The following is a 56,849-nucleotide window of genomic DNA, read 5'->3' on the forward strand; positions in this document are numbered from 1 at the left end:
CCTAAAGCCTCGACCTGTCTCGACTTTCATTGCCAAGGATACGCCGTTTCGGCGCCACCGGATCAGTCCGGCGCTTGACTATTTAGTGAGTCCAGGGAGGGATCAGTCCTGCTCGTTCATGCGCAGGGCGAGGGAGGCCGCTTGGGTGCGGTTGAACACCTGCAGCTTGGCGAATATCTGGCGCAGATGCGCCTTCACGGTTACTTCCTGCACGCCGAGCCGCAGGCCGATGGCCTTGTTCGAGTCGCCGTGGCTGAGCCATTTCAGCACTTCGCGCTCGCGCTCGGTGAGGCTGAGCAGGCGCGGATCCGGTGTCGGGCTGGGTGCTTCAGGCATATCGCCGCCCTGGGCCTCGCCGCGCAGCAGCCGCAGCAATTCGCGGTCATCGGCACCGGAACGGGCCCGTTCGATCAGTTCATCGAGCTTTGCCGCCGCCTCAAAGGTCGGCAGCAATTCCTCATAGAGGCGCAACGCCTTCACCACGGTAAGCAGCATGCTTTGCTGCGTCAGCTCGGTCTTTTCCTTGTAATCGTTGATGGCGTGGTTGCTCACCACATCCAGCGCCGGCGCCTGACCCGGCTGGCCGGTGCGGATCACGATCTGCACTGTCTTGTTGCCCAGCACCTCGCGAATGTAATTCACCAGTTCGATGCCGGCATGCTCGGTTTCCATCACCACATCCAGCAGGATCAAGGCGATGTCCGGGTTACGCTCCAGGATCGGCCGCGCCTCGGTGGCGGAATGGGCTGAAAGAAACTCCAGGCCGCGCTCGCGGTAGGTGAAATTGCGCAACAGCAGCTTGGTCAGCGCATGCACGTCGGGTTCATCGTCGACAATCAACAGCTTCCAGGGGGGAGCTGGTGCGTCGGTGGAGCCGTCTTTCGTGGCAATGTCGGGAGTAGGATTGGGCAAGGGAAATCCGGGGTCAAAGTGCGACGTCTACTGTAGCGCATGCCATCAATTAAGATGCAGCTAATTCAATCCCTGCGATGGAAATTTCCCAAATTCCAAGATATTTGCCCGTCAGGGCAGGGAGCGTGACGGGGCAGTTCTATTCAAGGTCGGGAATTCCCGCCGAGGCTGTGGCCGAATCCTATTCTCCCGGGGTTCTGGCCATAGGCGGCAGCCCATGCCCCGGTTTCCGGGGTAATTTGCTTGGGCTCGATTTGCCCGCCTGGACGGTTCACACTTGAAAAATCGGGAGCGAGGGGAGGGGTTGAATGAATATGAACCTGGGAGCGTTTGCCGCTGTGAGGGCGTTCGCTGCCCTGGTCCCGCTGGCGCTGCTGGGCGGCTGCGCACCAAAGGCGCCAAGCCCCCCGGTTGCCCTGGCCTGCGAGGGCGGACCGGCAATCAGCATCGCCTTCGATGGCGGCGCGGCCCGGCTCACCGCCGGGGAGGTCAAGGTGCGGCTCGCCGAGCAGCCGGCGGCCTCCGGCATCCACTATGCCGGTGGCGGCCATGATCTGCGCGGCGAGGGCCTGGACCTGACCTGGACCGACCCATCAGGCCGCGTGCTGCAATGCCGCGAAATGCCGCTGATTGGCACTGCCTGGCGGCTGGTACATTTCCAATCTTCCGACGATGCCATCGGCATCATCGTGCCGCCCCGCCTCGAGCGCTACGCGATGGCGTTTGGTTCCGATGGCCGTGTGGTGCTGCAGCTCGACTGCAACCGCGCCAGCGCGCAATGGCAGGGCAGGGCAACGACGCGGGCAGGCGGCAGCCTCACCATCCAGTCCGGTATGATGGCCCGGGCGATGTGTGGTCCGGGTGCCATCGATAGCCGGTTGGCCCGCGACCTCGGCTATGTTCGGTCCTACACCCTGCTGCCGGATGGTCGCCTCAGCTTGGCGCTGCAGGCGGACGCCGGGATTTATTTGTGGGCACCGGCGGCACCCGATTAAGGCATAAGGCATCGCCGCCCGGTTAGGGCGTGGGGAAGCTGATGCGATTGTTTGGGAGAATGGCTCCCAGGGAGGGATTCGAACCCCCGACCGGGCGGTTAACAGCCGCCTGCTCTACCACTGAGCTACCTGGGATCAGCGCGGCGCGGAAAGTAGCCTCGGCTCCCTCGATCCGCAAGCCTTGCGTTTGAAAATTTCGTTCGCCACCCCAGGGGTGGTTTCGGACCGCTCTGGCCCATGCTAATCGGGATGGTGAGGAGACCCGAGATGCTGATGACGATTGCCGAGCTGCAAAGCTTCATGGCGCGCGAATTCCCGCAAATGGCGCCACTTAACATGAAGGTGGAGGCCTTTGACGGCGACATGCTGCGGCTCTCCCTCCCGGTCGGCGAGGCACAGTTGCGACCCGGCGGCACGGTCTCCGGCCCCACCATGATGACCCTGGCAGACTGCGCCGCCTACCTGTTGCTGCTCGGCCAGATCGGCCCGGTGGCCCTGGCGGTGACGACGAATCTGAACATCAACTTCCTGCGCAAGCCGGAGCCGAAGGCGCTTTCTGCCGAAGCGCGCATGCTGAAACGCGGCAAGACCCTGGCGATCATGGAGATCGGCATCTTCTCCGAAGGGGTGGAAGATGGCCCGGTGGCGCATGCGACGCTGACCTACGCCATTCCGCCTGCCAGGAAATAAAGTAACGCATTGATTTTATTGCATATGATTGGCGGTGTTATATTACCACTCGATAAATCATTGAAAAACGCTGGATTTCGGTTGACGCGCCACACATTTGCGCGCATAACCCGGCCCCGATCGCCCTGGGTGCTTGTCGCCCATGGCCCGACCCCCTGATCAGGGGCCAAAATTAGGACAGTGCAATGAAGACCTTTTCCGCCAAAGAATCCGAGGTCGAAAAGAAGTGGGTGTTGATCGACGCTGATGGCCTGGTACTGGGCCGTCTGGCCAGCCTGATTGCCATGCGTCTGCGTGGCAAGCATAAGCCGATCTTCACTGCCCACGTCGACACCGGCGACAACGTCATCGTCATCAACGCCGACAAGGTGCGCGTGACCGGCCGCAAGGCGCAGCAGTCCGTGTTCTACTGGCACACTGGCTATCCGGGCGGCGTCAAGGGCGCCACCGTGGGCCAGCGCCTGCAGGGCCGCTTCCCCGAGCGCGTCATCATGAAGGCCGTGGAGCGCATGCTGCCGAAGGAGAGCCCGCTGGCTCGCCGTCAGCTCACCAAGCTCAAGGTCTACAAGGGTGCCGAGCATCCGCACGCCGCGCAGCAGCCGGTGACGCTGGACGTGGGCGCGTTGAATCCGAAGAACAAGAGGACTGACTGATCATGGCTGAGTCCCGCACTCTCGCCGACCTGAGCAAGACCAAGGCCGTTGCCGCGGTTCAGGCCGCCGATCCCGTTCATGAGCGCAAGGTCGACAAGCTCGGCCGCGCCTATGCCACCGGCAAGCGCAAGGACGCGGTCGCCCGCGTCTGGATCAAGGCCGGCACTGGCAAGTTCGTGGTGAACGGCAAGGAAAGCAACACCTACTTCGCCCGCCCGGTTCTGCGCATGCTGCTGCAGCAGCCCTTCGTGCTGACCAACCGCGCCGGCCAGTTCGACATCTACGCCACCGTCACCGGTGGTGGTCTGTCGGGCCAGGCGGGTGCGCTGCGTCACGGTATCTCGAAGGCGCTGACCTATTATGAGCCGGCGCTGCGTCCGGCGCTGAAGGCTCAGGGCTTCCTGACCCGCGACCCGCGCGTCGTCGAGCGCAAGAAGTACGGCAAGCCGAAGGCCCGCCGCTCCTTCCAGTTCTCGAAGCGCTAAGCGACCAAAAGCTGCTAATTGCCACCAATTGCTACGAAGGCCGGGGTGCAACCCCCGGCCTTTTTGCTTACGTGCGGTTGCTATTACCAATTGCTTCGCGATAACCGGCACTCAACTGTTGATTCGCTATTCTGAATACCTCACAGTCTGCGCAAGGGGCGGATTCGTCCGCAGGGTCCAACAGGGAAGCATAATCGCCATGACTTTGGCCGATATGGTCTTCGCCTTGCTGCCGGCTATCGGGCTCTTTTTCATCGTCGGCCTTACAGCCAACTGGCTGGAAGAGGCGGCGCAGCATTACGCGCGCCGTGAACTCAAGTTTGACGAAGAAAACGAGCGCCTGCGCGCCGCCTATGATGCCGTGAATGAGCGCGCGCTGCAGATCGAAGCTGAACAGGAGAAGCGCGCCGAGCGCGAGCGCAGCCTGTTGCAGCTCCAAAACGAGCACGCCAATGCCATGGCGCAAGAGATCAAGCTGACCGATCCGCGCAATATCACCGTGTTCGAGCATGGCATCCCGACGCCGAATGCCGTCGGCTATTATGCCAAGGCGGTCGGTCCGGCCAACGCCTACCCCTTCGATGGCAAGGGCTCTGGCACCAGCGGTGTGCATGGCCGCCGCTATGCCCGCTTCATCGTCTGGGGTACCAATCAGGCCAATGCAGACAGGCTGATCAAGCAGTGGATCGGCCCGCAGGGTCAGGTTCTGGAATTCCGTCCGTTCACCGGCAAGCTCAAGATGACGGAGATCTGACGGTGACCTTGACCGACTTCATCGAGACCCTGGTCGTCGCCGCCAATCTGGGTATCTTCCTGCTGGTGGTGCTGACCATCTCCGAGCGCCTGCGCGCCGGCTGGCGCTTTGTCGAGCGCCAAGTACAGGAGATCGTTTCACGCCGCGAACAGGCCGAGAAGGACCAGTCGCATTACGACGACACGCTGACCGACGAGCGCAAGAAGGTGGCCGAGATCGAGAGCCAGATTTCGCGCGCGCGTTCCGAGCTGGAGTCGCTGGAAGGCCGCCATGGCGAGACCGACCTGCCATTCTTCTATACCGCGACACCGATCGAAGGCGTCGATCCGCGCTTCCCGTCCTGGCGCCTGATGGCGCATAATCCCCAGCTCGGCCAGCGCGCCATGCAGCTTTCGGAAACCGCCTACCAGTGGAACGAGGGCCGTTTCTACGAAATCCCGGCGCCGACCCATGCGGCGGCCCGTGCCGCGCTGGAGCGCATCCTGCCGCCGCAAGACGGCTTTTTCGTCCGCGTCGTCGACGACGAAAAGAGTGGTGTGGCTTAAAGCCGCATCCGCATCCATCAGCCGTCTGGCTGCGTATACCTCCTGTTGAAACTAGCGGCGGCCAGCCTATTTCCCTGGCTGCAACGCCATGGAAGGCGGGATAGCGGTATTTTAGTAGCCAGGGCCATGATCGACTCAATCCATACGGCTGCGTCATTGCCGGATCGCTTCGATTTCGCGCATCCGGAATTGCGTCGGGCCGGGGCGTATTTTGCCCGCGGTGAGAATCGGGAGCCGTTACTGGCGTTACCGATAGGTAGCCTGACTGGCTCGGTGACGCTGGGGGCATTGGCGAGCAGCCTTAATCTGCCGGCCGATGACCCGGACTGGCTGCTGCTCGAACTGGTGCCGTTGGCACTGCGCTATCGGCGGAAAGTCGAGGCTGGCTCGGCGATGCCGAGTGAACTTGCCGATGGCAGCCCGTCCTGGCTGCCCCAGGCACATGTGCAGCAGCGTGGCGCCGCTCTGGTCTGGCGGGCGTTGCAGCCGTCAGAAACTGCGGGGGAGGCGCTGTCGGCGGCGGGGACCACGCCTGAACAACTCCGAGATATGGCCCTGCGCCTTAAACCTATGTTGCCGCAACTGAATGCCGATGCCTTGGAGCGGCATTTGCGGCAGGTGATTCTTGATCTGGCCCGCAGTGATTGGGTGCGGCGGGCGACAAGCGCCTTGCAACGCACGGTGGGCGAGATGGCGCAATTCGCGGCGGCAAGGCCAAGTGATCCGCTTGGCGATACAGCGCGGCGCACTGCCATGCTGCTGCGCAACGTTGCCATCTGGGGTACGCGCCGCGCCATGCTGTGTGATGCCGCGACATCAGATGTCCGCCGATTGTTGCAGGAGCCGCAAATCCTGCGGCATCGCGCATGGCCTCTGCTTGGTGAAATGCGAGCCATGGCATTGGATGTCGAACCGATTGTCACTCAGTGGCAACAGGCGCGCGGTAGAGGCGATGGCGTCAGGATACGCGATCTGGACAATATTCTGCGATTGACCGTGGCACGCTACAGCAGTTTCGACCCAGAGATTTTCTCCAGGCCGAAACTACCCGACCCGTCGAATGAAACATTCGATGCATGATCGGGCTATGAGGATGGGGACTTGCAATGAACAATGAGCACCCTGCCGATGCGGGGCGCGGCCTGACGCTGGAGCCGCTCAGCCTGCGTGGTTATGAGGAATTGCCGTTGCAGGCCTTGAAGGATTATCCATCTCTCATGGCCTGCCATCAGGCGTGGTTGGCGGCACAATCCGATGGCCACCTGCCGGCAGTCATCGAGGTTGATACCCTGCCGCCCGAGGTGATGCCCTATACCATGCTGCTCGACTATTTGCCGGAAGAGGCCGATGTTCGCGTGCGGATTGCCGGCCTCTATGTCGGCGAACGCAGCCATCAAGCCGGCGGTGGCCAGCGGTTGCGCAACTTCTTCAGCGAAGAAGATGCGCGCATCGTCTTTGCATCCATGCGCAGGGTTGCTGAAACCCGTCAGCCGAGCCTGGCGCGCAGGAGCTATGTGGCGCTGAACGGCACGCAATACACTTATGTGCGGCTGATCCTGCCGCTTTCTTTGGACGGCAGCACCGTGACCGGGTTCTTCAAGACCATTGAGCCGGAAACCTTGCATATGCAGTCGGCCTGACGGCGTAGTGCTGACCGTCATGCCCTGCGGAAGCAGGGCATCCACGCGTTATCTTTTCTAAAGCAAAGCAAATCGTGGATGGTCGGCCTTCGCCGACCATGACGATGCGATGGGAATGGTCAGAAGCCAACCCTAGCGGTTCAGTTCCTTCATCGCGCCTTCGAGGCCGCCGAGCGTGAGCGGGAACATGCGCTGGCTCATCAGCTGGCGCACCACGCCGACCGAGGGCGTGAAATCCCAGTATTTCTCCGGCACCGGGTTGAGCCAGGCGGCTTTCGGCCAGGTGTCGAGCAGGCGCTGCATCCACACCGAGCCGGCTTCCTCGTTCCAATGCTCGACGCTGCCGCCCGGCTGCACGATCTCATACGGGCTCATGGTGGCGTCGCCGACGAAGATCAGCTTGTAGTCGCTCTGGTATTTGCGCAGCACTTCCCAGGTCGGCTGGAATTCGTTGTGGCGGCGGCGGTTGTCCTTCCACAGCTTTTCGTAGACGCAGTTATGGAAGTAGAAGAATTCCATATGCTTGAATTCGGCGCGCGCGGCCGAGAACAATTCCTCGCAGACCTTGATATGGTCGTCCATCGAGCCGCCGATATCGAACAGCAGCAGTACCTTCACCTTGTTATGCCGTTCCGGCACCAGCTTGAGGTCGAGATAGCCGGCATTGTTGGCGGTCGACTTGATGGTGTCCGGGATATCCAGTTCCATCTCGGCGCCATCGCGCGCGAATTTGCGCAGGCGGCGCAGCGCGACCTTGATGTTGCGGGTGCCGAGTTCGACGCTGTCATCCAGGTTCTTGTATTCGCGTTTGTCCCACACCTTCACGGCGCGGCGGTTGCGCGACTTGTCCTGGCCGATGCGCACGCCTTCCGGATTGTAGCCATAGGCGCCAAAGGGAGAGGTGCCGGCGGTGCCGATCCACTTGCTGCCGCCCTGGTGGCGCTCCTTCTGCTCCTCCAGGCGTTTCTTCAGCGTCTCCATCAGCTTGTCCCAGCCGCCGAGCGCCTGGATCATCGCCTTTTCTTCTTCCGTCAGGGTCTTTTCGGCCAGCTTGCGCAGCCACTCCTCGGGAATGTCAGCCGAGACGGTGTCGGAGACGAATTCCAGGCCGTTGAACACCTGGGAGAAAACCCGGTCGAACTTGTCGAGGTTGCGCTCGTCCTTCACCAGGGCAGAGCGGGAGAGATAGTAGAAATCCTCCACGCTGTAATTCGGCACGCCCTTTTCCATGGCCTCGATCAGCGTCAGGTACTCGCGGAGCGTCGCGGGCACCTTGTTCTTGCGCAGTTCGAGAAAGAAATTGATGAACATGGCGCCCTCCCTGGAAGGCCTCGTTCAGGTCTTAGCGGTTTTCACGCCGCGCGATGAAGGCAAGGCGCTCGAACAGGTGCACGTCCTGCTCGTTCTTCAAGAGCGCGCCGGCCAGCGGTGGGATCAGCTTGCCCTGTTCCTTGGTCTTGAGCGCTTCCGGCGGCAGGTCCTCGGCCATCAGCAGCTTCAGCCAGTCGAGCAGTTCCGAGGTCGAGGGCTTCTTCTTCAGGCCCGGCGTCTCGCGCAGTTCGTAGAACACGTTCAGCGCCTCGCGCACCAGATTGCGCTGCACGCCGGGGTAATGCACCTCGACAATCTTCTCCATCGTCTCGCGGTCGGGGAAACGGATGTAGTGGAAGAAGCAGCGGCGCAGGAAGGCGTCAGGCAGTTCCTTCTCGTTGTTCGAGGTGATGATGACGATGGGGCGCTGCGCTGCCTTGATCGTCTCGCCGGTTTCGTAGACGAAGAATTCCATACGGTCGAGTTCGAGCAGCAAGTCGTTCGGGAATTCGATATCGGCCTTGTCGATCTCGTCGATCAGCAGCACCGGGCGGTTGGCGCCGGTGAAGGCATCCCACAGCTTGCCCTTCTTGATGTAGTTCTTGATGTCGTGCACGCGCTCTTCGCCGAGCTGGCCGTCGCGGAGCCGCGACACCGCGTCATACTCATAGAGGCCCTGCTGAGCCTTGGTGGTCGACTTGATGTGCCAGGTGAGCAGCGGCGCCTTCAGCGCCTTGGCCACCTCGATGGCCAGCACGGTCTTGCCGGTGCCCGGCTCGCCCTTCACCAGCAGCGGGCGCTCTAGCGTCACCGCGGCATTCACCGCCACCATCAGGTCGTTGGTCGCGACATAGGAATCGGTACCGGTGAACTTCATCGTCGTTTCCTGAGTTTTGTTGGTCTGGGTCGGTTTCAAACGCTGGTTAGGCTAATGCGCGCGGGCGTGCGGCGCAATATTGACCCTACGGTAATCAGTGATAGGGCGGTCATCGGCAATACGGGAAGGGGGAAGGGGACGCGGGGCCGGGCTATTCGGCGCTGCCGGCGGTATCGTGGCTCTTGTAGCTGACGCAGAGCTGGTTGCGGTCGGTGTGGCTCAAGGCGTCGCCGGTCTTGCCGCAATGATGCGTGGTTTCCGCCGGGGTGAGGTGGTTGACGCAGAACAGCGAGCAATCCTGGCAGATACCGTATTGCATCACCGAATGACGGTTCTGCAGTTCGTAGAGCAGCTTGGACAAGCCGCGCACCAGGGAGGCGCCGCAATCCATGGCCATGTCGTCGATGGCCTTTTCCAGCGTGCGCATCGGATCGCGCGCCAGCATGGCCCGGCCTTCATCGGTCAGGCGCAGTTCCACGCCACGGCGGTCGCAGGTTTTTTTCACCCGGTCGACCAGGCCCTTGTTCTCCAGCGCGATCAGCGTCTGGGACACCGTGCCCTTGGTTGACCCTAGGTAATCCGCCAGGGCGGAGGGAGTGCGGGAATAGCGGTTGGCCTGAGCCAGGAAGCGCAGTACTTCCCACTGCGCCGGATTCAGGCCATCGACGAACTGGAGTTCGCGGGTGAGCCGGCCCAGGCGGTCGAGCAATAGGGTAACCCTTTGCGCCAGCATGGTTTTCGCGGCAACTTCGGGCTCCGGCGTTGGCGCCTCGAGCGGCATGTCGTGCAGTGGTGTGACAGCCATCACAAGTTCGTATCGACTCTAAATTATCATTTGCCAGAACACGGGACCGGGTGCAGGATCATAGCGACCCGATACCAGTCCATGCCGTGTCCCTACGGCCCGTCGAATCAAGATGGTAGTGCGGACGGGTGGGAAAGTCGATGGAGGATGTACCATGAGCCTGCGCAACACACCGAGCCGCTCCCTGGAAGGCGCTGACCGCCGCTACCTCTCCACGGTCATGAACAAGGCCATGCTCACCGAGGAACAGGAACTGTCGCTGGCTAAGCGCTGGAAGGAACACGGCGACCAGCAGGCCATGCAGGAGATGGTTTCCGCCTACCTGCGCCTGGTCGTCGCCACCGCCGGCCGCTTCCGCAATTACGGCCTGCCGATGTCCGACCTGATCCAGGAGGGCAATATCGGCCTGATGCTGGCGATCAACCGCTTCGATCCGGAGCGCGGCGTGCGCTTCTCCACGTACGCCACCTGGTGGATCCGCTCCTCGATGCAGGAATACGTGCTGCGCAACTGGTCGATCGTGCGCTCCGGCACCTCGGCCGGCCAGAAGGCGCTGTTCTTCAATCTGCGTTGGCTGCGCGCCAAGCTGGAGCGCAACGGCGGCAGCCTGACGCTGGATGACGCCAACCGCAATGAAATCGCGGCCACGCTGAAGGTTTCGCCGAACGAGGTTTCCGCCATGGCGATGCGGCTTTCGGGCCGCGACCATTCGCTGAACGAGCCGATGGGCGGCGAGGAGGGCGGCGAGGCGTTCCAGGATTTCCTGGTCGATCCCGGCCCGAATCCGGAGCAGCAGGTCGAGGCCCGCCATGACGGCGCGCTGCGCCATACCTGGCTCACCGAATCACTGGACCAGCTCAACCCGCGCGAACGCCTGATCGTTTCCGAGCGCATGCTCAACGACGACAAGGTGACGCTGGAAGAACTTGGCGAGCGCCTCGGCGTGACCAAGGAGCGTGTGCGCCAGATCGAGACCAAGGCCTTCGCCAAGCTGCAGAGCCTGGTGCTGAAGAAGAGCCGTGAGGCCGGCGAAACCTCGCTGATCGAGGGCTTCCTGCCGGCCAAGGTGAAGGCTGAAACCGGTAACTGCGCCTATTGCTGAAAAAGCGCCTCGCCCGCCCGCCCTGTGCTTGACATGGGGCGGGCGGGGAGGTACACCGACCGCCGCTGCGGGGGTGTAGCTCAGTTGGTTAGAGCGTCGGCCTGTCACGCCGAAGGTCGCGGGTTCAAGTCCCGTCACTCTCGCCACTTTTTCAGTGGTTTAGCGCAGCAAAGCGATCCAAAAAGGGCGGTCCCACGGGCCGCCCTTTTTCGTTGCGCCATCCCCCCTAGATATTCGCGCCGCTGCCCGGGCTGCTGTAGGCGCCATTCCGGCCGCCTGATCGCCGCGGAGAGGGCCTCTGTATGCAATGCCTTGCAACCACTGGGGGGAGCGACTCCGAGGCTTCGGGCAAGGCTTTGGTGGGACTCTCGGCAGGGCTCCGGCATGGCTGGAGGCTGGTGCTTTGCCGGCCGCAGGCAGAGGCATTGGCTGGGCCATCCGATACGCCGCCAGGCAAAGGCGCTAGGTACTTGATTTGCTGCTGTTTAACGCCTCTTGCGAGTCACTCGCAAAGGGCCGTTTACAGAGATTATCCAGGGGCTAAATTATTGCGGTGCGGCAGATAACGGTCTAATACTCCGGAGCCTCCGGTGGGTGGGACTGCCAGGGGCTGACTTCTTGCTGTTTCCTAATACAGAGGAGAGTGCAACCGTGGACGCCCTACTGCGGGAGTACCTGCCGATCCTGCTGTTTCTTGGCCTGGCAATCGTCCTGGCCTTGGTGATGGCGCTGCTGCCTTTCGTTGCCGCCAAGCGCAATCCCGATCCGGAAAAGAATTCCACCTACGAATGCGGCTTCGAGCCGTTTTCGGACTCGCGGCGCCAGTTTGATGTGCGCTTCTACCTTGTGGCCATCCTCTTCATCATCTTCGACCTTGAAGTCGCCTTCCTGTTCCCCTGGGCGGTGGCGCTCGGCGATATTGGCGTGTTCGGTTTCTGGTCGATGGTGGTTTTCCTCGGCGTGCTGACCGTCGGCTTCATTTATGAGTGGAAGAAGGGGGCCTTGGAATGGGAGTGAGCGGCGCCATGGACAAGACCCCGGCTACCCCCGCCGCAGGCGGCATGCAGCTTGGCTCGCCCCAGGACACCTTCTTCAAGGATCTGTCGGATGAACTCGCCGACAAGGGCGTGGTGGTTTCCTCGCTGGACAAGCTGGCCAACTGGGCCCGCACCGGCTCGCTTTGGCCGATGACCTTCGGCCTTGCCTGCTGCGGCGTGGAGATGATCCATGCCTACATGGCGCGCTACGATCTCGACCGTTTCGGTTCCATGCCGCGCGCCTCACCGCGCCAGTCGGACGTGATGATCGTGGCCGGCACCCTGACCAACAAGATGGCGCCGGCCTTGCGCAAGCTCTATGACCAGATGGCGGAGCCGCGCTACGTCATCTCCATGGGAAGCTGCGCCAATGGCGGCGGCTATTACCACTATTCCTATTCCGTGGTGCGCGGTTGCGACCGCATCGTGCCGGTGGACATCTACGTACCCGGCTGCCCGCCCACGGCGGAAGCGCTGGTCTACGGTCTGCTGCAGTTGCAGAAGAAGATTCTGCGCACCACCACCATCGCGCGCTGAGCGGGGACCGCATGACGGATCAAAAAGCGCTGATCGCCGAGCAGGAGCAGGCGCTCAAGGAACTGGGCGAGCATATCGCTGCCAGTGTGCCGAATGACGTTACCAGCTTCCGCGTCAGCCATGGCGAGTTGACCCTGGCGGCGCCGGCCGAGCGCATTGTCAGCCTGCTAACCTTCCTGCGCGATGACGGCAACTGCCAGTTCGTGCAGCTGATCGACGTGCTTGGTGTCGACTGGCCGGAGCGCGAGAAGCGGTTCGACATCGTCTATCACCTGCTCAGCCTGAAGCTGAACCAGCGCGTCCGCATCACCGTGCAGACCGACGAAGATACTCCGGTGCCGTCCGTCACAGGCGTCTATTCCGCTGCCGGCTGGTTCGAGCGCGAGACCTGGGACATGTATGGCGTGATGTTCTCGGGCCATCCGGACCTGCGCCGCATCCTTTCGGATTACGGCTTCGAGGGTCATCCGCTGCGCAAGGATTTCCCGCTCACCGGCTATGTCGAAGTGCGCTACGACAACCAGCAGAAGCGCGTGATCTACGAACCGGTGCAGTTGCCCCAGGAATTCCGCCGCTTCGATTTCATGAGCCCGTGGGAAGGCGCGAAATACGTGCTGCCGGGCGACGAAAAGGCAAAGGCGTAACATGGCTGAAGTCGCGATTGCCAATTACACCCTGAATTTCGGCCCGCAGCATCCGGCGGCGCACGGCGTGCTGCGCCTGGTGATGGAGCTGGATGGCGAAATCGTCGAGCGTTGCGATCCGCATATCGGCCTGCTGCATCGCGGCACCGAGAAGCTGATCGAGAACAAGACCTACCTGCAGGCGGTGCCGTATTTCGACCGGCTCGACTATGTCGCGCCGATGAACCAGGAACATGCCTTCGCGATCGCCACCGAGCGCCTGCTCGGCCTGGAAGTGCCGCGCCGCGGCCAGTTCGTGCGCGTGATCTTCTCCGAGATCGGCCGCCTGCTGAACCACATGCTGAACGTGACCACCCATGCCCTCGATGTCGGCGCCACCACGCCGGCTTTGTGGTGCTTCGAGGAGCGCGAGAAGCTGATGGAATTCTACGAGCGCGTTTCCGGCGCCCGTATGCATGCCGCCTATTTCCGTCCCGGTGGCGTGCACCAGGACATGCCGAAGGGCCTGGCCGAGGATATCTACAAGTATTGTGAACGCGTGCAGCCGGTGCTCACCGACGTTGAGAACCTGCTCACTGAGAACCGCATCTACCGCCAGCGCAATGTCGATATCGGCGTGATCTCGGCCAAGGATGCGATGGACTGGGGCTTTTCCGGCGTGATGCTGCGCGGTTCGGGCGTCGCCTGGGATCTGCGCAAGTCGCAGCCCTACGAAGTCTACGACGAACTGGATTTTGATATTCCGGTGGGCAAGAACGGCGATTGCTTCGACCGTTACCTCTGCCGCGTGGAAGAGATGCACCAGTCGGTGCGCATTATCCGCCAGTGCATTGAGCAGATGCCGGAAGCCGGCCCGGTCTCGTCGGACGACCGCAAGGTGGTGCCGCCGAAGCGCGGTGAGATGAAGACCTCAATGGAAGCGCTGATCCATCATTTCAAGCTCTACACCGAAGGCTATCGCGTGCCGGAAGGCGAAGTGTATGCCGCGGTGGAAGCGCCGAAGGGTGAGTTCGGCGTCTATCTGGTGTCGGACGGCTCCAACAAGCCGTATCGCTGCCGCATCCGCGCCCCGGGCTTTGCCCATCTGCAGGCGACGGATTTCATGTCCAAGGGCTACATGCTCGCCGATGCCGTCTCGATTGTCGGCAACATGGATATCGTGTTCGGAGAGATCGACCGATGAGTGGCGTCCATATCGCACCGCCCGAGCAGCAGCCCAAGGATTTCGCCTTCACGGCGGAAAACCTGGAGAAGGCCAAGGCCTTCATTGCCAAATACCCGGCTGGCCGCCAGCGCAGCGCCACCATGCCGCTGCTGGATCTGGCGCAGCGCCAGCATGGCGGCTGGTTGCCGCTGGCCGCGATCCGCGCCGTGGCTGACATGCTGAGCGTGCCGGAAATCCGCGTGCTGGAAGTCGCCAGCTTCTACACAATGTATAACCTGGCGCCTGTCGGTAAGCATTTCGTGCAGGTCTGCACCACCACGCCCTGCTGGCTGCGCGGCTCGGAGCAGATTGTTGCCGCCTGCGAGAAGCATCTCGGCATCCATTGCGGCGAGACCACCAAGGACGGCCAGTTCACCCTGATCGAGGTGGAATGTCTCGGTGCCTGCGTGAATGCACCGATGATGCAGATCGCCGATGATTTTTACGAGGATCTCGATGCCGCCAGCACGGTGAAGATCCTGGAGGCCCTGCAGCGCGGCGAAAAGCCGAAGCCAGGGCCGCAGAATGGCCGTATCGCGTCGGCGCCGCTGGGCGGCCCGACCACGTTGCAGAGCTTCAACCAGCCGGCCGGTAGTGCCCCGGCCGGTGGCGGCGAATAAGCGGAGCCCGGGCATGTTGCAGGATAAGGACCGCATCTTCACCAATCTCTACGGCCAGCAGCCGTGGAACCTGGCCGCCGCGCGCCGTCGCGGCGACTGGGATGGCACCAAGGACATCATGGCCAAGGGCCAGGACTGGATCATCGAAGAGATGAAGAAGTCCTCGCTGCGTGGCCGTGGCGGTGCCGGCTTCCCCACCGGCCTGAAGTGGTCCTTCATGCCGAAGCAGTCCGATGGCCGGCCGAGCTATCTCGTGGTCAATGCCGACGAGGGCGAGCCGGGCACCTGCAAGGACCGCGACATGATGCGCCACGATCCGCATAAGCTGATCGAGGGCTGCCTGCTCGCCGGCTTCGCCATGCGTGCCGTTGCTGCCTACATTTATATCCGTGGTGAATTCCACCACGAAGCCAATGTGCTGGAAGCCGCCATCGACGAAGCGCGCGATGCCGGCCTGCTCGGCAAGAATGCCTGCGGTTCGGGCTATGATTTCGATGTCTTCGTGCATCGCGGCGCCGGCGCCTATATCTGCGGCGAGGAAACCGCGCTGATCGAAAGCCTGGAAGGCAAGAAGGGCCAGCCGCGCCTGAAGCCGCCTTTCCCGGCCAATGTCGGCGTTTGGGGCTGCCCGACCACGGTGAACAACGTCGAAAGCATCGCGGTGGCGCCGACCATCCTGCGGCGCGGCGGCGAGTGGTTCGCCAGCATCGGCCGTCCGAACAATACCGGCACCAAGGTTTTCTGCATCTCCGGCCACGTCAACAAGCCGTGCAACGTGGAAGAGGAGATGGGCATCCCGCTCAAGGAATTGATCGAGAAGCATGCCGGCGGCGTGCGCGGCGGCTGGGATAACCTGCTGGCGATCATTCCGGGCGGCTCCTCGGTGCCGCTGCTGCCGAAGTCGATCTGCGACGACGTGCTGATGGATTTCGACAGCTTGCGCGCCCAGCGTTCCGGCCTCGGCACCGCCGCCGTGATCGTGATGGACAAGAGCACCGACGTGGTGCGCGCCATCGCCCGGCTCTCGAAATTCTACAAGCATGAATCCTGCGGCCAGTGCACGCCGTGCCGCGAAGGCACTGGCTGGATGTGGCGCGTCATGGAGCGTCTGGTGAAGGGCGAAGCCGAGAAGCATGAAATCGACATGCTGCTCGAAGTCACCACGCAAGTGGAAGGCCACACCATCTGCGCCCTTGGCGATGCCGCTGCCTGGCCGATCCAGGGCCTGATCCGGCATTTCCGCCCCGAGGTGGAGCGCCGCATCGACGCCTATCACGCCGGCAAGCCGGTCCTTCCCGTGGCTGCGGAGTAAGCCCATGCCGACTTTGACCATCGACGGCATCCAGGTAACGGTCGAGCCCGGCACCACCGTGCTGCAGGCCTGCGAACTGGCCGGCAAGGAAATCCCGCGCTTCTGCTACCACGAACGCCTCAGCATCGCCGGCAATTGCCGCATGTGCCTGGTGGAACAGGAGAAGGCGCCGAAGCCGATCGCCTCCTGCGCTATGCCGGCCGCCGATGGCATGGTGATCAAGACCGACACGCCGCTGGTGAAGAAGGCGCGTGAAGGCGTGATGGAATTCCTGCTGATCAACCACCCGCTGGATTGCCCGATCTGCGACCAGGGCGGCGAGTGCGACCTGCAGGACCAGTCGATGGGCTACGGCAAGGGCGCCTCGCGCTACGACGAGCACAAGCGCGCGGTGAAGGACAAGAATATGGGTCCGCTGGTGGCTACCACCATGACCCGCTGCATCCATTGCACCCGCTGTGTCCGCTTCGCCACCGAAATCGCCGGCGTGCCCGATCTCGGCGCCATTGGCCGTGGCGAGGATACCGAGATCACCACCTATCTCGAGAAGGCCTTCGCCTCCGAGCTTTCCGGCAACGTGATCGACCTCTGCCCGGTCGGCGCGCTGACCTCGAAGCCTTATGCCTTCACCGCCCGTTCCTGGGAATTGCGCAAGACCGAGAGCGTCGATGCTATGGACGCGCTGGGCAGCAATGTCCGCATCGATGTGCGTGGCCGCGAAGTGATGCGCGTACTGCCGCGCCTGAATGAAGCGGTGAACGAGGAATGGATTTCCGACAAGACCCGCTTCGCCTATGACGGCCTGAAGAAGCGCCGCATCGACCAGCCCTATGTGCGGGTGAACGGCAAGCTGCAGCCGGCGACCTGGAACGAGGCGTTTGCCGCTGTTGCCGCCGGCCTCAAGGGCCTCTCTGGCAGCGAGATTGCTGCTGTGGCCGGCGACATGGCCTGCGCCGAAAGCGTGATGGCGCTGAAGGACCTGCTTGGCAAGCTTGGCTCGACTTTGACCGAATGCCGCCAGGATGGCGCGAAGGTGGACCCGGCCAACCGCGCCAGCTACCTGTTCAACTCAGGCATTGCCGGCATCGACCAGGCCGATGCGATCCTCATTGTCGGCAGCAACCCGCGCAAGGAAGCCGCCGTGCTGAACGCGCGGCTTCGCAAGCGCTATCTGCGCGGCAACGTCAAGATCGCGGTGATCGGCGAAGCCGCCGACCTTACCTACAAGTATGAGCATCTCGGCACCGGTCCGATGACGCTGAAGGCCATCGCCGATGGCAGCCACGCTTTCGCTGATGTGTTGAAGAATGCCAAGAACCCGCTACTGATCCTGGGGCAGGGCGCTGTGGCCCGCACTGACGGCGATGTGGTGCTCGGCCTGGCCTGGCAGGTGGCGGATCGCTGCGGCCTGGTGAAGGATGGCTGGAACGGTTTCTCCGTGCTGCATACGGCGGCTGGTCGCGTTGGCGCGCTCGACCTCGGCTTCGCGACGGCAGGCGGCATCGACAGCATTCTCGCCGGCACGCAGTCCGGCGCCATCAAGGCGCTTTACCTGCTCGGCGCCGATGAGTTCGACACCGCCAAGATCGGCAATGCCTTCGTGGTCTACCAGGGCAGCCATGGCGATGCCGGTGCACGCCGCGCCAATGTGGTGCTGCCGGGCGTGGCCTATACCGAGAAGGACGCGATCTGGGTCAACACCGAGGGCCGCGTGCAGCTCGGTCGCCGCGCCGCTGCGGCGCCCGGCGATGCCCGCGAGGATTGGGCGATCCTGCGTGCGCTCTCCGAAGTGCTGGGCCAGAAGCTGCCCTATGACAATCAGGGCGCGCTGCGCCGCCGCATCCTGGAAGTGGCGCCGCATTTCGGCGCTGTCGACCGCGTCACCCCGGCGGCCTGGGGCGTGTTCGGCGTCAACGGCATACCGAATGATGTGCCGTTTGCTTCGACTGTGGCCGATTTCTACCTCACCAACCCGATCGCCCGCGCCTCGACCACCATGGCCGAGTGTTCTGCGGTGATGCGCGGCGAAACCCTGGCGATGACGGGCTCCGATGACTGATACGCTGTTTCAGACTCTGTGGCAGGGCTATATCTGGCCGGGTGGCCTGATTCTGGCCAACATCCTGGCGCTGGTGGTGCCGCTGCTGATCGCGGTGGCCTACCTCACGCTGATGGAGCGCAAGGTGCTGGCCGCCATGCAGCTCCGCATGGGCCCGAATGTGGTCGGCCCCTTCGGCCTGCTGCAGCCCTTCGCCGATGCCGTGAAGCTGATCTTCAAGGAACCGATCATCCCGTCGGGCGCCAACAAGATCCTGTTCATCCTGGCGCCGTGCCTCACCTTCATTCTCGCGCTGATCGCTTGGGCTGTGATTCCAGTGGCGGAAGGCTGGGTGATCTCGAATATCAATGTCGGCGTGCTCTACCTGTTTGCGATTTCCTCGCTCGGCGTCTACGGCATCATCATCGCCGGCTGGGCCTCGAATTCGCGCTATGCCTTCCTTGGCGCGCTGCGTTCCTCGGCGCAGATGGTGTCTTACGAAGTCTCCATGGGCTTCGTCATCATCACCGTGCTGCTCTGCGTCGGTTCGCTGAACCTTACCGCCATTGTCGAAGCCCAGCGCACGGTGTGGTTCGCCATCCCGCTGTTGCCGATGTTCGTGATCTTCTTCATCTCGACGCTGGCCGAGACCAACCGGCATCCGTTCGATCTGCCGGAAGCGGAAGCCGAACTCGTTGCCGGCTATCAGGTGGAATATTCGTCGATGCATTTCGCCCTGTTCTTCCTGGGCGAATACGCGAACATGATCCTGATGTGCGGCATGACCACGATCTTGTTCCTCGGTGGCTGGCTGCCGCCGTTCAACGTCGCGCCCTTCACCTGGGTGCCGGGGATCGTCTGGTTCTTCCTCAAGATTTTCATCCTGCTGTTCATCTTCATCTGGATCCGCGCCGCGCTGCCGCGCTACCGCTACGACCAGTTGATGCGGCTGGGCTGGAAGGTGTTCCTGCCGATCTCGCTATTCTGGGTGATCGCGACCGCCGGTGTGCTGGTTGCCTTCGACCTCCTGCCGAAAGGGATGTAAGCCATGGCACTGCTCGATCGCGGCGCCCGCGCCATCTTCCTCACCGAAATGCTCGGCGGCCTGTGGCTGACCTTCAAGTACATGTTCCGGCCGCGCGCCACCCTGAACTACCCCTATGAAAAGGGGCCGCTGAGCCCGCGTTTCCGCGGCGAGCATGCGCTGCGCCGCTATGCCAATGGCGAGGAACGCTGCATCGCGTGCAAGCTCTGCGAGGCGATCTGCCCGGCCCAGGCCATCACCATCGAGGCCGAGCCGCGCGACGACGGTTCGCGCCGCACCACGCGCTACGACATCGACATGACCAAGTGCATCTATTGCGGCTTCTGCCAGGAAGCCTGCCCGGTGGATGCCATCGTCGAGGGTCCGAATTTCGAGTTCGCCACCGAAACCCGCGAGGAGCTGTTCTATGACAAGAACAAGCTGCTGGCGAATGGCGAGCGCTGGGAATACGAAATCGCGCGCAATATCGCCGCCGATGCGCCTTACCGGTGAAGAGCAGCGACGGGCGAGGGGGATAGAGTATGATCGTACAGGCCTTGGCCTTCTATCTGTTCGCGGCCATCACGGTGGCCAGCGGCGTCATGGTGATCGCGGCGCGCAATCCCGTGCATAGCGTGCTGTTCCTGATCCTGGCTTTCTTCAATGCCGCCGGCCTGTTCGTGCTGATGGGTGCTGAATTCCTGGCGATGATCCTGGTCATCGTCTATGTCGGTGCCGTGGCGGTGCTGTTCCTGTTCGTGGTGATGATGCTGGACATCAACTTCACCGAACTGCGCCAGGGCTTCCTGCAATACCTGCCGGTCGGCGCGCTGATCGGCCTGGTGCTGCTGGTGGAACTGATCCTGGTGCTGGGTGGCCTGGTCGCCGTGCCGCAGACCGCGCCGGCGCTGCTGCCGATCCCCGATCCGGCCAAGGTGCATAACACCGCCGCCTTGGGGCAGGTGCTCTATACCAAGTACATCTATCTGTTCCAGGGCTCCGGCCTGATCCTGCTGGTGGCCATGATCGGCGCCATCGTGCTGACCCTGCGTCATCGCCCGGGTGTGCGCCGCCAGGATATCGGCGTGCAGGTCGGCCGCCGCCGCGACGAGGCGGTGGATGTCCGCAAGGTCGAGCCGCGGAAGGGAATCTGATCATGCTGACCATCGGCCTTGGCCATTACCTCACCGTTGCCGCCATCCTGTTCACGCTCGGCATCTTCGGCATCTTCCTCAACCGGAAGAACGTCATCATCATCCTGATGTCGGTCGAACTGATGCTGCTGGCGGTGAATATCAACCTGGTGGCTTTCTCCACCCATTTGCAGGATCTGGTCGGCCAGGTCTTCGCCCTGTTCGTGCTCACCGTGGCAGCGGGCGAGGCGGCGATCGGCCTGGCGATCCTGGTGATCTATTTCCGCAACCGCGGCTCCATCGCGGTTGAGGACATCAACATGATGAAGGGCTGAGGCCAGCGATGACGATGTATCATCTGATCGTTTTCCTGCCGCTTCTGGCCGCGATCATCGGCGGTTTGGGCGGTCGGCGCATTGGCGATGCGGCCGCCATGGCGGTGACCACCGGCGCGGTCTGCGTCTCGGCCATCCTGTCCTGGTTCGCCTTCTACTCGGTGATCTACAAGGGCGGCTCCACCAATGTGGTGGTGCTGCACTGGATCAGCTCCGGCGCCTTCGTGGTTGACTGGGCGCTGAAGATCGACCAGCTCACCGCCGTGATGCTGGTGGTGGTCAACACCGTGTCCGCCCTGGTGCATATCTATTCGATCGGCTACATGAGCCACGATCCGCACCGCGCCCGCTTCTTCTCGTATCTGTCGCTGTTCACCTTCGCCATGCTGATGCTGGTGACGTCGGACAACTTCGTGCAGCTTTATTTCGGCTGGGAAGGTGTCGGTCTGGCCTCCTACCTGCTAATCGGCTTCTGGTTCAAGAAGCCGTCCGCCAATGCCGCCGCGATCAAGGCCTTCGTGGTCAACCGCGTCGGCGATTTCGGCTTTGCGCTCGGCATCATGTGCCTGTTCTGGGCCACCGGCTCGGTGGCTTTCGACACCGTGTTCAAGGCGGCGCCGGATCTCGCCGGCAAGACCTTCCATTTCCTGTGGAAGGACTGGGACATCCTCACCGTTGGCACCTTCCTGCTGTTCCTCGGCGCCATGGGCAAGTCGGCCCAGCTTGGCCTGCACACCTGGCTGCCGGACGCCATGGAAGGCCCGACCCCGGTTTCGGCGCTGATCCATGCCGCGACCATGGTCACCGCCGGCGTCTTCATGGTCGCGCGCTGCTCGCCGATCTTCGAATACGCCCCGGCAACGCTGCAATTCGTCACCATCGTCGGTGCCACCACGGCGTTCTTCGCCGCCACGGTCGGTCTGGCTCAGAATGACATCAAGCGCGTCATCGCCTATTCGACCTGCTCGCAGCTTGGCTACATGTTCTTCGCGCTCGGCGTCTCGGCCTATCCGGCGGCGATCTTCCACCTGTTCACCCATGCCTTCTTCAAGGCGCTGTTGTTCCTGGGGGCCGGCTCGGTGATCCATGCTGTCGACGGCCAGCAGGACATGCGCCACATGGGCGGCCTGTGGAAGCATATCAAGGTGACCTATGCGATGATGTGGATCGGCAGCCTGGCGCTGGCCGGTTTCCCGATCTTCGCCGGCTATTATTCCAAGGATATGATCCTGGAAGCCGCCTTCGGCGTCGGCACCGGCGTCGGCCAGTATGCCTATATCATGGGCATGGCGGCGGCGATCCTCACCGCCTTCTATTCCTGGCGCCTGATCTTCATGACCTTCCATGGCGAGCCGCGCGCGGATCATCATGTGATGGAGCATGTGCATGAAAGCCCGATGGTGATGCTGTTCCCGCTCTTCGTGCTGGCTTTCGGCGCGGTCTTCGCGGGCATCACCTTCTACAATGGCTTCGTCGGCCACCATTGGCAGGAATTCTGGGGCAATGCCATCCTGGTGCTGCCGGCCAACAAGGCGATGGAAAACGCACATCACGTGCCATTCCTGGTCAAGGTCGGCCCGATCATCGTCGGCGTCATCGGCATCGCGGTGGCCTGGTGGGCCTATGTCCGCGACACCACCATTCCTACCGCCGTGGCCAAGCAGCAGCACATGCTTTACAGCTTCCTGCTCAATAAGTGGTATTTCGACGAACTGTATAACGTCATCTTCGTTCGTCCGGCGTTGTGGCTCGGCCGTGTGCTATGGAAGGGCGGCGATGGCCGCATCATCGATGGCCTGGGGCCGAATGGCTTTGCCGCCACGGTAGCGAAGCTGGCCAAGCGCGCCAGCGTGCTGCAGACCGGCTACGTCTACCACTACGCTTTCGCCATGCTGATCGGCGTGGCGGCCCTGGTCACTTACTTCTTCACCAAGCTCGGGGCGCACTGAGATGTCCGGTATGCCGCTCCTCTCCATCGTCACCTTCCTGCCGCTGGTCGGCGCCGCCTTCATCCTGCTCGCGCGCGGGCCGGAAGAGATCGTCGCCCGCAATGCCCGCAACGCGGCGCTGTGGACCACGGTGATCACCTTCGCGGTGTCGCTGCTGATCTGGATCAACTTCGACAACTCGACCTCGGCCTTCCAGTTCGTGGAAAAGCACGAATGGCTCGGCGCCGGGATCAACTACCATATGGGCGTGGACGGCATTTCGATGCTGTTCGTGATCCTCACCACCTTCCTGATGCCGCTCTGCATCCTGGCTTCCTGGGAAGCCATCGAGCATCGCGTCAAGGAGTACATGCTCGCCTTCCTGGTGATGGAAACCCTGATGATTGGCGTGTTCTGCGCACTCGATCTGGTGCTGTTCTATCTGTTCTTCGAAGCCGGCCTGATCCCGATGTTCCTGATCATCGGCATCTGGGGCGGCAAGAACCGCATCTATGCCACCTTCAAGTTCTTTCTCTACACGCTGCTTGGTTCGCTGCTGCTGCTGCTGGCGCTGCTCTACATGTACTTCAAGGCCGGGACGACCGATATTCCGACCCTGATGGCTTTCCGCTTCGATGCGGATGTGCAGAAGTGGCTGTGGCTGGCCTTCTTCGCCTCCTTCGCCGTGAAGGTGCCGATGTGGCCGGTGCATACCTGGCTGCCTGACGCCCACGTGGAAGCACCGACCGCCGGTTCCGTGATCCTGGCCGGCGTGCTGCTGAAGATGGGCGGTTACGGTTTCATCCGTTTCTCGATCCCGATGTTCCCGGATGCCAGCGTGTATTTCACGCCGTTGGTCTTCGCCTTCTCGGTCATTGCCATCGTCTATACTTCGCTGGTGGCCCTGGTGCAGGAGGATATGAAGAAGCTGATCGCATATTCCTCGGTGGCGCATATGGGTTTCGTCACCATGGGCACGTTCAGCCTTACCATGCAGGGCGTGCAGGGCGCGATCTTCCAGATGCTGAGCCACGGCATCGTCTCGGGCGCGCTGTTCCTTTGCGTCGGTGTGGTCTATGACCGCCTGCATACCCGCGAGATTTCGCGCTACGGCGGCCTAGCTAACAACATGCCGAAATACGCCGTGGTGTTCATGCTGTTCACCATGGCCAATGTCGGCCTGCCGGGCACCGCCGGCTTCGTCGGCGAAATGCTCACCCTGGTTGGTGCCTTCAAGGCCAATACCTGGGTGGCCATGATCGCCACCTCCGGCGTGATCCTCTCGGCCGCCTATGCCCTGTGGCTCTATCGCCGCGTGGTGTTCGGCGAACTGACCAAGGATGATGTGAAGTCGATGCTCGATCTCAGCCCGCGCGAGATCGCCACGCTGGCACCGCTGGTGGTGCTGGCGCTGTGGATGGGCATCTATCCTGGCCCGTTCCTCGATGTGATGGCGGTGTCGGTGAAGAACCTGTTGGATCAGCATCAAACCGCGCTGGCCGCCGTCAAGGCGGCGGTGGCGGCCCGCTAGGAGTTGGCATCGTGACTTTCGCTTCGCTCGCTCCCGCCTATCCGGAACTCTGGCTCAGCGTTGCCGCCATGGCCTTGCTGCTGCTCGGTGTATTCAAGGGTGAGGGTTCTACTCGCCTGGTCGCCTGGCTCAGCGTCGCCGCCTGCGCCATTGCCGTGCTGCTGATCCTGCAGCAGCCGTCCGGTCCGCGCCCGGCCTTCGAGAACCTGTTCATCGCCGATGGCTTCGCGCGGTTCGCCAAGGTGCTGATCCTGATCGGCTCCGGCTTCGCCATCGTGCAGTCGCTCGGCTATATCCGGCATCACCGCATGGATCGCTTCGAGTATCCGGTGATCGTGCTGCTGGCCACCATCGGCATGATGATGATGGTGTCGGCCAACGACCTGATCGCGCTCTATCTCGGCCTCGAATTGCAGAGCCTGTCGCTCTACATCCTCGCCGGCTTCAAGCGTGATTCCGCCCGCGCCACCGAGGCCGGCCTGAAGTATTTCGTGCTCGGCGCGCTGTCGTCCGGCATGCTGCTCTATGGTTCGTCGCTGATCTATGGCTTCACCGGCGCCACTGGCTTCACCGATATCGCCGCCGCCCTGAAGGGCAGCCAGGGGGCTTCGATCGGTCTGATCATCGGCATCGTGTTCCTGGCTGCCGGCCTGGCCTTCAAGGTTTCCGCCGTGCCGTTCCACATGTGGGTGCCGGACGTCTATGAAGGTGCGCCGACCCCCGTCACGGCCTTCTTCGCCGTGGCGCCGAAGATCGCCGCCATGGCGTTGTTCTGCCGCGCGCTGCTCACGCCGTTCGGCGGCATTTCCGGCGACTGGCAGCAGATCATCATCGTCATCAGTGCGCTTTCCATGGTGCTGGGTGCCTTCGCCGCCATCGCGCAGTCGAATATCAAGCGCCTGATGGCCTATTCCTCCATCGGCCATGTCGGCTATGCCCTGCTCGGCCTCGCTGCCGGCACGGAAGAGGGCGTGCGCGGCGTGCTGATCTACCTCGCCATCTATCTGGCGATGAATGTCGGCACCTTCGCCTGCATTCTCTCCATGCGTCAGCGCGATCGCATGGTGGAAGGCGTCTCCGATCTCGCCGGCCTGGGCAAGACCCATCCCGGCATGGCTTTGCTGCTGGCCGGCTTCATGTTCTCGCTTGCCGGTGTGCCGCCGCTCGCCGGCTTCTTCGGCAAGTTCTATGTCGTGATGGCGGCAATCAACGCCCAGCTCTATGTGCTGGCGGTGATCGGCATGCTCTCCAGCGTCGTCGGTGCCTATTACTATCTTCGCATCGTCAAGGTGATGTATTTCGATGAGGCTTCCGAGCCGCTGGCCAAGCCGGTGCGTACCGAACTCGGCGCCGTCATGGGCATCACCGGCCTGTTCACGCTGCTCTACTTCGTCTATCCGGCGCCGCTGGTGACGGCTGCGGGCGTCGCCGCCAAGGCGTTGTTCCCGTAAGGACAGGCATTGCACTGGCGCCCGCTCGGCTTCGCCGAGATCGACAGCACCAACGAGGAAATCCGCCGCCAGGCCGAAAGCGGGGCGGCGGAAGGATTGGTGGTGACGGCCCGGCGTCAGACCGCAGGGCGCGGGCGCCGTGGCCGTGCCTGGGATAGCCCGGAAGGCAATCTTTTCGTCTCGGTGCTGCTGAAGCCACGCCGCCCGGCGCATGAGGCGGCGACGCTTTCCTTCCTGGTCAGCCTCTGCGTTGCCGAGGCCGTGCTGGAAGCGGCTCCCGCGCTGCAGGGCCGCATTTCCTGCAAATGGCCGAACGATGTGTTGATCGATGGCGCCAAGCTTTCCGGCATCCTGCTTGAGTCCCGCACCGCTCAAGGGGCTGGCCAAGGTGGCGGCCTGCTGGACCACTTGATCGTCGGCATCGGCGTCAACCTGGTCTGGAACCCGGCCGACACGCCTTATCCGGCAACCAATCTCGCCGTGCTGGGAGTGGCGGAAACGCCGGAAAGCTTCCTGCCGCGACTGCTGGGGCGCCTCGGCTTCTGGTATGATCGCTGGCAGGACGAAGGTTTCGCCCCGGTGCGCCAGGCCTGGCTCGGTCTGGCCCAGGGTGTTGGCAAGCCGGCCGTGGCGCGGCTTGGAACCGAGGAAGTGCGCGGCCGCTTCATTGCCCTGGATGAGGGCGGCGGCCTGATCCTGGAACTGGCCGATGGATCTCGCCGCACCATTACTGCCGGTGACGTTTTTCCCGCTGCTTGATAGGAGAGCGACATGCTGCTCGCGATCAATGCCAACAACACCAACGTCAAATTCGGCGTCATCGATGGCGACCGCATCATTGGCGAATGGCGTCAGCATACTTCCGCCATGCGCACCGCCGATGAACATGCGGTGTGGCTGCTGCAACTGATGCAGATTGAGGGCATCGACCCCAAGACCGTGCGCGAGGCGATCATCGCTTCTGTGGTGCCGCAGGCCACCTTCAACCTGCGCCGTCTCTGCACCCGCTATTTCGATACCGAGCCGCTGGTGCTGGGCGAACCAAACGTGGTCTACGGCATCCAGGTGAAGGGCGCCGGTGCTGGCGCCGACCGTATCTGCAACACCATCGGCGCCTCGGTGATGTTTCCCAAGACGCCGATGGTGATTGTCGATTTCGGCACCGCCACTACTTTCGACGTGGTGGATGAGGAGGGCAGCTATTGCGGCGGCGTGATCGCGCCGGGCATCAATCTCTCCATTGAGGCGCTGGTCAATGCCACGGCTTTGCTGCCGCGTATCGTGGTGGAGAAGCCGCAGAAGGTGATCGGCCAGACCACGGTGGCCTGCATGCATTCCGGTGTCTTCTGGGGTTATGTCGGCCTGATCGAAGGCATCGTGGCGCGCATCAAGTACGAATTCGGCCGGCCGATGCGGGTGATCTCTACCGGCGGCTTGGCGCCGGTATTCGATGGCGCCACCGATGTGATCGAGCAGATTGTGCCGGATATCACCGTGCGCGGGCTGATCGAGATCAACCGCCGCAGTCGCAAGGCCGCCTGATCATGGCAGCCACCAAGGCCGATGACGGCCTGTATTTTCTCCCCCTGGGCGGCGCCAACGAGATCGGGATGAATCTCAATCTCTATGGCTACCGCGACCAGTGGCTGATGGTGGATCTCGGCACCAGCTTCGCCGACGACACCGCGCCGGGCGTCGACATGATCGTGCCCGATGTCACCTGGATCGCCGAACGCAAGGACAAGCTGCTCGGCTTGGTGCTGACCCATGCCCATGAGGACCATCTCGGCGCCATCAGCCATTGCTGGCATGAACTCGGCTGTCCGATCTGGGCCACCGGCTTCGCGGCCTCGGTGCTGCGGCGCAAGCTGGAGGAGAAGGGCATCGAGGAACTGGTGCCGATCACCATCTACCAGCCGGGCGAGGTGATCCAACTCGGGCCGTTCCGCATCACGCCCATAGGCATCACCCATTCGACACCGGAAAGCCAGGCACTTGCCATCGAGACGCCGCAGGGCACCATCCTGCATACCGGCGACTGGAAGCTCGATCCCGACCCAGTGCTGGGGCCGGCCACCGACCGCGCGGCGATCCAGCGCTTCGGCGACCAGGGCGTGCTGGCCATGGTCTGCGACAGCACCAATGTGTTCAGCCGCGGCCGCTCCGGTTCGGAAGGCGAGGTGCGCGACAGCCTGCTGAAGCTGCTGGCCGGGCGCGAGGGCCGCATCGCCGTCACCACCTTCGCCTCCAATCTGGCGCGGCTGGAGACGCTCTATGACGTCGCGAAGCGGATCGGCCGCTCGGTCTGCCTGATTGGCCGCTCGCTGCACCGCTTCACGGCGGCGGCGCATGAGAATGGCTATCTGCGCGAGGTGCCGCATCTGGTGGACGAGCGCGAGGCCGGCTACCTGCCGCGCGACAAGGTGATGTATGTCTGCACCGGCTGCCAGGGCGAAGTGCGCGGCGCCATGGCGCGCATCGCCTTCGACCAGCATCCGCATGTGGCATTGAGCCCCGGCGACCTGGCGCTGTTTTCCTCCAAGATCATTCCCGGCAACGAACGCACGCTCTACCGGCTGCATAACGAACTGGTGCTACGCGGCATCGAGGTGATCACCGAGAAGGATGCCTTCGTGCATGTCTCCGGCCATCCCTCGCGCGATGAACTGGCGGAGATGTATGCCCTGGCCCGGCCGCAGATCGCCATCCCGGTGCATGGCGAACCGCGCCATCTGGTGGAGCATGCCCGCTTCGCCCAGAGCCTGCAGGTGCCGCATGGCATCGTGCCGCGCAACGGCGACCTGATCCGCATTGCGCCGAATGGGCCGGAAATGGTGGAGGAGGTGCCGGCCGGGCGCCTGGCCATCGACGGCGACGACCTGATCCCGCTGCAGGGCGGCACGCTGCAGGCCCGCCGCAAGCTCAGCTTCAACGGTACCGCCCTGGTATCCCTGGCGGTGGACGAGAAGGGCTACCTGGAGGCCGATCCGATGGTAACCCTGTCCGGCGTGGTCAACGGCGATGCCGCGGAGCTGGCCGAGACGATTGCCGAGCAGATCGGCAACGCGGTGGACAAATTGTCGCGGCGCCAGCGTTCGGATGCCGATCTGGAGGAAACCGCGATAAAGGTGTTGCGCCGGGCGTTGAAGCCGGTGACGGAGCGGAAACCGCTCTGCCAGGTGCATATCATCCGCTTGTCAGATTGAGCCGCCGACCCGATATTAAGCCTGTAAGACTTTCAAGGAGCCCCCCATGATCGGACGCCTGAACCACGTTGCCATTGCCGTGCCGGACCTTGCCGCAGCCTCGGCCACCTACCGCGACACGCTCGGCGCCAAGGTCTCGGATGCGCTGGCGCAGCCCGATCATGGCGTGACCGTGGTGTTCGTCGAGCTCGACAACACCAAGATCGAATTGCTGCATCCGCTGGGCGAGGGCTCGCCGATCGCCAACTTCCTGGCCAAGAACACCTCGGGCGGCATCCACCATGTCTGCTACGAAGTAACCGACATCTATGCCGCCCGCGACAAGCTGAAGGCGGAGGGCGCCCGCGTGCTCGGCAGCGACGAGCCGAAGATCGGCGCCCATGGCAAGCCGGTGCTGTTCCTGCATCCGAAAGATTTCCTCGGCACCCTGGTGGAGCTGGAGCAGGTCTGAGGACCGGCTTTCAAGTCATGACCTGGTTCAACGCCATCGTTGCTTTCGCCTGCATCTTCATGCTGACCCTGTTCTGCGTGCTGCCGATTGGCGTGCGCACCTCGGAGGAGGCCGGCGAGCAGATGCTGCCCGGCCAGGCCAGTTCAGCGCCGACCAATCCGCGCATGGGCTTCAAGCTGCTGCTTACCTTCCTGATCAGCTTAGGGGTTTTCGCCGCTTTCTATGCGGTGGGCTATTTCGGCCTGATCGATACCCACGCGCTGCTCGGGCGCGGGGAGTAATCTGTTCTACTGAAACCATTGTCATGCCCGGGCCTGCCCCGGGCATCTCACGACACGCGGCCTGAGATGCGCGGCTCAAGGCCGCGCATGACGCTTTCTAGGAGTAGGGGTCATGCTCCGGCTTGGCCGGGGATGCACGCGTTTCATTTTTCCCGGACTTCAGTGCATAACTGCCTAGTTACTAGGCATAATAAAACAAAAAATTTTGTGAAATAGGCATAAAAATAAGGAGCAAGGATGAAACCCTGCTCCGTTTCCCGTCTCGCACGGGTAAGTTTAAGCCTCCCCAGACTTGGGCCGCCTGTTTCCAAGCGGTTGCGATACTTTTATAGCCAAAAGAACGAGCCGTGTCACCGGGTATTTTCACAAAATCTAACAAAATGTTAAGCGAGCCCGGCTAAGCTATTGGAATGTTGCGCAAGGGACTTTTGCATATTCTCGCGGCAGCACTGCTCACGGGTCAGGCAATGGCTCAACAGCCGGCGCAGAAGCCCGCGACTCGCTCCACTACCGCAGATACCAAAGCCGAATCGTCACCCTTGCCGACAGTGGTGGCGCTGGACACCGAATCCTGCCGCAAACTCGTGGCACGGCAGCCGAAAGCCGTGCCCGGTGCGGATTATGTGCCGGGTGTGGACGTGCGGGGCCGTGCCGTGGCGCCGGCGGATCTGCCGCAAGGCAAGACTGGCGCCAGCATTCTGGATCCGCGCCTCGGCATCTCGCTGAAATTCACGCTGGCCGAACTGCTCGGCAGCCGCGCGCCGGCATTGGCGCGGCAGGCGGAAGTGACCGTGGGCAAGCTCGAACTCGATCCCGCCACGGGCAAGCTGAATTTCCAGAACCAGCCGGTGGAGAAGCCGGCGGAAGATGCCGTGCTGGCAGCCTGCCGCGAGCATCTGGCGAAGCTGCCATCCCGGCGTTGAATTCGGCGTGAAGCCCCGGTGTGATCCTGGCCGGGTGCGCCCTTGCGGGGGCGGGGGCCGCGCCTTAAAAACGCCCTAGTGTCGCATCATCAAGTGTCTCGCATCATCAAGGAAGCATCATGCGCCTGAGCCGCTTTTTCCTGCCCGTGCTGAAGGAGAACCCCTCCGAGGCGCAGATCGTCAGCCATCGCCTGATGCTGCGTGCCGGCATGGTGCGCCAGAACGCTGCCGGCATCTATTCCTGGCTGCCGCTGGGCCATCGCGTGCTGAAGCGGATCGAACAGATCGTGCGCGAGGAACAGGATGCCGCCGGCGCCCAGGAAATGCTGATGCCGACCATCCAGTCGGCTGAGCTGTGGCAGAAGAGTGGCCGTTACGATGATTACGGCAAGGAGATGCTGCGCATCACCGACCGCCACGAGCGCCCCTTGCTCTACGGCCCGACCAACGAGGAAATGCTCACCGACATCGTGCGTGGCGACATCAAGAGCTACCGCGAGATGCCGAAGATCATCTACCACATCCAGTGGAAATTCCGCGACGAGGTGCGCCCGCGCTTCGGTGTCATGCGCGGCCGTGAATTCCTGATGAAGGATGCCTATTCCTTCGATCTCGACCAGGCCGGCGCGCGCCGCGCCTATAACCGCATGTTCGTTGCCTACCTGCGCACCTTCGCCCGCCTGGGCTTGCGCGCTATCCCGATGCAGGCCGATACCGGCCCGATCGGCGGCGACTTGAGCCACGAATTCATCATCCTGGCCGAGACCGGCGAGAGCGCCGTGTTCTGCGACAAGGCATTGGTGGAGCGCGATGTGCTAGGCCAGGGCGTGGATTACGAGGCCGATCTGCAGCCCATCGTCGATAGCTGGACCGCGCCCTATGCGGCCACCGAGGAAAAACATGATGCTGCCCGCTTCGAGGCGCTGCCGCAGGAGCGCCAGCTTGCCGCGCGTGGCATCGAGGTCGGCCATATCTTCTATTTCGGCACCAAGTATTCCAAGCCGATGGGCGCGGTGGTGCAGGGGCCGGGCGGCGAGCCGATCACGCTGGAGATGGGCTCCTACGGCATTGGCGTGTCGCGCCTGGTCGGTGCCATCATCGAGGCCAGCCATGACGAGGCCGGCATCATCTGGCCGATGAGCGTGGCGCCGTTCCATGTCGGCTTGATCAACCTGAAGGTCGATGACGCCGCCTGCGCTCAGGCCGCCAACGACCTGCAGGCCAAGCTGGAAGCGGCTGGCCTCACCGTGCTGCATGACGACCGCGACGAACGCGCCGGCGCCAAGTTCGCCACCATGGACCTGATCGGCCTGCCCTGGCAGGTGACGGTCGGCCCGCGCGGCCTCAAGGCCGGCGTGGTGGAAGTGAAGAACCGCGCCAGCGGCGCCAAGGAGGAACTCTCCGTGGATGCCGTCCTCGCCAAACTCGTTGCCGCGAAGGGATAGGCATACATGCCGTTCGGCGCTTTCGAGTGGCTCCTGGCGTTGCGCTACCTGCGTGCTCGCCGCCAGGAGGGCTTCATTTCGGTGATCGCGGTGTTCAGCTTCCTCGGCATCATGCTGGGGGTGGCGACGCTGATCATCGTTATGAGCGTGATGAACGGCTTCCGCGCCGAACTGGTCGGCCGCATCCTTGGTCTCAACGGCCATATCATGATCCAGGCCGAACGCAGCGTGACGCTGGATGACTATGCCCGGGTGGCCGAGAAGGTCGGCGGCCTGGTGCATGTGATCCAGGCCAACCCGATGATCGAGGGCCAGGTGATGGCCACCGCCAACGGCCAGGCGTCCGGCGTTATGGTGCGCGGCATCAAGCAGAGCGACCTGTCGCGCGAGACCAGCATCGCCAAGGGCATGCGCCAGGGCAGCCTGAAGGATTTCACCGGCGAGGATGCGGTGGTGATCGGCCACCGCCTGGCGCGCAAGCTCGGCGTCACGGTCGGCGACAAGGTGACGCTGATCTCGCCGCAGATCACTGCCACGCCGTTCGGCACCGTGCCGCGTGGCCGCGCCTACCAGATTGCCGGCATCTTCGATGTCGGCATGTTCGAGTATGACTCAGGCTTCGTCTTCATGCCGTTCGAGGCCGCTCAGGTTTACTTCCGCCTCGGCGACACGGCGCATGCGGTGGAAGTCCGGCTCGATAACCCGGATCAGGCCCGCCGCATCGGCAACGAGATCATCCAGGCGCTCGGCCCTGGCTATCGCTATTACGACTGGCAGCAGGCCAATGCGCATTTTGTCAGCGCCTTGCAGGTCGAACGCAACGTCATGTTCCTGATCCTGACGCTGATCATCGTGGTGGCGGCCTTCAACATCATTTCCAGCATGATCATGCTGGTGAAGGACAAGGGGCGCGACATCGCCATCCTGCGCACCATGGGCGCGGCGCGCGGCTCGATCCTGCGCGTCTTCGTCATCGCCGGTGCCAGCATCGGCGTGATCGGCACTTTCTTCGGCTTCCTGCTCGGCCTGGGCTTTGCCACCAATATCGAGCATATCCGCCAGTTCCTCCAAAGCCTCACCGGCTGGCAGCTTTTCCCCGCCGAAATCTATTATCTGTCACGTTTGCCGGCCAAGGTGGACTCGAACGAAGTCGTCTATGTCGTGCTGATGGGACTGGCCCTGTCTTTCCTTGCCACGCTCTATCCGAGCTGGCGGGCCGCCCGCCTCGATCCGGTGGAGGCGCTGCGTTATGAGTGATGCGCTGCGGTTGGAGAATGTCATCCGCACCTTTCGCCAGGCCGGTGAGGAATTGCAGATTCTGCGCGGTGTCGACCTGGCGGTGAAGTCCGGCGAGATCGTGGCTTTGCTCGGGCCGTCCGGCTCGGGCAAGTCCACCCTGCTGCATACCGCCGGCCTGCTGGAAGCCGCCGATGGCGGTCGCGTAGTTGTTGGTGGCGAGGATTGCAGCCAGCTTGGCGACCATGGCCGCACGCTGATCCGCCGCCGCCGCATCGGCTTTGTCTACCAATACCACCATCTGCTGCCGGAATTCTCCGCTGTCGAGAATGCCGCCATGCCGCTGATGATCCAGGGGATCGCTCGCGGCAAGGCCAAGGCCGAAGCCACCCGCGTATTGGAGGGCCTGGGGCTTGGCCACCGCCTGACGCATCGGCCGGCGCGTCTCTCCGGTGGCGAGCAGCAGCGCGTGGCGATTGCCCGCGCGGTGATCGCCAAGCCGCAATTGCTGCTGGCCGACGAGCCGACCGGCAACCTGGATGAGCGCACGGCGGAAGCCGCTTTCCAGGCCCTGCTGGCACTGGTGCGCGAGACCGGCATCGGTGCCCTGATCGCTACCCATAACCTGGCCCTGGCGCAGCGCATGGACCGTATCGTCACGCTGCATGAAGGCCGATTGCACGCGGCATGAGTATCCCGCCCGAACCGGTGCCGCCCGCCGAAGCAGCCAGCCGGGTTTCCTACGACGATGACCTTGCCCTGCGCCTCAGTGGCGACAGCAGCTTCCGGGCGGTCCTGTTCTGCCTGCTGATCCTCGGCCTCAATATCCTCGACCGTTTCATCGATCCGGTGCATGCCAATGATGCGCTGCTGTGGCGTTCGGTTGTCGCTGCCGCCATCCTGCTGGTGCAGGGCATATGGGTGGTGTCGAAGCAGAAAAGCTACACGCTCTACCGCCGCCTGGTGCTCACCCATACCATTACCGTGCCGACAGGCCTGACGCTGGCGGTGGCGCAGCTTGATATGGGTCTGGTCTATGGCCTGGCGAATTTCATCTTCATCTACATCTGGATTCCCAGCGTGCTGCCGAGCCGGCGCGACGCACTGCTTGGTGGCCTGTTTTCCGGCACGGCAATCATCGCCATTTCCTGGTTGCATGGCGAACATGGTCTGGCGCTGGCCAATATCATCTGCCTGGTCGGGCTTGGCACCGTGCTGTCGATGCTCACCGCCACCAAATTCGAGGCGTCGCTGCGCCGCGCCTGGGATCAGGAGCAGTTAGCCGCCCAGGAAGCCCGCACCGACATGCTGACCGGCAGCAGCAACCGCCGTCATTTCGAGGAAGTGGCGCTTGCGGAATGGGGCCGTTGCAAACGCTATGGCCGCGATGCCGCCCTGCTACTGTTCGATCTTGATCATTTCAAGCGCGTCAATGACCAGTATGGCCATGGCATCGGCGACCGCGTGCTGCGCCGGGTGGTGGCACTCTGCCGCGACGAGATCCGCGATATCGACACGCTCGCCCGTATTGGTGGCGAGGAATTCGCCCTGCTGCTGCCGGAAACCGATGCCGGCCAGGCAGCAATACTGGCCGAGCGCCTGCGCCAGCGCCTGAGGGACGAACGGATCGATACCGGCAAGGGGGCGATCAGCGTTACCGCCAGTTTTGGTATCGCGCCGCTGCTGAACGGCGACGAGGAATGGCGCCAGGCGCTGCGCCGGGCCGATGCCGCGCTCTATCGCGCCAAGGCCGGCGGGCGGAACCGCGTCGAGCGGGCGGGCTAGATCACCCACCGCATTTTGGCGTGATCGTTCAAGACCGGGCAGGCTGCCACCGGCATGTTCAAGCCTCCACCACAGGGAGGCGGTCATGCAACTCAGCATCAACGGACAACAGGTCACGCTGCCGGACGAGCTTGCCGGGGAACCTTTGCTCTGGTTGTTGCGGGAGGATCTGGGTCTTACCGGCACCAAGTTCGGCTGCGGCGTCGGGCTCTGCGGTGCCTGCACCCTGCATGTCGATGGCGTCGCCACCCGCGCCTGCCAGGTGACAGCATTGGACGTCGCCGGGCAGGCGATTGTCACCATCGAAGGCTTGGGCGGCCCAGATGCACTGCACCCGGTGCAGCAGGCCTGGATCGCCGAGCGGGTACCACAATGCGGCTATTGCCAGGCCGGGCAGATCATGGCCGCCGCCGCCTTGCTCAGCACCAATCCAACCCAGGACGATGCTGCCATAGACGCGGCGATGAGCGGCAATCTCTGCCGCTGCGGCACCTATTGCCGCATCCGCCGCGCCATTCATCGCGCCGCAGGTAAGGGGGCCGGGCAATGAGAGGGCGAGCCTCCATGTCGCGCCGCCATTTCGGTTTGGGCGTCGTTCGCGCCGCAGCCGGTATCAGCGTATTTGCATCACTGCCGGCTTGTGCTGCTTCGCTTAATCCGCTGCCGGTGCTGCCGACGCGCGGCGGACCGGAACCCGCGCATAGTATTCAATGGCTGCATCGCGCGGCCGATGGTCGCGTAACACTGCTGCTGCCGCGCCAGGAAATGGGGCAGGGGATTGCCGCCGGCCTCTGCCGCATCGTCGCCGCCGAACTGGACGTGCCGCCGCAGCAGATTGCGGTGCGGCTGCCCGATACCGGCGAGATTCAGCCAGTGCGCGCCACGGTGGGCAGCGACAGCATCAAGGATTTCGCCCTGCCGGTGGCGCGTGCCGCTGCGCTGCTGCGCGAGCATCTTGCGGCTGGCGGCGGGGCCGGCAGGCTGGAGGATCGCGGCCAACCGGTAGCCCTGCGCAGCCAGGTGCCGGGTGTGCTGGCGGCGTTGCCGGACCACGATCCGGCGTTGCAGGCCATCGTCGGCGGCGCACCGCTCTATGCCGGCGATATCCGGTTGCCCGGCATGCTGCACGGCCTGGTGCTGGCGCCGGACATGGCGCTGCCGGCTGTGATGCCGCCGGGCGTGAAACTGGTGACATTGAGTGATGGCCGGCGCGGCCTGCTGGCGGAACGCGCCGCTGCGCTGCATGGCGTAGCGCTCGCACCGTCCGACAAACCTGCCGCCATGCCGGCATTGGATATCGACGCGCTGCAAAGCCAGGGCCGGTTGGAGCATCGCCTGTTGCGGGATGCCATCGTTGAGGCTGGGCCCTGGAGCCTGGACCGGCGCTACGACATTCCCTTCGCCGCCCATGCCGGCATCGAGACCCGGAGTGCCGTGGCGCAATGGCATGCCGGCGGCAGCACGCGGCTGGAAGTCTGGACCGGCAGCCAGGATCTATTCTTCGTGCGCGGCAGCCTGGCGCGGCATTTCGGCCTGTCCACCGAAGCCGTGAAGGTGCATGGCTGCCGCATCGGCGGCGGTTTCGGCGCCCGCACCATCGTGCGCGCCGAACTGGAGGCTGCCCTGCTGAGTCAGGCGGCGGGCAAGCCGGTGAAGGTGCAATGGCGGCGGCTGCAGGAATTCACCGAAGGCTTCCACCGCCCGCCGAGTTCGCATCGCATCCGCGCCCGCCTGGATGCAGCGGGCCGCATCACCGACTGGTGGCATGGCTTTGCTTCCGGGCACGTGATCTTCACCTCGGCGGCGATGCCGCGCTGGATGCAGGCGGTCACCAGCTTTGTCGCCGATCCTGGTGTGGCACGTGGCGCGGTGCCGCCCTATGGCTTCGCGCGCCGCCGCGTCGAATTCAGCGATGTGCGGCTACCCATCGATACCGGGCCATGGCGCGGCCTTGGCGCCGGGCCGAACGGCTATGCCATCGAGGCGGCGATGGATGAACTTGCGCGCCTTGCCGGCCAAGATCCGGTGGCTTTCCGCCTCGCGCATCTGGGCCCCGAACAGGCGAGGCTCGCCGCTTGCCTGCGCCGTGCCGCCGAACTTGCCGGGCCGCCGCCCGCTATCCCGGGCAGCGGGCGTGGTGTTGCCTGCGGCATCTACAAGGATCATGCCTATGCGGCGGTGATCGCCGACATGGCGGTGGATCCAGCCAGCGGTGCGGCACGGGTGCTGCAAGTCGTCTGTGCCCATGATTGCGGCCCGCTGGTGGATGCCGACCAGGTGCGGGCCCAGATCGAGGGCAACCTGCATTGGGGCCTGGGCATGGTGCTGCTGGAGGCGCTGCCGATTGAGGCGGGGCGGGTGGCTGCCTATACTTTCGCTGATTATCCGATCCCGACCATCGACGTGATGCCGACAATCCATATTGCTTTGCTCGAACCACCAGAGACAAAGCCGGGCGGTGCCGGCGAAACCGCCATGGTCGGGCTTGCCGCCTTTGCCATTGGCATCGCCGCCGCCACCGGCCGGCCGTTGACGCAACTGCCCTACAGACCGGCATGAGCAGCTTCGCCAGCGCCGCCTTTGTCGGCCTGATCCTGCGGCGCATGGCGCTGGCCGGGCTGGAGCCGCCGCCAGACGTGACGGCCTCCGGCCTGCTGGCGCGCGCGTTGCAGCCCGGCGGCAATGTGCAGGTGGCGCTGGCGCTGAAGCAGGCGCTGCTGCGCCACGCCGCCATCGAGCGCGGCGCCGGGTTCCTGCTCGGCATCGGCCAGGGCATTCACGACGTGCCGAGCGACCCGACCCTGGACGTGTTGCGCCGTGCCGCCAGCGCCGCCGATTTGCTGCTGCGCTGGCAGCGACTGGAAAGCTATCACCACTCGCATCACCGCACGCGCATCGAGGCGCTTGATGAAGCCGGCGGCACTGCGTTGCTGCGCCATGTCTCGCTGGGACCCACACCGCCGGCAGCGGTGGAGGATATCGTGGTGCTGGGTCTGCTGGCGGCCCTGTTCCAGGCCATCGGCTGCCGTGGCCTGGAGATCGACCTGATTGCCGGCAATGGCACCGCCCTGGCGGCGATGCGGGATGACCGCATCCTGCTTGATGCTGCCTTGCCGGCGGACGGCACGGCCCAATGGCGTCTGCGCTGGCGGCAACAGCTGCTCGACACAGTGAGTATCCCCCGGGATGCTGCCGAGGGATTGATCGAGCGGCTCTATGCCCTGTTCGATGATGATCCATTCCGGCAGTGGAGCTTGGGCGAGGCCGGGCGTGCGCTCGGCCTGTCGTCGCGCAGCCTGCAACGGCGGCTGGCGGAAGCCGGCGCCGGCTATGCCGGCATCCAGCGCGATGCACGGGTGAAACGTGCCGCCCGCGCCATGCTGGCCGGGCCGGCAACGCTGGCCGAAATCGGCTATGCCGCCGGCTTTGCCGACCAGGCGCATTTCACCCGCGAGTTCCGCCGTGTCACCGGCATGCGACCGGCGGAATGGCGCCGGGTTGCGCTGGCGCCGCCGCCGGCTTAAGCCGCGCCGACTTAACCTTGCCGGCGTGCGCGCCATTCCGCGCGGCTCTGGCCCCAGAGGTCGAGTTCGAGATTGAATGGCTCGGGCAGGTTGCCCCGGCGCAGGATGCGCGAGCCAAGGCGCCGGGCCACGGCCTGCGAGGGCGTGTTGGCCGGATCGATGCAGTGGATCACTTCATCCCAGCCGAGATTGTCGAAGGCCCAGTCGATGGCGGCGGTGGCGCCTTCGGTGGCGTAGCCCTTGCCCCAGGTATCGCGCACCAGGGCCCAGCCGACTTCGTGGCCGGGCCAGCCTTCCGGTTCCCACGGCCCGAGCCGGCCGATCCAGCGCCCGGTGGCCTTCTCGATCACCGAGAACATGGAATAGCCGTTCACCATCCAGCCGCCGGAAATCAGCGCCATGCTGCGCCAGGCCATCACCGGGTCCTTGGCGCCGCCGATATAGCGCTGTGCTTCCGCATCGGCGGAGAAGTTGTACCAATCGGCGCGCTCATCCGCCTGGGGCGGGCGCAGGATCAGGCGCGGGGTTTCAAGGATGACGGACATGGCTGACACCCGATGCGGACATGGGAACAAAAGGGCCGGGAGACTACACCGAACGCGGCAAAGCCCAAAGACTAGAATGGTTTTCTGCTTCGTTCGCCTAAATCTGGGAGTCGTCCGCGCCTGTTCCGAATCGGCTGCGACTCGTGGGCCATCTCAAGGCGGCGCAAGCACAAAATCTTGTGGATTGTTCGCGGAATGGCCTGACGGATCTGGGATTCACCCCAGGGGCGTTCTGGCTTCACGGGCCTAGGCGCCGTATCGTATCGGGGCAGAACGGGAGTCGCACGCTGCCATGGCCCACGCTGATTTTGTCCACCTCCGCGTCCACACCGCCTATTCGCTCACCGAAGGCGCCATCCGGGTGGAAAAGCTTGCCGATCTCTGCCTCAAGCACCGTATGCCGGCGGTGGCGATCACCGACACCAACAACCTGTTTGGTGCCCTGGAAGGCTCCAAGGCCCTGGCTGGCAAGGGCGTGCAGCCGATCATCGGCTGTCAGCTCAATGTCTCGCGCCTCGACCAGCAGGCCGGCGGCTTCGGCAAGGCGCTGAAGAAGCCCGACCCTGACCGCGTGGTGCTGCTGGCCCAGAATGCCGAGGGCTATGCCCATCTGATGAAGCTTTCCACCAAGGCCTATCTGGAAGTGCCGCCGGGCGAGGCGCCGCAGGTGGCCTGGGAGGACCTGGAAGCCTGGAATGGCGGCCTGATATGCCTCTCTGGCGGCATCGACGGCCCGGTGGCACGGCTGCTTGCCGATGGTCAGGCTGACGCGGCAAGGGTGGCCCTGCTGCGGCTGCGCGGGATTTTCGCCGACCGGCTCTATGTCGAGTTGCAGCGCCATGGCTGGGCGGCGGAAGCCCGCGCCGAACCGGGCCTGCTCGATCTCGCCTATGAACTCAATATCCCGCTGGTGGCGACCAACGACTGCTACTTCGCCGACCAGGGCATGTATGAGGCGCATGACGCTTTGCTCTGCATCGCGGAAGGCGCCTATGTCAGCCAGACCAACCGTCGCCGCGTCACGCCCGAACACCGCTTCAAGTCGGCCGAGGAAATGCGGGTGCTGTTCGCCGATCTGCCCGAGGCGATCGACAATACCCTGGTGATTGCGCGGCGCTGTGCCGTGAAGGCCGATGAGCGGGCGCCGATCCTGCCCAACTTCGGCGATGGCTCCGGCGAGAGCGAAGCCGATACGCTGCGTCGCATGGCGCGTGAGGGCCTGGAAAAACGCCTGGTGCAGATCGGCGTTTCCGGCGAGGCCGCCAAACCCTATTGGGACCGCCTCGACTTCGAGTGCAACACCATCATCAACATGAAGTTCCCGGGCTACTTCCTGATCGTGGCCGACTTCATCCAGTGGTCGAAGCGCAATGGCGTCGCGGTGGGACCGGGCCGTGGTTCCGGCGCCGGCTCGGTGGTCGCCTGGGCGCTGACCATCACCGACCTTGATCCGCTCCGCTTCGGCCTGCTGTTCGAACGCTTCCTCAATCCGGAACGCGTCTCGATGCCTGACTTCGATATCGATTTTTGTCAGGAGCGGCGCGACGAAGTGATCCGCTACGTGCAGCAGAAATATGGTGCTGCCAACGTCGCGCAGATCATCACCTTCGGAAAGCTGCAGGCGCGCGCCGCGCTCCGCGATGTCGGTCGCGTGCTGCAGTTGCCCTTGGGCCAGGTCGACCGTATCTGCAAACTGGTGCCGAACAACCCGGCCAACCCGGTGACGCTGGAACAGGCCATCACCCTGGAGCCGCGCCTGCGCGAGGAACGCGACCGCGACGAGGCGGTGGCGCGCATGATCAACGTGGCGCTGAAACTGGAAGGCCTCTACCGCAACGCCTCGACCCATGCCGCCGGCGTGGTGATCGGTGACCGTCCGCTGGTGGAGTTGGTGCCGCTCTACCGCGATCCCCATGCCAGCATGCCGGCGACGCAATTCTCGATGAAATACGCCGAAGCGGCCGGCCTGGTGAAATTCGACTTCCTCGGCCTGAAAACCCTCGACGTGCTGGAAAAGGCCATCGAGCTGATCCGCAAGCGCGGCGTCGATATCAGCCTGGCGACGATACCATTGAGCGATAAACCGACCTTCGACCTGCTCGGGCGCGGCGATGCGGTTGGCGTGTTCCAGTTTGAAGGCAGCGGCATGCGCGACATGCTGCGCGGCATGAAGCCGGACGCCTTCGAGGACCTGATCGCGCTGGTGGCGCTCTATCGCCCCGGTCCGATGGAGAATATCCCGAGCTATATCCGCCGCAAGCACGGGCAGGAAACGCCCGACTACATGCACGAAAAGCTCAAGCCGGTGCTGGAGGAGACCTACGGCGTCATCATCTACCAGGAACAGGTGATGGAAATCGCCAAGATCCTGTCCGGCTATTCGCTCGGCGATGCTGATTTGCTGCGCCGTGCAATGGGCAAGAAGATCAAGGCCGAGATGGACGCGCAGAAGGAGCGCTTCGCCGAGGGCGCCAAGAAGAACGGCGTCGATCCGGGCCTGGCCGCCGAAATCTTCGAGCGCGTGGAAAAGTTCGCCGGCTACGGCTTTAACAAAAGCCACGCGGCGGCCTATGCGCTGGTGGCCTGGCATACGGCGTATCTCAAGGCGAACTACCCGGTCGAGTTCCTGGCCGCGTCGATGACGCTCGATATCTCAAACACCGACAAGCTGAACGTGTTCCGTCAGGAATGTTCGCGTCAGGGCATCCCCTTGCTGCCGCCGGATATCAACCGCTCGGAAGTCGAGTTTGGCGTCGAGCAGCTTGCCGATGGCAAGGGCGCGATCCGCTATGCGCTGGCAGCCGTGCGCAATGTTGGCGCCGCCGCGATGGCGCAGGTGGTGGCGGCGCGCAAGGCCGGTGGTCCGTTCAAGAACCTGTTCGACATGGCTAGCCGCGTCGATCCCGCGGCACTGAACAAGCGCATGCTGGAGAACCTGGCTAAGGCCGGCGCCTTCGACGGGCTGGAGAAGAACCGCGCCAGAACCATGGCTGGCCTCGAAACCTTGATCCGCCATGCCCAGGTGAAAGCGGAGGAACGTGGCAGCAGTCAGGTTTCCATGTTCGGCGGCGGTGGCCCGGCGCAGGAACGCGAGCCGAAACTGGCCGATGTCGAGCCGTGGAATCCGATGGACCAGCTCGCCAAGGAATTCGAAGCCATCGGCTTCTATCTCTCGGCGCATCCGCTGGATGCCTACCAGGCAACGCTCAACCGCGTCGGCGCCAAACGCCATGCCGAGATGATGAAGCTGCTGCATAGCGGCGAACAGGTGTTCAAGATCGCCGGCACCGTGGTGTCGCGCCAGGAGCGCACCTCGCAGAAGGGCAAGCGTTTCGCCTTTGTCGGCTGCTCGGATGCCACCGGCATGTTCGAGATCATGGTGTTCTCGGAGATCCTGGCGGCGCATCGCGAATGGCTCGAGCCGGGCAAGAACCTGGTCTGGACCGTCAATGCCCGCATCGAAGGCGAGCAGGCGCGCTTCACGGCGCAGAAGGTGGAGTTGCTAGACGATGTGGCGGCGCGCGCCGCTGCCGGCATCCGCATCGTGATCGAGAACGAGAAGCCGATCCCGCGTATCCAGGAATTGCTCGGCAAGGCCGGAAGGGGACGCGGCGAGGTGCGGCTCGGCATGCAGCTCGTCACCGAGGAACTGATCGACGCCGATATCAAACTGCCTGCCACTTTCGCCGTGAACCCGCAACTGCGTGGCCAGATCCGCGTGCTGCCCGGCGTGGTGGAAGTCTACGATATATAAGCCTACGACATATAAGGTTTAAGCCATGGACGCCCGTTTAGCCGAGACGCAGCAGCCCCAGACCATCCGCCGTGAGGATTACCGGCCACCGGATTTCCGTATCGCCACGGTCGATCTGGAATTTGATCTGTTGCCGCACACGACCAAGGTGAAGGCGACGCTTGGGGTCGAAGCGGCGCAGCCGGGCAAGCCGCTGGTGCTGGATGGCGAGGCGCTGAAGCTGCTTGGCCTGGCCATTGATGGCCGCGCTCTGGTAGCCGACGAGTATGCCGTCACGCCGCATGGCCTGACGATCCATAATCCGCCGGCCAAGTTTACGCTGGTGATTGACACCGAGATTGACCCCGCCGGCAACACGCAACTGACCGGGCTGTACCAGTCGAGCGGCAATTACTGCACGCAATGCGAGGCGCAGGGTTTCCGCCGCATTACCTATTTCCTCGACCGCCCGGATGTGATGTCGATCTACCGCGTCACCATCCGCGCCGAGAAGAAGTCTTGCCCGGTGTTGCTATCCAACGGCAACCTGGTGGGGCAGGGCGATCTGCCCGATGGCCGGCATTTTGCTGTGTGGCACGATCCGCACAAGAAGCCCTGCTATCTCTTCGCCCTGGTGGCCGGCGATCTCGCCTGCAACGAGGACAGCTTCGTCACCCAATCGGGCCGCACGGTGGCGTTGCGCATCTTCACCGAACATGGCAAGGCGGCGCGGTCGGCCTATGCCATGGACGCGCTGAAACGCTCGATGCGCTGGGACGAAACCCGTTTCGGCCTGGAATACGATCTGGACCTGTTCAATATCGTCGCGGTCAGCGACTTCAACATGGGGGCGATGGAGAACAAGAGCCTCAATGTGTTCAACGACCGCTATATCCTGGCCGACCCCGATACCGCCACCGACGCCGATTATGCCGGCATCGAGGCGGTGGTGGCGCATGAGTATTTCCATAACTGGACCGGCAACCGCATCACCTGCCGCGACTGGTTCCAGTTGAGCCTCAAGGAAGGGCTGACGGTTTTCCGTGATCAGGAATTCTCTTCCGACATGCGTTCGCGCCCGGTGGCGCGCATCCAGGAAGTGCGGGCGCTGCGGGCGCGGCAATTCCCCGAGGATGCCGGGCCTTTGGCGCATCCGATCCGCCCCGATGCCTATATCGCCATCGACAATTTCTACACCGCGACGGTCTACGAAAAGGGCGCCGAGGTCATTCGCATGCTTCATACCCTGCTGGGCGAGGCCGGGTTCATGCAGGGCATGAAACTCTACGTCGAGCGCCATGACGGCGAGGCGGCAACCTGCGATCAATTCGTCGCGGCCATGGCCGATGCCAATGGCTTCGACGCCAGCCAATTCAAGCTGTGGTACGCCCAGGCCGGCACGCCGAGCCTGGAAGTCGCCGGGCATTACGATGTCGCCAGCGGCAGTTACGAACTCACCGTGGCGCAATCCTGCCCGCCGACGCCGGGCCAGCCGGTGAAACAGCCGATGCATATGCCGTTGAAGCTCGGCCTGCTCGATGCCCAGGGGCGCGACATGCCGCTGGTCCTGGAGGGCGAGGCAGCACCGCTTGAAGGTGGCGTGCTTCATATCCGCGCCGAGCGCCAGACTTTCCGCTTCAAGAATGTCGCAGCCCCCCAGGCGCTGTCGCTCAATCGCGGCTTCTCGGCGCCGGTGCTGATCAAGAATGAAAAGAGTGGCGCCGAGCGCGCCTTCCTGATGGCACATGACAGCGATGCCTTCGCGCGCTGGGAGTCCGGCCAGCAATATGCTGCCGAGCTGCTGCTGCGCCGTGTGGCTGATGCCGGTGCGGCCTATGACCAGGCCTTCATCGATGCGGTCGGGCAAATTCTCAAGGATGGCGCATTGGAGCCGGCCTTCGCCGCCGAGGCCATCGTGCTGCCATCGGAAGATTATATCGCCGACCAGATGGCGGTGGTGGATGTGGAGGCGATCTATGCCGCGCGCAAGGCATTGCGGCGCGAGATTGCCGGGGGGCATCGTGATCTGTTGCTGAAGCTGTATGCCGCCAACAATGTCACGGGCGCCTACAGCCCCGATGCGGCTTCGGCCGGCAAGCGCAGCCTGAAGAATGTGGCACTTGGCTACCTTGCCGAATTTGCCGCCGAGGACAAGGCGATCCTCAAGCTGGTAAGCGACCAGTTCGATGCTGCGGACAACATGACCGACCGCATGGCGGCGTTGCGCATCCTGGTCGACCTGGATGTGCCGGAGCGCGTGCGCGCGCTGGCGGCTTTCCATGACCGCTACAAGGATGATGCCCTGGTGCTCGACAAGTGGCTTTCCCTGCAGGCCATCTCGGTGCTGCCGGGCACACTTGATCAGGTGCAGGGCCTGCTCAAGCATCCGGCTTTCTCGATGACCAAGCCGAACAAGGTGCGCGCCCTGGTCGGCAGCTTCACCGCTAATGCCTTGCGCTACCATGCCGCCGATGGCTCGGGCTATGCCTTCCATGCCGAGCGGATGCTGGAGCTGGACAGGCTCAATCCGCAGGTGGCGGCGCGGCTGCTGGCACCCTTGGGCCGCTGGCGCCGCTTCGATACCGGACGGCAAGCGAAAATGAAGGCAGAACTGGCGCGCGTGCTGGCGCAGCCGGGGCTGTCGCGCGAGACCTACGAGATCGCGTCCAAGTCGCTGGCTGAGTAAGCAGCGAGGAAGACGCGCACGGCGCTGCTGACGCGGCGTTCGATCTCGGCCTCCGGCATGCCGCCGGGTTCCAGCTTGAGCAGGCGGCGGATTGTGTTGTGGCCGATCAGCATGCCGAAGAACTGCTCGGCGGCGAGCCGGGTATCGGTAATGCTGAGCCGTCCGGCTTTTGCTTCGCGGCCGAGATAATCGGCCAGCCGCGCCAGGCCATTGCCGGGTCCATTGGCGTAGAAGGTCGGGCCGATGCTTGGGAATTGCGGCGCCGAGTTGATCAGCAGGCGCTGGAAGCTGGTCGAGCGTTCGGTGGTGAGGACGCGCAGATAGCTTTGCCCAAGCAGTTGCAGCACCTCGCGCGGTCCGCTGCCGGGTGCGATATCGGCCAGCGGTGCGGTGATCGTGCCGGCGGTGGCCTGCACGATGGCGGCGAAGAGGTCGTCCTTGCCCTCGAACAGATTGTAGATGGTCTGGCGCGAGACCCCGGCTTCCGCCGCTATCGTCTCAAGCCCGATGCCATAGCCATGTTCCAGGAACAGTCGCCGCGCGGTTTCCAGGATCGCCTGGCGCTTCGCCGGATCGGCGGGGCGACCGCGCTTCGCTTTCGGCTTTAGGGCGGTCAATGGCCACCCCCACCACTGCCAACCAGGATCGGTCGCTTGGCAAAAGCGACGGCAAGGGCGGCGGCGGCGAACAGCAGGGTCAGCAGAAAGAAGCAGTCGCCGAAAGCCATGACATAGGCCTGCTGGCTCACCTTGTTGCCGAGCAGCTTGGCCGCCAGCACGGTATCGTCGCTTTGCAGCGGCTGCGCCAATCTCACGCCCATGTTGTCGATGTATTCCTGGATTTCCCAGCGGCCGGGATTCACGGCCTCCACCAGTCGGTTCCAGTGCAGCGCGGTGCGGTCGATCATCACCGTGTTGATGCCGGCAAGCCCGAAGGCGCCACCGAGATTGCGCGTGAGGTTATAGAGCCCGCTGGCATTCTTCACTTCTTCGGCGGGCAGCGTGCCGAGCGAGATGACATTGATCGGCACGATGCAGAACATCAGTGCCGCGCCGCGCAGGATCTGCGGCACCAGCATTTCGTTGAACTGCCACTCGGCGGTGAGATGTGCCATGCTCCAGGTGGAAAGCGCCAGCAGGGTGAAGCCGAAGGCCAGCACCGGGCGCGGATCGACCTTTCGTGCCATGGCGCCGGCGATGGGCGCGGCCATGAACTGCACGATGCCGGTGACGAACATGATCTCGCCGATCTGCAGGCTGTTGAGGCCACGCACGCGGGCGAGGTAGAGCGGCATCAGGTAGACCAGGCCATAGAGGCCGACGCCGATGGTGAGGCTGAACAGGCAGCCGGTGGCGAAATTGCGGTTGCGGAACGCCTTGAGGTCGACCACCGGGTTTTCGTGCGTGATGGTGCGCCAGAAAAACAGCACGCCGCCGATGGCGCAGGCGATGGCGAAGTTGCGGATCGTCTCGTCGGCCAGCCAGTCATGGCGCGGGCCTTCCTCGATCACGTATTCCAGGCTGCCGAGAAACAGGGCCATGGCGGCGAGGCCGAGATAGTCGAAGCCCTCGAGCAGGCTGAAATCCGGCTTGTCGATATCCATGAAGCCCCAGACCAGCAGGCAGACGATGACGCCCGGCACCACGTTGATCAGGAACAGCCAGTGCCAGGACATGAGCTGCGTCAGGTAGCCGCCAAGCGTCGGGCCGATGGTGGGGGCCAGCGTGGCGACCAGGCCGATCACCACCGTGGCGCTGGCCAAGCGCGAACGCGGAAAGATCAGGTAGACGGTGGCGAACACGGTGGGGATCATGGCGCCGCCGAGGAAGCCCTGCAGGGCGCGCATCACGATCATGGCTTCCAGGCTGTTGGCGAAAGCGCAGCCGATCGAGGCAATGGTGAAGCTGGCCGCCGATGCCACGAACAGCACGCGGGTGGAAAGTAGCCGCGACAGGTAGCCCGAGAACGGAATCATGATCACTTCGGCGATCAGATACGACGTCTGCACCCAGCTTATCTCGTCCGCCGATGCAGCCAGGCCGGCCTGAATCTCGCTCAAGGATGACGAGACGATCTGGATGTCCAGGATCGCCATGAACATGCCCAGCACCATGGCGAAGTAGCCGATGCGCACACCAGCGCTCGGCATCTTCTCCGGGATGGTGATGGCTTCGGCAGCCGTGGCCATGGCCGGCCTCTTTTCCTTAACCGCGCCGTTAACCGCGACGGTCGATTTCGACCAGCACCGACATGCCGGGCACCAGGAAGGGCAGGGCGGCGGCGTTATCGAGGGTGAGCTTCACCGGCACGCGCTGCACGATCTTGGTGAAATTGCCGGTGGCATTGTCGGGCGGCAGCAGGCTGAATTTGGCGCCGCTCGCCGGCGCCAGGCTGTCGATGCGCGCCTTCAGCACCTGATCGGGATAGGCGTCTACCTTGATCACGGCTTCCTGGCCGGGCTTCAGGCCCTTCAACTGCGTCTCCTTGAAATTCGCCACCACATAGATTTTGTCGGTCGGCACGATCACCATCAGCTGGATGCCGGGCCGCACATACTGGCCGACCTGGGCGGTGCGGTTGCCGACCACGCCATCCACGGCGGCGCGCACTACGGCATTATCGAGATCGAGCTTTGCGATCGCGAGTTCGGCCTCGGCCTGGGCGATCATCGCCACGGCCTGCTCGCGGTTGGCCCGCAGCACCGCCACCTGGCTTTGCTGCAGCACGCGGCCGGCCTCGGCGCGGTCGGTGGCGGCCTTGGCCTTGCGCTGATCACTCAGGGCGGCTTCCAGCTTCTGGCCTGAGACATACTGGCCGGAGGCGAGGGCGTTATAGCGCTTCAGATCATCATCGGTGCGCTGCTGGTCGGCGCGGCTGGACCGCAACTGTGCTTCGGCCTCGGCGATGGAGGCCTGCTGGCTGCTGAGCTGGCGGTCGATGATGTCCAATGCCGCGCGCTTGGTCGCCACCACGGCTTCGGCCTGGGCGGTCTTGGCGCGGAAGTCGCTGTCGTCGATGTGGAACAGCACATCGCCAGCCTTCACCCGCTGGTTCTCGGCCACCTCCATCTTCTGGATGTAGCCGCTTACCTTGGCGGCGACCACGGTGATGTCGGCGCCGAGATAGGCGTTGTCGGTGCTTTCGATGAAACGGCCATGGCTCCACCAGCCCCAGCCGAAATAGCCGCCGCCGCCAAGCAGGGCGGCCAGGAACAGGGTCAGGATGATCTTCTTGCGCATGGGAATACCGGAAGTGCGGGTAGGGATGGCGGACAATTAATATTCATGGACAAGGTTGTCCAGAAAATACCCTGTGACGGGGGTCACAAGCTAATGCCACCGCAAGAGCCGGATAGCCTGGCATCCCCGGCTGGCCTAAACCGATGGGCATGACGCACGACTCGAAATCAGCTTTTAACCGCCTCTGGTTTGCCAATCTGGCCGCCCATGGTGCCGATCAGCTCAGTCTGGCCGCCTTGCCGCTGCTGGCGGTGCTCAGCCTGGGCGCCAGCCCGGAGGAGATGGGGGCGCTGGGGGCAGCCCAGACCCTGCCGTACCTGCTGCTGTCGCTGCTGGCCGGTTTCTGGGCCGACCGTTTCCCGCGCCACTGGCTGATGGCCGGGGCGGAGGCGGGGCGTTCGCTGCTCCTGCTGCTGTTGCCGCTGCTGGCCATTACCGGGTGGCTGGGCCTCGGCAGCCTCGGCCTGCTCGGTTTCCTGCTGGCGGCGGCCAGCGTGGTGTTCAATGTCGCAGCCCAGGCTTATCTGCCGGCGCTGGTGGCACGCGAGGGCCTGGCGGCGGCCAATGCCCGGCTGGAATTCGCTCGTGCGGCGGCCGTGTTCCTGGGGCCGGGTGCAGCGGGTCTGGTGGCAAGCTGGGCGTCGCCGGCCATCGCACTCGGCGTTTCCGCATTCGCTTCAGCCTATGCCGCCTGGCTGCTGCGAGCGCCGGAGATGCGCCGGCCGGTACCGCCCCAGCCGCGCCAGTCCCTGGCTCCAGCACTGGCCGAAGGTTTCCGCATCGTGTGGCGCGAACCGTTGCTGCGTGCCATCGCCGGCTGCGCCATGGCATGGAATTTCTCCTGGTTTCTGCTGATGGCGGTGTTCGTGCTGTTCGCGACGCAGCGGCTGGGGATCAGCCCGGCCGGTATCGGTATCGTCCTCGGTGTGCAGGGCGTCGGCATGCTGCTGGCCAGTGTCACCCTGCCGCTCTACCAGGCGCGGCTGCCGCTGGGGCTGATGATCGCGGTTGGTCCGTCGCTTTCAGCGCTCGCGGCGGTTCTGGTCGCCTCGGCGAGCCTGGCGGAGGGCATTGTGGCGATGCTGCTGCTCGGCGCCGGCTTTTTCACCTTCGGCTATGGCCCGATGCTGTGGACCATCGGCCAGACGAGTTTGCGTCAGGCGCTGGTGCCGGCACGGCTGATCGGCCGGGTCAGCGCCATCCAGCAGGTAGCGACATTAGGCATGCGGCCCATCGGCGCGCTGGCTGGTGGCCTGGCTGGCGGTGCTTATGGTCTGGAAGCGGCGATGTGGCTGGCGGCTTGCGGCTTCGGCGTGCAGCTTGCCGTGATCCTGCTCTCCCCGGTGCCGCGCCTGCAGGCGCTGCCGGAGGCCGCAGCCTAGACCTTCATCCCGACGACGCCGCGCAGGTCGGCGCCGTCCAGGTTGGCGCCACGGAAATCGGCATTGGTCAGGTCGGCATCCAGGAAGGACGCGTTCTTCAGGTTGGCCGAGCGGAAATCCGCCATGGTCAGGATCGAGCGGTTGAACTGCGCGCCTTCCAGGTCGGCGCCCTGGAATTTCGCCTGGGTCAGATTGCATTCCTGCAGGCTGGTGGTCTGGCGGCGGTGGAAGGCCCCGCTGATCATCACCGGCGATAGATTGGCGCCACGGAAATCGGCATTGGTCATGATGCCGCGGTCAAACTTCGAGCCCTGCATCTGGGCGCCGGTGAAATTCGCGTTCAGCATCATGGCGCCGCGCAGATCCGAGAGCACGAAGCGGCAGCCGGAGAAATCGGTGTTGCGCAGGATGGCATAGGAAAAGTCGCCGGCGGAGAAGTTGATATTGGCCAGCTTCTGGTCCGATAGGTCATAGCGGCTGAAATCGATCCGCATGCCCTGCTTGCCCAGGGTGTCGATCCAGGTCAGGTGTTCCTTGACGATGAATTGCAGCGAGCGGTCCAGGCTTTCCAGGCTGCGCGGCATGATCGCCTTGGAAATATCGGCGTCGCGCAAATCAATCGGGCGGAAGTAGCTCGCCGTCAGGTCGGCGCCTTCGAAATTGGTCTCGTTCAGCACCGCGCCAGCAAGCACCGCGCCATGCAACATGCAATTCGAGAGGTTCGCTTCGGTCAGGTCGGCACCGGCGAACAGGCAGCCGGAAAGATTGGAGCCGGAGAGATCGGCATTGGTCAGCTTGGCATTGGTGAAGTTCACATTGGTGAGGTCGGTGTTGCGGCCCACCACCTTGCCGAGCTTCGCCGAGGACAGATTGGCGCCGGCCATCTTGGCATTGTCGATGCTCGCGGAACGCTTCAGCACGGCGATCAGGTTGCCGTCCTCATCCGGCCGCAGCAGCACGCCATCGCGGATATCGGCGGCGGAGAGATTGGCGCCTTCCAGGTTGGCGTTGCGCAGATTCACGCCGCGCAGATCGGCCTTGGTCAGGTCGCAGCGACGCATGTCGGCGCCCTGCAGGTCGGCGGCGAAGAAGGAAGCAGAGGTCAGCACCGAATGGCTGAAATCGGCATAAGCCATCTTGCTCGAGACGAAATCCGCCGAGGCCAGGTTCTTGCCACTGAAATCCAGCCGCGAGGCATCGCGGAAATGCATCACCAGCCGCTTACCGCCCCGCACTCCCTTCACATAGTTGGAGTGTGCCTCGAACATCTCGTCGATTTCGAACTGGGCGATGACCTTGACGGTATTTTCCATGCAGTGAGCCTAGCTTGGCGCCGGCCTCAGGACAAGTTGACCCCGATGGCGGACTTGAGGTCGGCGCCGGTCAGGATGGCGTCCCGCAGGTCGGCGCCGGTGAGATCCGCCCCGGACAGGTCGGCGCCGCTCAGATTGGCATCCCGCAAGTCGGCATGCATCAGGATCGAGTAGGTCAGGTTGGCGCCTGTGAGGTCACAACCTGAGAGATTGGCCTGGCTCAGGTTGGCATTCTCCAGGCTGGTAAACCATTTTTTGCTCTGCAGGCTGCTGATCGGCATGGCGCCCATCTTGGCCTGCTTCATATTGGCGCCGATCATGTTGGCGCCGGAAAATTTGGAACCGCGCAGGTCGGCGCTGGCCATATTGGCGTTCAGCAGCATGGCGTCGGTGAAATCGGTCATCGACAGCAGCGAGAAGCTCAAGTCGGTTTCCACCATGGTGCTCTGCACAAAGAGGGCAGCGGAAAGTTCCAGCCGGTGCAGCTTGGCGCCGGAAATGTCCACGCGGCTGAAATCCGCCCGCTTGCCCTTCTGGCCCATGCTGTCGGTCCAGCTCTGGTGTTCGCGCAGGATGGCCTGCAGCGGCTTGTCCAGGCTATCGAGCGAGCGCGGCATCATGGCGCCCTTGGTGCGGGCATCGCGCATATCATTGGTGCGGAAGAAGGCGCCAGCCAGGTCGGCATTCTCGAAGATGGTGCCGTTGAGCATCGCACCGGCCAGCACCGCACCGGAAAGCTTGCAGTTGCTCATGTTGGTGTTGGTCAGATCGGCGCCGACGAAGATAGTGCCGCGCAGGTCGCAGTTCGACAGGTCGGCATCCACCAGCTTGGCATTGGCCAGGTTGGCATGGCTGAGATCGGCATGCTGGCTGAAGGCGCGGCCCAGCTTGGCGCCGATCAGCTTGGCATGGCTCATATGCGCCTTCTCGGTTACTGCGCCGCCAGAGGTGACGGCCACCAGGTTGCCATCGGCATCCGGGCGCAGCAGGCGACCATCGCGGATATCGGCACCCGTGAGGTCGGCGAATTCCAGATTCGCGCCGCGCAGCTTGGCGCCGCGCAGGTCGGAGCGGGTGAGGTCGGTGGAGGAAAGGTCGGCCCCCTCCAGGTCGGCACCGTAGAAATTGGCCGTGCTGAGCTTGGCGAAGCGGAAAATGGAACCCCGGAAGCAGCCGCCGACCATGTTGGCCTGGCGCAGGTCGCGGTTGGCGAAATTCAGCCCGGCAGCATCATAGAACTGTAAATTCAAGCGGTTACCACCGCGCTGCCCCTTCGAAAAACGCTCATGGGCCAGCAGCAGGGCATCCAGGGTTTCAGGTTTCAGCTTCTGCAGGGTCATGGCGGCAGTATGCCCGAGGCGGTTCCAGAAATCCCGGTTGTATAGAAAATTATCCCGCTGATCTTTTGGGTGTATCTGGTTTAATTGGCGTTGCTGAACGCGGCCCCTTGCGCCGGGGGGCGGAAACGGCTAAAAGCCCCGCGTTCAGTAAACCCCACACGCAGGCTTGCGCTTTCCCGGGGAGACATCCCGAGGAAAGCGTTCCGGTGTCTGTCCGCCCCCAGGGGCGGGGTGCAGACGGCGCTTGCGGCGGACCAACCGGAAAAGGACTTAGAAACGATGACCGTCCCGACGTTCACGATGCGTCAGCTCATTGAAGCTGGCGTTCACTTCGGCCACCAGACCCACCGCTGGAATCCGAAGATGAAGCCGTATCTCTTCGGCGCCCGTAACAATATTCATATCATCGACCTGCAGCAGAGCGTGCCGTTGCTGCACCGTGCGCTGCATGCCGTGCGCGACATCGTCGCCGGCGGCGGCAAGGTGCTGTTCGTCGGCACCAAGCGCCAGGCTTCCGATGCCGTTGCCGAGGCTGCCGCCAAGTGCGGCCAGTACTACGTCAACCATCGCTGGCTCGGCGGCATGCTGACCAACTGGAAGACCATCTCGCAGTCGATCAAGCGCCTAAAGGAGCTGGAAGAGCTGCTGTCGGGCGACGCCAATGTGCAGGGCCTGACCAAGAAGGAAACCCTGAACCTGACCCGCGAGCGCGACAAGCTTAACCGCGCGCTGGGCGGCATCAAGGACATGGGCGGCCTGCCGGCCGTGATGATCGTGATCGACACCGTGAAGGAAGACATCGCGATCGCCGAAGCCCGCACGCTCGGCATCCCGGTGGTGGCCGTGCTCGACAGCAACTCCGATCCGTCGGGCATCACCTATCCGGTGCCGGGCAATGACGACGCGCTGCGCGCCATCAACCTGTATTGCGATCTCTTCTCGCTCGCCATCGTCGGCGGCATCGAAGAGCATCTCGCCGCCAGCGGCGCCGATCTCGGCGAGTCCGAGGACCTGCCGAGCGACATCGTGCCGGAAGCTGCCGTTGTCGCCGAAGCCGGCGCCGAAGTGGCTGCGCAAGCCTGATTATTGCGTCAGGCCTGGTTTCAGGCCTGATTTTATGCGTTCAGGCGGCGCCCATGGGGGCGCCGCCTTCATCTTTCCAGACTGAGAGGACGACATGGCTGAGATCACTGCGGCCCTGGTGAAGGACCTGCGCGAGAAGACCGGCGCGGGCATGATGGATTGCAAGAAGGCACTGGCCGAGAATGCCGGCGACGTTGATGCCGCCGTGGATTGGCTGCGCAAGAAGGGCCTCTCGGCTGCCGCCAAGAAGGCCGGCCGCGTTGCCGCCGAAGGCCTGGTTGCCCTGGCGATAAAGGATAACAGCGGCGCGGTGATCGAGCTGAATGCCGAGACCGATTTCGTCGCCCGCAACCCGCAGTTCCAGGTTCTGGCCTCGGGCATCGCCAATGTGGCCCTGGCCGCTGGTGGCGACCTGGCCGCCGTTGAAGCCGCTGCCTTTCCGGGCTCGGGCCGCAACGTCAAGGACGAGATCACCAACGCCATCGCCACCATTGGCGAGAACATGACGCTGCGTCGCGTCAATCGCCTGACCGTCGATGGCGGCGCCGTGATCGGCTACGTCCACTCGGCGCTGGGCGACGGCATCGGCAAGCTCGGCGTGCTGGTGGCGCTGAAGTCGACTGCCAAGCGCGAAGCGCTGGAAGGCATCGGCAAGCAGCTTGCCATGCATATTGCCGCCGCCAACCCGCAGTCGCTGTCGGTGAAGGACCTGGATCCGGCCGCCGTCGAGCGCGAGCGTACCGTGCTGTCCGACCAGGCCGCCGCCTCGGGCAAGCCGGCTGACATCATCGCCAAGATGGTCGAGGGCCGTATCCGCAAGTTCTACCAGGAAGTGGTGCTGCTGGAGCAGACCTTCGTGATCGACGGCGAGACCCAGGTGAGCAAGGCCATCGAGAAGGCCGCCAAGGAAGCCGGCGCGCCGATCGAACTGGTTGCCTTCACCCGCTTCCAGCTCGGCGAGGGCATCGAGAAGAAGGCGGACGATTTCGCCGCCGAAGTGGCCAAGATGGCCGGCTAAGCCGGTCGATCGGGACCTGATTTCCAGGGCCCGCGCCCCGGTCCAGCCCAGGAACCTGCCTGGGCCCGGATTGGAGCGCGGGCCTTGTTCGTATAAGGTTGGGGGCCGGGAATCGACCCCGTTTTCCGCCACCGGGCACCCCCGTCCGGGCCACTAGCCGAGGCATCCATGAGCGCCAGCTTCAAATACCGCCGCGTCCTGCTGAAATGTTCGGGCGAGGCGTTGATGGGGCCGACCCCTTACGGCATCGATTTCGAGACCGTCGACCGTATCGCCAAGGAAGTGAAGTCGGTGCAGTCGCTCGGCGCCGAGGTCTGCCTGGTGATCGGCGGCGGCAATATCTTTCGCGGTGTCGCCGGGGCCACCCAGGGCATGCAGCGCGCTTCCGCCGACTATATGGGCATGCTGGCCACCACCATTAATGCCCTGGCGATGCAGCATGCGCTGGAGCGCCATAATGTCGACACACGTGTGCAGTCGGCTATCCGGATGGACACCGTCTGTGAGCCCTATATCCGCCGCCGCGCCATCCGCCACCTGGAAAAGGGCCGGGTGGTGATCTTTGCCGCCGGCACCGGCAACCCGTTCTTCACCACCGATACCGCCGCCGCGCTCCGCGCTGCCGAGATGGGCTGCGACGCCCTGCTCAAGGGCACCCAGGTGGATGGCGTCTATACCGATGACCCGAAGAAGAACCCGGCCGCCACGCGCTACGAGCGGGTCAGCTACCACGATGTGCTGGCCAAGGACCTTAAGGTGATGGATGCCGCCGCCATCAGCGTGGCGCGGGAGAACAAGATTCCGATCCTGGTCTTCTCCTTGCACGAACCGGGTGGCTTCGCCAAAGTGCTGAAAGGCGAGGGCCGCTGCACCGTGGTTGAGGGCGAGTAAAGGCCGGGGGCAAGCCGGCCCGTCGGATCAGCTAGCAGATACATCAGGATTACAGGAGAGAGAGCCATGGCCGAACCGGATATCGACGATATCGAGCGGCGCATGAACAAGGCGATCGACGTGCTGAAGCAGGAATATACCGGTCTGCGTACCGGCCGTGCCTCGACCAGCATGCTCGACCCCGTGCGGGTGGATGTCTATGGCAGCTCGATGCCGATCAACCAGGTCGGCACCATCAGCGTGCCGGAACCGCGCATGATCAGCGTCTCGGTGTGGGACAAGTCGAACGTGAAGGCGGTGGAGAAGGCGATTGCCGCCTCCGGCCTTGGCCTCAACCCGCAGGCCGACGGCACCCTGATCCGTATCCCGATCCCGGAACTGAACGAGCAGCGCCGCAAGGAGCTGAGCAAGGTGGCCGGCCAGTATGCCGAACAGGCCAAGGTGGCGGTGCGCGGCGTGCGCCGCGATGGCATGGATAGCCTGAAGAAGCTGGAGAAGGACCACGAGATCGGCGAGGACGATGCCAAGATGTGGCAGGAAGAGATCCAGCGCCTGACCGATGAGGCCACCAAGAAGATCGACGAGATGCTGGCGGCCAAGTCCAAGGAGATCATGCAGGTCTGATCATGGCTGTGGCCGCCCAGGATATCGCGTCGCTTGCGGCGCATGGCAGCGGCCACCCACCGCCGCGCCACGTTGCCATCATCATGGATGGCAACGGCCGCTGGGCCAAGGCGCGTGGCCTGCCGCGCAATCTGGGCCATCGCCAGGGCGTCGATACCGTGCGCGACATCGTGCGCGCCAGCCGCGATTTCGGCATCGAATACCTGACGCTCTACGCTTTCTCGACCGAGAACTGGAAGCGCCCGGCGGCGGAAGTCGCCGGCTTGATGGACCTGCTGCGGCTGTTCATCCGCCGCGAGCTTGATGAACTGCACCGCAACGGCGTGCGCATCCGCATGATCGGCGACCGCTCGCGGCTTGCTGCCGATATCGTGCCGATGATCGAGGAGGCGGAGGCCCGCACCCAGGATAATCAGCGCTTGACCCTGGTCCTGGCGCTGTCCTATGGCGGCCAGGATGAGATTGTGCGGGCGACGCAACGTATCGCCGCCGCGGTGGCCGCCGGCCAGATCAAGCCGGAGCAGATCGACCGCGCGCTGATCGAGCAGAATCTCTACACCGCCGGTATTCCTGATCCCGAC

At 63.7% G+C, this 56,849-nt stretch carries 55 protein-coding genes and 2 tRNA genes (2 of these 57 only partly in view); 45 read left to right on the forward strand and 12 right to left on the reverse strand.

Annotation, left to right across the window (positions count from 1 at the left end; all coding sequences use genetic code 11):
* Position 1, reverse strand: partial view of a cryptochrome/photolyase family protein gene (locus V6B08_RS12980; RefSeq protein WP_341981397.1) — a 1-nt sliver only. 1,523 nt of this gene lie to the left of the window's left edge; only 1 of the gene's 1,524 nt is visible here; only part of the start codon is in view: it crosses the left edge, with 1 base visible at position 1; its stop codon lies beyond the left edge, outside the window.
* A 101-nt stretch (positions 2–102) separates the two neighbouring features.
* The gene (locus tag V6B08_RS12985; protein ID WP_341981399.1) at positions 103–912 is read right to left on the reverse strand and encodes a LuxR C-terminal-related transcriptional regulator; all 810 of its coding nucleotides are present in this window, start codon (positions 910–912) and stop codon (positions 103–105) included.
* 308 nt (positions 913–1,220) lie between these two features.
* Between V6B08_RS12985 and V6B08_RS12990 the strand changes: the two genes are divergently transcribed.
* The gene (locus V6B08_RS12990; protein WP_341981401.1) at positions 1,221–1,907 is read left to right on the forward strand and encodes an META domain-containing protein; all 687 of its coding nucleotides are present in this window, start codon (positions 1,221–1,223) and stop codon (positions 1,905–1,907) included.
* Positions 1,908–1,967: 60 nt separating this feature from the next.
* Here V6B08_RS12990 and V6B08_RS12995 read toward each other — a convergent pair.
* A tRNA-Asn gene (locus V6B08_RS12995) sits at positions 1,968–2,042 on the reverse strand.
* Between the two features lie 132 nt (positions 2,043–2,174).
* On the opposite strand from V6B08_RS12995, the gene V6B08_RS13000 reads away from it, so the two are divergent.
* The 7 genes from V6B08_RS13000 (at position 2,175) to V6B08_RS13030 (ending at position 6,674) form a co-directional block, all read left to right on the forward strand.
* Positions 2,175–2,597: a PaaI family thioesterase gene (locus V6B08_RS13000; protein ID WP_341981403.1), complete on the forward strand. Its 423-nt coding sequence runs from the start codon at positions 2,175–2,177 to the stop codon at positions 2,595–2,597.
* 185 nt (positions 2,598–2,782) lie between these two features.
* Complete coding sequence (rplM, locus tag V6B08_RS13005; protein WP_341981407.1) at positions 2,783–3,250, forward strand: 50S ribosomal protein L13; 468 nt, start codon at positions 2,783–2,785, stop codon at positions 3,248–3,250.
* A 2-nt stretch (positions 3,251–3,252) separates the two neighbouring features.
* Positions 3,253–3,735 carry a 30S ribosomal protein S9 gene (gene rpsI / locus V6B08_RS13010; protein ID WP_341981409.1) on the forward strand — a complete coding sequence of 161 codons (483 nt, stop codon included), beginning with the start codon at positions 3,253–3,255 and terminating at the stop codon, positions 3,733–3,735.
* Between the two features lie 199 nt (positions 3,736–3,934).
* Complete coding sequence (locus V6B08_RS13015; RefSeq protein WP_341981411.1) at positions 3,935–4,489, forward strand: hypothetical protein; 555 nt, start codon at positions 3,935–3,937, stop codon at positions 4,487–4,489.
* Between the two features lie 2 nt (positions 4,490–4,491).
* Complete coding sequence (locus V6B08_RS13020; RefSeq protein ID WP_341981413.1) at positions 4,492–5,034, forward strand: hypothetical protein; 543 nt, start codon at positions 4,492–4,494, stop codon at positions 5,032–5,034.
* A gap of 126 nt (positions 5,035–5,160) precedes the next feature.
* Complete coding sequence (locus V6B08_RS13025; protein WP_341981415.1) at positions 5,161–6,114, forward strand: hypothetical protein; 954 nt, start codon at positions 5,161–5,163, stop codon at positions 6,112–6,114.
* A gap of 26 nt (positions 6,115–6,140) precedes the next feature.
* Positions 6,141–6,674, forward strand: a complete 534-nt coding sequence (locus V6B08_RS13030) for a hypothetical protein (protein ID WP_341981417.1) — start codon at positions 6,141–6,143, stop codon at positions 6,672–6,674.
* 132 nt (positions 6,675–6,806) lie between these two features.
* Here V6B08_RS13030 and V6B08_RS13035 read toward each other — a convergent pair whose 3' ends face one another.
* From V6B08_RS13035 to V6B08_RS13045, 3 genes are all read right to left on the reverse strand, one after another.
* Positions 6,807–7,985, reverse strand: coding sequence for a vWA domain-containing protein (locus V6B08_RS13035; protein ID WP_341981420.1), 1,179 nt, complete (start codon positions 7,983–7,985; stop codon positions 6,807–6,809).
* Between the two features lie 31 nt (positions 7,986–8,016).
* Positions 8,017–8,862, reverse strand: coding sequence for an AAA family ATPase (locus tag V6B08_RS13040; protein ID WP_341981422.1), 846 nt, complete (start codon positions 8,860–8,862; stop codon positions 8,017–8,019).
* Positions 8,863–9,013: 151 nt separating this feature from the next.
* A complete protein-coding gene (locus V6B08_RS13045) occupies positions 9,014–9,667 on the reverse strand; it encodes a MarR family winged helix-turn-helix transcriptional regulator (RefSeq protein WP_341981423.1) in 654 nt (217 codons plus the stop codon).
* Between the two features lie 154 nt (positions 9,668–9,821).
* Here V6B08_RS13045 and V6B08_RS13050 point away from each other — a divergent pair, with 154 nt between their 5' ends.
* The 29 genes from V6B08_RS13050 (at position 9,822) to V6B08_RS13190 (ending at position 38,414) form a co-directional block, all read left to right on the forward strand.
* Positions 9,822–10,769 carry an RNA polymerase factor sigma-32 gene (locus tag V6B08_RS13050; protein WP_341981425.1) on the forward strand — a complete coding sequence of 316 codons (948 nt, stop codon included), beginning with the start codon at positions 9,822–9,824 and terminating at the stop codon, positions 10,767–10,769.
* Positions 10,770–10,838: 69 nt separating this feature from the next.
* A tRNA-Asp gene (locus tag V6B08_RS13055) sits at positions 10,839–10,915 on the forward strand.
* 505 nt (positions 10,916–11,420) lie between these two features.
* Complete coding sequence (locus tag V6B08_RS13060; RefSeq protein WP_341981427.1) at positions 11,421–11,786, forward strand: NADH-quinone oxidoreductase subunit A; 366 nt, start codon at positions 11,421–11,423, stop codon at positions 11,784–11,786.
* Entirely contained in the window at positions 11,777–12,343 is a 567-nt protein-coding gene (locus tag V6B08_RS13065) for a NuoB/complex I 20 kDa subunit family protein (protein ID WP_440588806.1), read from the forward strand. Before V6B08_RS13060 ends, V6B08_RS13065 begins: the two co-directional genes overlap by 10 nt.
* Positions 12,344–12,354: 11 nt before the next feature.
* Positions 12,355–12,987 carry an NADH-quinone oxidoreductase subunit C gene (locus tag V6B08_RS13070; RefSeq protein ID WP_341981430.1) on the forward strand — a complete coding sequence of 211 codons (633 nt, stop codon included), beginning with the start codon at positions 12,355–12,357 and terminating at the stop codon, positions 12,985–12,987.
* A gap of 1 nt (position 12,988) precedes the next feature.
* The gene (locus V6B08_RS13075) at positions 12,989–14,170 is read left to right on the forward strand and encodes an NADH-quinone oxidoreductase subunit D (RefSeq protein WP_341981432.1); all 1,182 of its coding nucleotides are present in this window, start codon (positions 12,989–12,991) and stop codon (positions 14,168–14,170) included.
* Complete coding sequence (gene nuoE, locus V6B08_RS13080) at positions 14,167–14,811, forward strand: NADH-quinone oxidoreductase subunit NuoE (protein ID WP_341981435.1); 645 nt, start codon at positions 14,167–14,169, stop codon at positions 14,809–14,811. Before V6B08_RS13075 ends, nuoE begins: the two co-directional genes overlap by 4 nt.
* Before the next feature lie 13 nt (positions 14,812–14,824).
* Entirely contained in the window at positions 14,825–16,123 is a 1,299-nt protein-coding gene (nuoF, locus tag V6B08_RS13085; protein WP_341981437.1) for an NADH-quinone oxidoreductase subunit NuoF, read from the forward strand.
* A 4-nt stretch (positions 16,124–16,127) separates the two neighbouring features.
* Complete coding sequence (gene nuoG / locus V6B08_RS13090; RefSeq protein WP_341981439.1) at positions 16,128–18,182, forward strand: NADH-quinone oxidoreductase subunit NuoG; 2,055 nt, start codon at positions 16,128–16,130, stop codon at positions 18,180–18,182.
* A complete protein-coding gene (gene nuoH / locus V6B08_RS13095; RefSeq protein ID WP_341981444.1) occupies positions 18,175–19,206 on the forward strand; it encodes an NADH-quinone oxidoreductase subunit NuoH in 1,032 nt (343 codons plus the stop codon). Before nuoG ends, nuoH begins: the two co-directional genes overlap by 8 nt.
* A 3-nt stretch (positions 19,207–19,209) precedes the next feature.
* Complete coding sequence (nuoI, locus tag V6B08_RS13100; protein WP_341981446.1) at positions 19,210–19,698, forward strand: NADH-quinone oxidoreductase subunit NuoI; 489 nt, start codon at positions 19,210–19,212, stop codon at positions 19,696–19,698.
* A gap of 29 nt (positions 19,699–19,727) precedes the next feature.
* The gene (locus tag V6B08_RS13105) at positions 19,728–20,339 is read left to right on the forward strand and encodes an NADH-quinone oxidoreductase subunit J (RefSeq protein ID WP_341981448.1); all 612 of its coding nucleotides are present in this window, start codon (positions 19,728–19,730) and stop codon (positions 20,337–20,339) included.
* 5 nt (positions 20,340–20,344) lie between these two features.
* Positions 20,345–20,653, forward strand: coding sequence for an NADH-quinone oxidoreductase subunit NuoK (nuoK, locus tag V6B08_RS13110; RefSeq protein WP_430399056.1), 309 nt, complete (start codon positions 20,345–20,347; stop codon positions 20,651–20,653).
* A 14-nt stretch (positions 20,654–20,667) separates the two neighbouring features.
* Positions 20,668–22,602, forward strand: coding sequence for an NADH-quinone oxidoreductase subunit L (gene nuoL, locus V6B08_RS13115; protein ID WP_341981652.1), 1,935 nt, complete (start codon positions 20,668–20,670; stop codon positions 22,600–22,602).
* 1 nt (position 22,603) lies between these two features.
* Positions 22,604–24,112, forward strand: coding sequence for an NADH-quinone oxidoreductase subunit M (locus tag V6B08_RS13120; RefSeq protein ID WP_341981453.1), 1,509 nt, complete (start codon positions 22,604–22,606; stop codon positions 24,110–24,112).
* 11 nt (positions 24,113–24,123) lie between these two features.
* On the forward strand, positions 24,124–25,563 hold the full coding sequence (nuoN, locus tag V6B08_RS13125) for an NADH-quinone oxidoreductase subunit NuoN (protein ID WP_341981455.1): 1,440 nt from the start codon (positions 24,124–24,126) through the stop codon (positions 25,561–25,563).
* A 9-nt stretch (positions 25,564–25,572) separates the two neighbouring features.
* Positions 25,573–26,322, forward strand: a complete 750-nt coding sequence (locus tag V6B08_RS13130; protein WP_341981457.1) for a biotin--[acetyl-CoA-carboxylase] ligase — start codon at positions 25,573–25,575, stop codon at positions 26,320–26,322.
* A gap of 12 nt (positions 26,323–26,334) precedes the next feature.
* Positions 26,335–27,105, forward strand: coding sequence for a type III pantothenate kinase (locus V6B08_RS13135; protein ID WP_341981459.1), 771 nt, complete (start codon positions 26,335–26,337; stop codon positions 27,103–27,105).
* Between the two features lie 2 nt (positions 27,106–27,107).
* Entirely contained in the window at positions 27,108–28,769 is a 1,662-nt protein-coding gene (locus V6B08_RS13140) for a ribonuclease J (RefSeq protein ID WP_341981462.1), read from the forward strand.
* A 46-nt stretch (positions 28,770–28,815) separates the two neighbouring features.
* Positions 28,816–29,220, forward strand: coding sequence for a methylmalonyl-CoA epimerase (gene mce / locus V6B08_RS13145; RefSeq protein ID WP_341981464.1), 405 nt, complete (start codon positions 28,816–28,818; stop codon positions 29,218–29,220).
* 17 nt (positions 29,221–29,237) lie between these two features.
* Positions 29,238–29,501 carry a DUF1467 family protein gene (locus V6B08_RS13150; RefSeq protein WP_341981466.1) on the forward strand — a complete coding sequence of 88 codons (264 nt, stop codon included), beginning with the start codon at positions 29,238–29,240 and terminating at the stop codon, positions 29,499–29,501.
* A 467-nt stretch (positions 29,502–29,968) separates the two neighbouring features.
* Positions 29,969–30,424, forward strand: a complete 456-nt coding sequence (locus V6B08_RS13155; protein WP_341981468.1) for a hypothetical protein — start codon at positions 29,969–29,971, stop codon at positions 30,422–30,424.
* Between the two features lie 119 nt (positions 30,425–30,543).
* Positions 30,544–31,869, forward strand: coding sequence for a proline--tRNA ligase (gene proS, locus V6B08_RS13160; protein WP_341981469.1), 1,326 nt, complete (start codon positions 30,544–30,546; stop codon positions 31,867–31,869).
* 6 nt (positions 31,870–31,875) lie between these two features.
* Positions 31,876–33,126: a lipoprotein-releasing ABC transporter permease subunit gene (locus V6B08_RS13165; protein ID WP_341981470.1), complete on the forward strand. Its 1,251-nt coding sequence runs from the start codon at positions 31,876–31,878 to the stop codon at positions 33,124–33,126.
* Entirely contained in the window at positions 33,119–33,796 is a 678-nt protein-coding gene (locus V6B08_RS13170; RefSeq protein WP_341981473.1) for an ABC transporter ATP-binding protein, read from the forward strand. Before V6B08_RS13165 ends, V6B08_RS13170 begins: the two co-directional genes overlap by 8 nt.
* On the forward strand, positions 33,793–34,890 hold the full coding sequence (locus V6B08_RS13175; RefSeq protein WP_341981475.1) for a GGDEF domain-containing protein: 1,098 nt from the start codon (positions 33,793–33,795) through the stop codon (positions 34,888–34,890). The genes V6B08_RS13170 and V6B08_RS13175 overlap by 4 nt, the downstream gene beginning before the upstream one ends.
* Before the next feature lie 85 nt (positions 34,891–34,975).
* Positions 34,976–35,440: a (2Fe-2S)-binding protein gene (locus V6B08_RS13180; RefSeq protein ID WP_341981476.1), complete on the forward strand. Its 465-nt coding sequence runs from the start codon at positions 34,976–34,978 to the stop codon at positions 35,438–35,440.
* A gap of 14 nt (positions 35,441–35,454) precedes the next feature.
* Positions 35,455–37,449: a xanthine dehydrogenase family protein molybdopterin-binding subunit gene (locus V6B08_RS13185; RefSeq protein WP_341981478.1), complete on the forward strand. Its 1,995-nt coding sequence runs from the start codon at positions 35,455–35,457 to the stop codon at positions 37,447–37,449.
* Entirely contained in the window at positions 37,446–38,414 is a 969-nt protein-coding gene (locus tag V6B08_RS13190; protein ID WP_341981480.1) for a helix-turn-helix transcriptional regulator, read from the forward strand. Before V6B08_RS13185 ends, V6B08_RS13190 begins: the two co-directional genes overlap by 4 nt.
* Positions 38,415–38,425: 11 nt before the next feature.
* Here the strand turns inward: V6B08_RS13190 and V6B08_RS13195 are convergent, their stop codons facing one another.
* The gene (locus tag V6B08_RS13195; RefSeq protein ID WP_341981482.1) at positions 38,426–38,959 is read right to left on the reverse strand and encodes a GNAT family N-acetyltransferase; all 534 of its coding nucleotides are present in this window, start codon (positions 38,957–38,959) and stop codon (positions 38,426–38,428) included.
* Positions 38,960–39,251: 292 nt separating this feature from the next.
* Between V6B08_RS13195 and dnaE the strand changes: the two genes are divergently transcribed.
* Together dnaE and pepN are read left to right on the forward strand one after the other, a co-directional pair.
* Entirely contained in the window at positions 39,252–42,713 is a 3,462-nt protein-coding gene (dnaE, locus tag V6B08_RS13200) for a DNA polymerase III subunit alpha (protein WP_341981484.1), read from the forward strand.
* Between the two features lie 25 nt (positions 42,714–42,738).
* A complete protein-coding gene (gene pepN, locus V6B08_RS13205) occupies positions 42,739–45,378 on the forward strand; it encodes an aminopeptidase N (RefSeq protein WP_341981486.1) in 2,640 nt (879 codons plus the stop codon).
* Here the strand turns inward: pepN and V6B08_RS13210 are convergent.
* Genes V6B08_RS13210 through V6B08_RS13220 form a run of 3 tightly spaced genes read right to left on the reverse strand, consistent with a single transcriptional unit; the run spans position 45,345 to position 48,653 of the window.
* On the reverse strand, positions 45,345–45,995 hold the full coding sequence (locus V6B08_RS13210) for a TetR/AcrR family transcriptional regulator (RefSeq protein WP_341981488.1): 651 nt from the start codon (positions 45,993–45,995) through the stop codon (positions 45,345–45,347). The two genes, pepN and V6B08_RS13210, sit on opposite strands and share 34 nt — an antisense overlap.
* Entirely contained in the window at positions 45,992–47,566 is a 1,575-nt protein-coding gene (locus V6B08_RS13215) for a DHA2 family efflux MFS transporter permease subunit (protein ID WP_341981490.1), read from the reverse strand. The genes V6B08_RS13210 and V6B08_RS13215 overlap by 4 nt, the downstream gene beginning before the upstream one ends.
* A gap of 28 nt (positions 47,567–47,594) precedes the next feature.
* Positions 47,595–48,653: an HlyD family secretion protein gene (locus V6B08_RS13220; RefSeq protein WP_341981492.1), complete on the reverse strand. Its 1,059-nt coding sequence runs from the start codon at positions 48,651–48,653 to the stop codon at positions 47,595–47,597.
* Positions 48,654–48,766: 113 nt separating this feature from the next.
* On the opposite strand from V6B08_RS13220, the gene V6B08_RS13225 reads away from it, so the two are divergent.
* Positions 48,767–49,999: an MFS transporter gene (locus V6B08_RS13225; RefSeq protein WP_341981494.1), complete on the forward strand. Its 1,233-nt coding sequence runs from the start codon at positions 48,767–48,769 to the stop codon at positions 49,997–49,999.
* Here the strand turns inward: V6B08_RS13225 and V6B08_RS13230 are convergent.
* Positions 49,996–51,312, reverse strand: coding sequence for a pentapeptide repeat-containing protein (locus V6B08_RS13230; RefSeq protein WP_341981496.1), 1,317 nt, complete (start codon positions 51,310–51,312; stop codon positions 49,996–49,998). The two genes, V6B08_RS13225 and V6B08_RS13230, sit on opposite strands and share 4 nt — an antisense overlap.
* Before the next feature lie 26 nt (positions 51,313–51,338).
* On the reverse strand, positions 51,339–52,652 hold the full coding sequence (locus V6B08_RS13235) for a pentapeptide repeat-containing protein (protein WP_341981498.1): 1,314 nt from the start codon (positions 52,650–52,652) through the stop codon (positions 51,339–51,341).
* Positions 52,653–52,931: 279 nt separating this feature from the next.
* Between V6B08_RS13235 and rpsB the strand changes: the two genes are divergently transcribed.
* From rpsB to V6B08_RS13260, 5 genes are all read left to right on the forward strand, one after another.
* Complete coding sequence (gene rpsB, locus V6B08_RS13240; protein WP_341981500.1) at positions 52,932–53,735, forward strand: 30S ribosomal protein S2; 804 nt, start codon at positions 52,932–52,934, stop codon at positions 53,733–53,735.
* A 94-nt stretch (positions 53,736–53,829) separates the two neighbouring features.
* The gene (gene tsf / locus V6B08_RS13245) at positions 53,830–54,753 is read left to right on the forward strand and encodes a translation elongation factor Ts (protein ID WP_341981502.1); all 924 of its coding nucleotides are present in this window, start codon (positions 53,830–53,832) and stop codon (positions 54,751–54,753) included.
* A gap of 168 nt (positions 54,754–54,921) precedes the next feature.
* Entirely contained in the window at positions 54,922–55,644 is a 723-nt protein-coding gene (pyrH, locus tag V6B08_RS13250) for a UMP kinase (RefSeq protein WP_341981504.1), read from the forward strand.
* Between the two features lie 66 nt (positions 55,645–55,710).
* Positions 55,711–56,268, forward strand: a complete 558-nt coding sequence (gene frr, locus V6B08_RS13255; protein WP_341981506.1) for a ribosome recycling factor — start codon at positions 55,711–55,713, stop codon at positions 56,266–56,268.
* A 2-nt stretch (positions 56,269–56,270) separates the two neighbouring features.
* On the forward strand, positions 56,271–56,849 hold the 5' portion of the coding sequence (locus V6B08_RS13260; protein WP_341981508.1) for an isoprenyl transferase. It continues 177 nt past the right edge of the window; only the first 579 of its 756 coding nucleotides appear in the window; the start codon lies at positions 56,271–56,273; its stop codon lies off the right edge, out of view.

This window comes from Ferrovibrio sp. MS7, assembly GCF_038404985.1.
Classification (GTDB): Bacteria; Pseudomonadota; Alphaproteobacteria; order Ferrovibrionales; family Ferrovibrionaceae; genus Ferrovibrio; species Ferrovibrio plantarum.

Coding starts and splice junctions, on each gene's coding strand:
- V6B08_RS12990 (WP_341981401.1), top strand. CDS start 1,221: ATGAATATGAACCTGGGAGCGTTTGCCGCTGTGAGGGCGTTCGCTGCC.
- V6B08_RS13000 (WP_341981403.1), top strand. CDS start 2,175: ATGCTGATGACGATTGCCGAGCTGCAAAGCTTCATGGCGCGCGAATTC.
- rplM (WP_341981407.1), top strand. CDS start 2,783: ATGAAGACCTTTTCCGCCAAAGAATCCGAGGTCGAAAAGAAGTGGGTG.
- rpsI (WP_341981409.1), top strand. CDS start 3,253: ATGGCTGAGTCCCGCACTCTCGCCGACCTGAGCAAGACCAAGGCCGTT.
- V6B08_RS13015 (WP_341981411.1), top strand. CDS start 3,935: ATGACTTTGGCCGATATGGTCTTCGCCTTGCTGCCGGCTATCGGGCTC.
- V6B08_RS13025 (WP_341981415.1), top strand. CDS start 5,161: ATGATCGACTCAATCCATACGGCTGCGTCATTGCCGGATCGCTTCGAT.
- V6B08_RS13030 (WP_341981417.1), top strand. CDS start 6,141: ATGAACAATGAGCACCCTGCCGATGCGGGGCGCGGCCTGACGCTGGAG.
- V6B08_RS13035 (WP_341981420.1), bottom strand. CDS start 7,985: ATGTTCATCAATTTCTTTCTCGAACTGCGCAAGAACAAGGTGCCCGCG.
- V6B08_RS13040 (WP_341981422.1), bottom strand. CDS start 8,862: ATGAAGTTCACCGGTACCGATTCCTATGTCGCGACCAACGACCTGATG.
- V6B08_RS13045 (WP_341981423.1), bottom strand. CDS start 9,667: ATGGCTGTCACACCACTGCACGACATGCCGCTCGAGGCGCCAACGCCG.
- V6B08_RS13050 (WP_341981425.1), top strand. CDS start 9,822: ATGAGCCTGCGCAACACACCGAGCCGCTCCCTGGAAGGCGCTGACCGC.
- V6B08_RS13065 (WP_440588806.1), top strand. CDS start 11,777: ATGGGAGTGAGCGGCGCCATGGACAAGACCCCGGCTACCCCCGCCGCA.
- V6B08_RS13070 (WP_341981430.1), top strand. CDS start 12,355: ATGACGGATCAAAAAGCGCTGATCGCCGAGCAGGAGCAGGCGCTCAAG.
- V6B08_RS13075 (WP_341981432.1), top strand. CDS start 12,989: ATGGCTGAAGTCGCGATTGCCAATTACACCCTGAATTTCGGCCCGCAG.
- nuoE (WP_341981435.1), top strand. CDS start 14,167: ATGAGTGGCGTCCATATCGCACCGCCCGAGCAGCAGCCCAAGGATTTC.
- nuoF (WP_341981437.1), top strand. CDS start 14,825: ATGTTGCAGGATAAGGACCGCATCTTCACCAATCTCTACGGCCAGCAG.
- nuoG (WP_341981439.1), top strand. CDS start 16,128: ATGCCGACTTTGACCATCGACGGCATCCAGGTAACGGTCGAGCCCGGC.
- nuoH (WP_341981444.1), top strand. CDS start 18,175: ATGACTGATACGCTGTTTCAGACTCTGTGGCAGGGCTATATCTGGCCG.
- nuoI (WP_341981446.1), top strand. CDS start 19,210: ATGGCACTGCTCGATCGCGGCGCCCGCGCCATCTTCCTCACCGAAATG.
- V6B08_RS13105 (WP_341981448.1), top strand. CDS start 19,728: ATGATCGTACAGGCCTTGGCCTTCTATCTGTTCGCGGCCATCACGGTG.
- nuoL (WP_341981652.1), top strand. CDS start 20,668: ATGTATCATCTGATCGTTTTCCTGCCGCTTCTGGCCGCGATCATCGGC.
- V6B08_RS13120 (WP_341981453.1), top strand. CDS start 22,604: ATGTCCGGTATGCCGCTCCTCTCCATCGTCACCTTCCTGCCGCTGGTC.
- V6B08_RS13135 (WP_341981459.1), top strand. CDS start 26,335: ATGCTGCTCGCGATCAATGCCAACAACACCAACGTCAAATTCGGCGTC.
- V6B08_RS13140 (WP_341981462.1), top strand. CDS start 27,108: ATGGCAGCCACCAAGGCCGATGACGGCCTGTATTTTCTCCCCCTGGGC.
- mce (WP_341981464.1), top strand. CDS start 28,816: ATGATCGGACGCCTGAACCACGTTGCCATTGCCGTGCCGGACCTTGCC.
- V6B08_RS13150 (WP_341981466.1), top strand. CDS start 29,238: ATGACCTGGTTCAACGCCATCGTTGCTTTCGCCTGCATCTTCATGCTG.
- V6B08_RS13155 (WP_341981468.1), top strand. CDS start 29,969: ATGGCTCAACAGCCGGCGCAGAAGCCCGCGACTCGCTCCACTACCGCA.
- proS (WP_341981469.1), top strand. CDS start 30,544: ATGCGCCTGAGCCGCTTTTTCCTGCCCGTGCTGAAGGAGAACCCCTCC.
- V6B08_RS13165 (WP_341981470.1), top strand. CDS start 31,876: ATGCCGTTCGGCGCTTTCGAGTGGCTCCTGGCGTTGCGCTACCTGCGT.
- V6B08_RS13170 (WP_341981473.1), top strand. CDS start 33,119: ATGAGTGATGCGCTGCGGTTGGAGAATGTCATCCGCACCTTTCGCCAG.
- V6B08_RS13175 (WP_341981475.1), top strand. CDS start 33,793: ATGAGTATCCCGCCCGAACCGGTGCCGCCCGCCGAAGCAGCCAGCCGG.
- V6B08_RS13180 (WP_341981476.1), top strand. CDS start 34,976: ATGCAACTCAGCATCAACGGACAACAGGTCACGCTGCCGGACGAGCTT.
- V6B08_RS13185 (WP_341981478.1), top strand. CDS start 35,455: ATGTCGCGCCGCCATTTCGGTTTGGGCGTCGTTCGCGCCGCAGCCGGT.
- V6B08_RS13190 (WP_341981480.1), top strand. CDS start 37,446: ATGAGCAGCTTCGCCAGCGCCGCCTTTGTCGGCCTGATCCTGCGGCGC.
- V6B08_RS13195 (WP_341981482.1), bottom strand. CDS start 38,959: ATGTCCGTCATCCTTGAAACCCCGCGCCTGATCCTGCGCCCGCCCCAG.
- dnaE (WP_341981484.1), top strand. CDS start 39,252: ATGGCCCACGCTGATTTTGTCCACCTCCGCGTCCACACCGCCTATTCG.
- pepN (WP_341981486.1), top strand. CDS start 42,739: ATGGACGCCCGTTTAGCCGAGACGCAGCAGCCCCAGACCATCCGCCGT.
- V6B08_RS13215 (WP_341981490.1), bottom strand. CDS start 47,566: ATGGCCACGGCTGCCGAAGCCATCACCATCCCGGAGAAGATGCCGAGC.
- V6B08_RS13225 (WP_341981494.1), top strand. CDS start 48,767: ATGACGCACGACTCGAAATCAGCTTTTAACCGCCTCTGGTTTGCCAAT.
- V6B08_RS13230 (WP_341981496.1), bottom strand. CDS start 51,312: ATGGAAAATACCGTCAAGGTCATCGCCCAGTTCGAAATCGACGAGATG.
- V6B08_RS13235 (WP_341981498.1), bottom strand. CDS start 52,652: ATGACCCTGCAGAAGCTGAAACCTGAAACCCTGGATGCCCTGCTGCTG.
- rpsB (WP_341981500.1), top strand. CDS start 52,932: ATGACCGTCCCGACGTTCACGATGCGTCAGCTCATTGAAGCTGGCGTT.
- tsf (WP_341981502.1), top strand. CDS start 53,830: ATGGCTGAGATCACTGCGGCCCTGGTGAAGGACCTGCGCGAGAAGACC.
- pyrH (WP_341981504.1), top strand. CDS start 54,922: ATGAGCGCCAGCTTCAAATACCGCCGCGTCCTGCTGAAATGTTCGGGC.
- frr (WP_341981506.1), top strand. CDS start 55,711: ATGGCCGAACCGGATATCGACGATATCGAGCGGCGCATGAACAAGGCG.